Source organism: Nocardiopsis oceani, assembly GCF_054777395.1.
This window is the reverse complement of record NZ_BAAHAR010000023.1, coordinates 1-57,413: the sequence shown is the minus strand read 5'-3', so window position 1 is coordinate 57,413 and position 57,413 is coordinate 1. Positions and strand designations below refer to the sequence as shown.

Below are 57,413 nucleotides of genomic sequence, written 5' to 3'. Positions count from 1 at the left end.
CCGCGCTGGGCTCCGGTGCTGTTCCGCCGGGGCCGGCCCGTGCCCCACGGGCCGGCCCGTGCTGGTCAGCCCGCCCGGTGGGACCGCCAGGCCGTAGTGAACATCTCGTGCGGCGGAGCGACCGGCAACGGACGGGTGAAGGTCCCCCGGACCCGCCCCATGAAGTTCACGGCGAGCAGGTGCGTGGCGAGCTTGGCCGTCTCCATGGACGGGAACGGCGCCTTGAGCTCGGTCCACTCCCCGGGCAGGAAGAGCGAGCGTCCGGCCTTGGACCGCTTCTCCTTAGCGACCAGGCCCTTGTCCAGAAGCTGGTCGGAGGCCTTCCGGTGCTTGTCCGCCGACCAGCGGTTCCACCGGCGCACCCGGCGATTGGTGGGGTGGGCCATGGTGAGCAGCTGCAGGTAGAGGGCGGCCGCGTCGGCGTCCACACCGACCGCCTCGGACACCTCCGCCACCAGCTCGGGGGCGCTCAGCCGCGGGTCGGCCTCGAAACCGCCCGCGTGTACCGGGGTGTCGGCAGCGCGTTGGACCATGCGGGTCAGGCCGCCGCCGCAGACCACCCTGGCCTGGCGGACGGCCAGGGCGAGCTCGTCCATGCCGGACTCGTAGAGTGCGTGTATGCAGCGCTGGAAACGCTCTTCGTCGAACAGCCCGGCGGTCTGCAGCACGGCGTTGGCGGACCAGTGCACCCCTTGCCCGGGGAGGGTGATGATGCCGTCCCCGTGGAGGGCGTGGCCGGTTCCGGGTTCGAGTATGCCCTCGGCAGCGACCCGGTACTCGGCGGCACCGACCCGCTCCGACCATCCGTCGACCTGGCCGTCCTGGAGGTTCGTGACCACGGGTACGTACAGGCCGGGTGAACGCAGCCGCTCGGTCATCCGGTTGTGCAGCCCGGTGACCCCGGCTCGGGCGGGGTGGCCCACCGGGAGTTCGGTCAGAGCCCACGCCAGCAGCGAGGCCGTACGCAGGTAGGGGCGGATCCCCCCGTCCTCGGGGAAACCATGGGCGAGTTGCCGGCCGCCCGGCCCGCGGACGAGCGCTCCGACACGTGCGGAATAGAAAAGGGAGCGGGACCAGTCGGCGTCCTCATGGTCCGCCACGGCAGCGGCTTCTCCGGTGGTCGCTTCTTCGGTGCCGGTCGCCGGTCCGATGAGCTGGGCTGCCCACTCCGGGCCCAGGTCCAGCTCGTCCCGGAGCAGGTCGGGTACCTCCGCCAGTCGCACGGTGTGGTCGGACTTCGAGCGGCGGACCCCGAGGAGTTCCACCCACACCCGGGCCATGCGCTCGGCGGCCGCGGCCGTGCCACCGGGCTTCCACAGGTCGGCGGGGTCGTCGGGCACGGCCGCACCCAGGAGCCGGGCGGTGTCCGCCTCGGACAGGGTCGCCCCGGTCTTGCGGTACTCGGTCTGGGCGCCCTTGCTCGTCGGCGGAACCGCCTGCGGCCAGCCCGCTTCGCCGGACAGGACGAATTCGGCGACCGGCTTCATCACCTTCGTGTGCTGGCGGAAGGCCGCTGCCGCCTCGGGTCCGGCGCTGACGGGGCCGTTCCGGTCGAGCAGTTCCAGGAAGGAGCGCAACCGCGCGGCCTCGTCGTGTTCGGTCCGCAGGGGCGGGTCCTCCTCGGCGTCCGCGGGCACGGGGGCGCTCTCCCAGCGCACGTAGCCGTAACGCCGCTGCGGGAGGTAGCGGGGCGACCAGTGGGGCGCGGACGTGTTCGCGTAGCGCTGTCCGTCCAGGGGCGGGTCGGTGATCACGGCATGCCCCTGGGCCAGGAGCGGGGCCAGCGCGGCACCGCTGGCGGTTCCGAGTACCCAGCCCGTTCCCTGTTCGGCGAAGGGCTGGTCGGCCCAGGTGCGCAGTAGTGCGGTCAGGGCCTTCGCGTTTTCGCCGGTCGCCGCCCCGGTCGCCAGCCGCCACATGGCAGCGTCCGGCACGCCGAAGAATCGGGTCCAGGGTGTGGCCGGGGCCCCGGGCGGGCCCAGCCGCCGGTCCGCCTCGCCGATCCGGCCGCTCAGCCGGGCGCCGTCGGCGGCGAGGGACGTGATCATGCCCGAGTACTGGGGGAAGCCGAACGTGAACGCGTCCTTGGGCACCAGGCCGGACACCGCGCCGGCCAGGTGCCAGTCGATGGTCTCCTGGGCGGGCAGGGGCAGTGTTCCGGCGCGGACACGGGCGGTGCGGTCGGCCATTCCCGCCACCTTGAGCTGCAGTTCGACGGCCCACAGCACCGCCCACACCACGCCTTCGGCGACGGGGCCGGTGAGTCCGGGCACCAGGCCGGGTAGGGCCTCGCGGACGGCCGCCGTGCGGGCCCGGTCCACCTGCTCGGCGACCTCGGGCAGGGCCACGTCCGTGGCGGGGTCTTCGGGCAGGGGCGCCGCGAGCGCGGCCTCGATGAGCTGGCGTGCGGTGTCGGTGTCCAGTTTCCGGAGCGCACGGCTGGCCTCCGGGTCGCGCGGGGACAGGAAGTGCCAGTAGGCGGGCGGTGGCACGAGGGGCCGCCGTCCCACGAGGTCGAGGTTCTTCAGCCCGCCCTTCGGGTAGGCCCAGGTCTCCCATAGCAGGGTGTCGTCGGTGGTGTCCCGGGCCTGGAACACGGTGTGCCCCGCCTGCCAGCGGTAGGCGAGCAGTCCCTCGGCGGGGTTGTCGGGCATGCGCAGGACACCCCAGTACTTCAGGTCCCGGTGCTTGGGGATCGCGGCTCGGCGGCCGTCGGTCCCCTCCAGTGCCCGCTCGGCGTTGAGGTCGCCCTCTGCCCCGGGGCCGAGCCACACGACGCGGGCGCCCGTAAGCCCGCCTCTGGCGCCCAGCGGTGAGTCCGGCACCCCCTCGGGAAGGCGGACCAAGTGGAGGCGGGTGTCCAGCAGGTCCACGTAGTCCAGGCGCGGGTCGGGGGTGAGGAGCTCGGGGTTGGAGCGTGCGAGCGCGGCGCCGGTGGCCGGGTCCAGTTCCATGGCACCGTGCGCCCATTCGGCCCCGTCGGCCCACACCCGGGTGCCGTCGGTGGCGTGGTCGCTCCCGTAGGTGATGCCGGTCCGGTCCCCGGGGCGCAGGATGCCCCCGCTGTTGTAGCGGCCCCCGTCCGGGGCTTCCAGGACCAGTCCGAGGTCGTACTGGTGTGCCGTGCCCGCGTGGAAGAGGCCGGCGTTGCTGTCCGTCTTGAACGTGTCGTCGGGGGCCGAGCACCAGAAGGCCCGCGGCTGTCGCCAATCCCAGGGTTCCCACTCGTCAGCGGGATGCCAGGTGACGAGGAAGTCGCCGCCCACGTGGTGCACGACGTGGTCCTCCGCCTCCTCCGGCAGGGAGTACTCGCAGGAGCCGCGCCGTCCCCGGTGGTCCACGGCGACCGCGGTGTTTCGGCCGTAGACCGTGAGGACCGGCCAGGTGGAGGTCATGCCGAGGATGCCGCCCGGGCGGGCCCCGATCTCCTCGACGGCTTCCTCGAAGGCGGGCCAGGTGTACTCGGCGGGGATGCCGAAGCGCAGGGTGCGGGCCAGCGGCTCGGCCATGCGGGTCTCGGCCAGGGACTCGTGGAGTCCGTCCATGCCGCCCATCTCGAGGTGGGTGAGTTGCAGGTCGAGCCTGGACAGCTCGAGTTCGGTCTCGCCCAGCGGCGTGCCCCGCAGCCGCTCGATCCGCCGCTCGATCGCCTGGACGACGTCGGGCAGGGGGGAGTGCCGGGATATCCGGACCCGGCGGACCTCCGTCCTGATCCGCCGCGCCTTCTCCTCGGGAGCCTCCACGGGGATGCGGTGGTCGTCGCAGGCGATGAGCAGGCGGCCGTCCACCGGGTTGTGCATGTACCTGTTCTCGAACAGGCGGACGGGGGCGCCTTCCTCGCGCAGCCTCGGGACCAGGCGCGGGAACAGGGTGAACAGTTCCTCGGGGAGGTTCTGGGCCCCCACCGCGCCGCGCGTCCAATAGAAGCTGTACATGTGGTGGAACTCGGAGACCCAGGCCACGTAGCCGCCTTCGGGGACGACCCGGCCGTCGGCCATGGCGTCGGCGATGCCGGTGCTCTCCAGCAGGCGCAGCCAGGCCGCGCCGTCGGTGACGGAGGTGGGGAAGAGAACGGCCATCCCCGCCCGGTGCTCTGGTGCGGGCCCGGCCTTGGCGAAGATCGCCTCCGCCTGTTTCAGCAGCCCGTCCGGGACGGGGTTGCCCCGTGCGGCGGCAAGGTAGCGGCCGAGGACCCGGGAGACCTCCTCATCGCCAGCCTTCTTGCCCAGACCCAGGGTCTTCACCGAGGCACGGATCTGGGCGGCCAGGTTGGCCGGCGGGGCCACACCCACCGAGGCCCGCTGTTGGGGGGCTCTGATCTGGGCCGTGGCGACCGCGCCGCCGACGGCCCAGGCGTCCAGGAAGCGGACGAACTCCCGGTGCGCCTCCGCGGCGGTGTGGAGTTCGGCCAGGCGCTGCCGGTGGGCGCGGACCTCCGCTGCGGGCAGCGCACCGTGTCGGGCGAAAAGGAGGGCGTTCTCCACCGTGTGGTGGGGGTCGCGCGCGAGCCTGATCTTCGACTCCAGCTCGCGCGCCTCCAGGTAGGCGGCGGCCGCGTGCTTGGCCTCGGAGCCGAGCAGCCGGTGCGCGACGGTGTCGTGGATCCAGGGTTGGTGAGCGTCGGGCAGGTCGGCCCGCTTGCGTCCGCCCTCCATGGCGGCCGCGACGTACTTGGCTTCCAGGGGTAGCTGACGCATGCGCTCGTCGAGCTGCTGGAGCAGGTCGAGGGCTTGGGGTTCGCATTCGGGTGCGTGGGCCCGGACCCAGTCCAGGTACAGGGTGGACACGGCGGGGTCAGTGGGGAGGGGCAACTGCATACGGGAAGTCTGCCAGCGCCCACCGACAGTCATAGCAACGGATAGAGCGACGGTTCGCCTCGGGGACCCGCTCAAGTGTCGGCCGCAGGCCGTTTGGCAGGATGGCCGCATGGTGAGCGCTACCGATGCGGCTACGGCCCAGGCATGGCAGGCGGTCGGCGGGTCCGCGGACCTGGCCGCGAAGGTCTCCTACCGGGGCGCGGGGGAAGTGCTTCCGTCAGCGCTGCCGACGCGGGAGCTGGCCCGGGCCACGGTCGGGGCGTGCTCCTTGGCAGCGGCCGAGCTACTGGCCGCGCGGGCTGGTGGACCGGTGCCTGAGGTACGCGTCGACGAGGGCGCAGTGGCCACCGCCTTCATCAGCGAACGGCACCTGCTGGTAGACGGTCGCGCACCCACCCCCTTCGCGCCCCTGTCCGGGTTCTGGAAGGCCTCCGACGGGTGGGTGCGCACCCACGCCAACTATCCGCACCACCGGGCCCGGCTGCTGGCCGCGCTGGGGCTGGGCGACAGCACGGGCCCGGACCGGTTGGCCGAGGTGTTGGCCGCGCTCCCCGCACGCGAGATCCAGGAGAAGGTCTATGCCGCCGGCGGACTGGCGGTGGCCGTGGCCCCCGAACCCGGGCCCGGCGCGGACTCCGTCACGGCGGGACTCCCGCTGGCCGAGTCCGGGGAGTCCGGTGCGCACGGGGGCCGTCGGCTGCCTCCGGCCTCCCTGCCCGCCGCCGGGGTACGGGTCCTGGACCTGACCAGGGTCATCGCCGGTCCTGTCGCCACCCGGACACTCGCGTTCTTGGGCGCGGACGTGCTGCGTGTGGACTCACCCGGCCTCCCGGAGGACCCGGACAGCCACACCGACACCGGGCTGGGCAAGCGTTCCGCCCTCGTGGACCTGGGCTCGGCGGAGGGGCGGAGCATCTTCGAAGGGCTGCTCGACTCCGCCGACGTGGTGGTGACCGGGTACCGGCCCGGGGCCCTCGACCGCCACGGGCTCGCGGCAGAGGAACTGGTCGCCCGCCGTCCCGGTCTGGTCGTCGCCCAGTTGTGCGCGTGGGGGCGGTCGGGCCCCTGGGCCGGGCAGCGGGGGTTCGACAGTTTGGTGCAGGCGGCGAGCGGGATCGCGTCGATCGAGGCCGGGGCGGACGGCCGCCCCGGCGCCCTCCCTGCTCAGGCCCTGGACCACGGGACCGGCTACCTGCTGGCCGCGGGGGTCCTGCGGGCACTCACCGAGCGCCAGGCCGACGGCCACGGCCGTATCCTGCGTTTCTCGCTGGCCGGCACCGCCGACTGGCTGCTGCACGGCATCACCCCGCAACCGGTGGGGGAAGGCGCGTACGAAGCCGCCGCCTGGCTCACCGAGACTCCGTCCGCCTACGGGCGGTTGCGCCACGCGGTGTCGCCGGTCCGCTATGAGGGGGCTCCGGACGGCTGGTCCAGTCCCACCAGCCGTTGGGGATCCGACCCCGCCGCCTGGGCGTGACCGCGCCGGGGTACGGCGCAGTCCCGACCGTACGGGTACGGGCGCCCGGGGGAGCGCCCGGACGGGCTTCCGGTGCTGACGTGCGCTTCGGCTTCAGAGGCCCGGGACCGTGAACTCCTCTTCGGTGGCCAGGTCCCCGTCCAGGAACACCAACTCCTCCGGTGACTGGTGACCAAGCGGCAGGGTGGCGGCAAGGAGCCGGTCGTCGTGGGGTGAGGCACTGAGCGAGAGGTATTCGGTGCCGGTACCCGCCTCCTCCAGCCTCTCGCCCTCCCGGTCCCAGACAGTGAGGAAGCTCAGCGACCGGTCCGAGTCGGCCCCTGCCGCGTAGATCCTGTCGCCCCCGTCTCCGACGGCCACCTGGTGGAGGCGTGCGCCCGAGGCGATCGACCCCTCCCGGACGAAGAACTCCTCGGGTTCGTCGGCGGAGTACATGTCCCACAGCAGGACCGACTGGTACGTGCCGGTCACCAGGACGTCGTCGGCAACGGCCACGGGGGTGGCGAGGCCGTGGTCCGCTTCCCGGAGCTCCGGATAGGAGGGGTGAGCCTCCCCGGTGGCGGCGTCCCACACCGCCAGCCCCGTGCGCATCGTGGCGAACAGCAGTGTGCCGTCCGGTGAGGTCACCAGGCCGTTCACCCTTCCGACCTCACCCCTCTCGTTCTCAGGGAGGGGGGCACGGTACAGCTCCTCACCGGTACGGGAGTAGGCGATCACCGCATCCTCTGTGGAGTGGCTCGCGAAGAACAGAGTCTGGCCGTCGGGGGAGAGCGCCACCTCTCCGCTGCTGTAGGTCTCCTCCGGCAGTTCGAAGGAGTAGTGCTCGGACGAGTCCAGGTCCCAGAGGTGCACCTCTGCCTCGTCCTCGTAGGCCTCCGGTGCTGAGACGGCGGCCAGCACGGAGCCTTCGGGGTTCGTGACCAAGCGGGAGTCCTCGAACAGGGCGCCGTCGTCCTCCGGGGTGAGCTGCTCCAACGCCGCCGGACTGTCTGCCTCGAAGATGCCCGGACCGCTCTCGAAGAGGACCGCGAAACGGTCGCCGTCACCCAGGAAGACGGTGTCCGTGATCTCCGGTTCGGGATCGTCGGGCGAGGGACTCGGCGAGGGGGAGGTTGTGGGCGAAGGCGAGGATTCGGGCGAGGGCGTGCTCTCGGTATCGGCCAGGCTGTCGGGTTCCGGGCCGGCGCTGGAGGCCCCGTCATCCACATACGCCAGGGCCAGTGCGGACACCAAGAACAGGGCGACGGCCGCCGCGGCCCACGGCCACTTCCTCTGTGGTTCCGAGGGCTGGGAATAGCGGTCCGGAGTGCTCCAGTCGAGGGCCGGAACCGGAGGCCGCTTGGGCTACAGGGCTTCGGACCCCACCGCGTGTTGGGGTGCGGTGTCCTTCGCCTCCCGTGGTTCCGGCGCGGGACCGGGGGCCTCGGCAGCTGCGGGCCCTCCGGTGGGGACGGGCTCGTCGGCCGGAGCAGTCGCCTCTTCCGGCGCGGGTTCCTCCGTCCGGGCAGACTCCTCATCCGGGGCGTCGGCCGGGGTGATCCGGGTCGCGGCCATCGTGCGCAGGAGCTTGGTGGCCACCGCCTGCGGCAGCCACTCGGTGGTTCCCTCCCCGTCCACCGGCAGCGCCGTTCCGGTCAGTTCGGCCGACACCGCCGCAAGGTCGGGGCGCTCGTGCGGGTCCTTGGCCAGGCAGGCGGTGACCAGGGGGAGCAGGCTGTCGGGGACCCCGCTCAGGTCGGGGCTCTCGTTGACCACCCGGTAGAGCAGGGCCGAAGCGTTGCCGGTGCCGAAGGGCTGGCGCCCGGTGGCGGCGAAGAGCAGCACGCCGCCGAAGGCGAACAGGTCGCTGCGCGGGCCCACGTGGGCCCCTGTGGCCTGCTCGGGAGACATGTACCCGGGGGTGCCGAGGGTCTGCCCGGTGCGGGTGAGCGCGGTGGCGTCGGCGGCACGGGCGATACCGAAGTCGATGACCTGGGGGCCGCGCGGGGACAGCAGGACGTTGGAGGGTTTGAGGTCGCGGTGGATGAGCCCGACCCCGTGAATGGCGGACAGCGCCTCGGCGAGCCCCGCGCCCAGGGCGCGCAGGGAGTCCTCCGGGAAGACGCCGCTGTCTCGGACCGCGTCGTGCAGTTCGGGGCCGGGGACGTACTCGGTGGCCAGCCAGGGCTGTCGGCCCTCGGTGTCGGCGGCCAGGACCCGTGCTGTGTAGGGGCCCCGGACCCGGCGGGCGAGGTTCACCTCACTGGCGAAGCGCGCGCGGAACTCCCGGTCCCCGGCGTATTCGGGCCGGATGGCCTTCACTGCCGCCAGGTCGTCTGCTTGGCCGTCGGTCGCGACCGCGAGGAACACGACGCCCATGCCGCCCTCGCCGACACGGCGCAGCAGGTGGTAGCTCCCCAGCTCTCGGGGATCGTCGGGGTGCAGCGGTTCCAAAGGGGGCGTTTCCAGACAGAGGGCGGTCCACGGAGCAGCCTAGCGGTGGGGGTCCCGCCTTGCACCGTCCGGGGGCTGGTGGCGTTCTCCCTCTCCTCTGGTGGTTAGAAGGGGAGCGTGCCGGTCTGGAAGGTTGCCGCGCCTACTGTTTCCATCGCCTGGTTCCCCGAGAGCAGGGCCGTGCTCAGGGCCTGGGCTGGCCAGGCCCACCACCGGCGCGGGGCCCGGTGGCGGCCCCGGGAAGCGGAGGGGAACTCCGGAGAGGGCCCAGGCAGAGACTCGGGCGGGGGCTCGACGGCCTCCCGGGCTTCTTCGGCTTCCCGGGCCTGTTCGGCTTCCCGCTCGGCTCGTTCCCGCCGTTGGCGGGCGACCTCGACCCAGTGGGGGACGGCGCCGTGTTCGAGCATGTAGGCGACCTTCGGGTTGCCCTGCATCTGGCGCAGCAGCCGTTCCCGGCGGGCCTGGGGCGACTCGGGCAGGGCATTCGTCGGACGCGGGGCCGTCGGGCGGGGTTGGGTCCGGCGATGTTCGGCCCAGAGGGCGGAGCCGGGGCGGGAGAAGCGGTGGTCCCGGGGTGCGTTGAGCACCGGTCGCAGCCGGGTGTCGGTTGTGGTGGTCATCCTGGCCTTGCCTTCCGTTGGACAGCGCCGTCGGGGTGTGGCGGTGCTGGAGTACTCGGTCTGGGGCCGCGCGCCCGCCGGGTCCGGGAAGAGTTGCTGGGTGCCTCGGCGGGCGCGCGGGTTTCGAGGGTGTGCGGGTTCAGGCGGTGGGTGGCCTGGGGCCGCCGGGCTTGGTGGGGTTAACGCCCAGGTGGCGGAAGGCGAGTAGGCGCAGGAGCTGGGTTCGGGTGGGTGCGGTGATCTGCTCGAAGGGGTCGCCCTCGCCCGACCAGCCGAAGGGGCGCCGACCCACGTAGACCTCGTTGGGGGGTTGGCCCTCGACGGTCATGGTCCAGTGCCGGTAGAGCAGCGAGCACAGGACGTGCTCGGGGATGGGCAGCTCGCTCTCGCAGGTCGCGCTCTTGTGTACGGGAAGGCGCAGGCGCGCCCCGTCACTGCCGCTCTGGGCTGTTGTGGCTGTGCGGGGTGGCGGGACGGTGGAGGTGGGGTGGTCGGTGACGGCCTGGTCGATGAGCTGGGTGGCCAGCTCGGCGTCGCCTTCGGTGCGGGCGAGGCGCAGGGCGTCGCGGATGAGCGGGAGGCGGTTGCGCAGGGTGTGGGCGTGCCACTCGGAGAGCTGTTGCGCGGTGAGGTGTGCGGGGGCTCGGAGGGCGTCTTCGGCGGTGGTGAGCAGGTCTGCGGTGCAGGTGTCGAGCATCAGAGTGCCACCCCCGGCCGGCGCAATCCCACCAGGACCGTGTGCAGGACATCGAGGGGTGCGGTGTCCAGGGGGCGCCGGGGTCCCGGGACCTGCGGCGGTCGGGGCGAACGCGGCGGCCCTGCCTCGGTGAGGGTTCGGGGAGCAGCGGCGTAGGTGCGTACACGCCCCGCGTTACGGGGGCGACGGCGGCTCAGCAGCTCAGCCGCGCGGTGGCGCACGTAGGCCAGCTCGGACAGGTTCAGGTATCGCGGCATAGCGCGGCTCCTGGTGCTCGGATGCCGCTGGATGAGAGCGGCTTGAATGAATGCCCTTCTATGATGAACTTCGGAATCTAATATTTGCAAGAGGATCACAGGAATCCGATACCAAGATTCCGAAAGATGACCGATTGAGAAGTTCTGCCATACGATCGGCACGTCTACCCCAGGGAGAGGCTTCATGACCAGGCGAATCAGCCCGACTGTCCGCAGGCGCCGTCTGTCTGCTGTGCTCCGCCAACTCCGCCACCAACACGGCAAGACCCTGGATGTGGTCACCGCCGACCTGGAATGGTCGCGTGGTCGGCTTGCGCACATGGAGGGCAACAAGTGGCTGCGCCCTGACTTGGGCAACATTCGCCAGCTCCTCGACTACTACGAGGTCAACGAGCCGACCGCACGAGAGGCGACCCTCAATCTCGCCCGCCAGTCCAGGGAACGCGGCTGGTGGACGAAGCAATACAAAGACGCGTTTGAATCCGGATCGCTGGTCGGGTTCGAGTCCGAGGCATCTGTAGTGTCGACCTGGCAACCCGTCGTCGTCCCCGGCCTGCTCCAGACTGAGGAGTACGCTGCGGCGAGCGCCCGTGCTGCACTAGCGCGCCCAGCTGCCGAGGTGGAGCGCATCGTCGAAGCGCGAATGGCACGGCAAGAAGTACTTGACGGGGAGCAGCCGCCAACCGTATGGGCCATTATCGACGAGTCCGTGCTGCATCGGCTGCCCAGTGAGGGCGGGGTAGCCCACCGACAGATCACCCGTCTCGTTGACTTCGCCGAGGACACGGACAACCAGATCACGGTCCAGGTGTTGCCCTTCACCGCCGGGCTGCACCCCGGGATCTCAGGACCGTTCGTCCTGCTTGATTTCCAGGACGAGTTGGATGCGCCGCTCGTGTTCCTGGAGTCCCGCACCGACGGGTTGTTCCTGGAGGAGCGGCCTGAGGTCAACGAGTACCGGCTCGTGTTTGATCACCTTCAGGTGACCGCGCAGTCCCAAGCGGACTCCCTCCGCTTGATGAAGAAGATGCTCACCGAGTAGGAAGTCACGACCATGCGTTCATCCACTGACCTGAAATTCCGTAAGTCCACCTACAGCAGCACTACCAGGGACTGTGTCGAGGTCGCCGACTTCGATGGAGGGTCGGCGGTACGCGACACGCAAAACCGGGAGGCCGGACACCTGTCCTTCAACTCCCAGGAGTGGGCAGCGCTGCTCCACAGCGCGCGCATCAATAGGTAGGTCGTACAACGGATGAGGGCCCCGACCGCTGGATTTACCGCGGTCGGGACCCTCTGCATTCATCCAAGCACCACTGTACCCGGGCGCTGTCCGGTCGGGAAGTAGGCTTCTCCGCTGTACTTCTGGCTGCAGGTGTCCATGACCAAGGGGGAGCCCCCGTCTAGCCGCGGGACTCCGCGGCTGCGATGCCCGCGCGGCAGGCGCGGGCCACGGAACGGTGGTTGGAGAAGCGTTCGAGCAGCCCGTAGGGCGACAGCGGCCCGGAGGGGGCCTCGCCGACCGGTGCGCCCTCGACGTCGTTCACGATCAGGGACTCACCCGTGAGGCGGCCCGACCGGAACCAGCGCTCCCACCGTTCGAAGTCGGGGCTGTACTGGTGGGAGAAGGCGAACACCGCCTCCTCTGCGCCTTCCAGCAGTCCGCCGCCGCGGGACCACAGGCCGATGCTCTCCGCCGAACGGTCCGACCAGTCCTCGGCGGTGACCACGTCGACCACCGGGCGCCCAGAACGGTCGCGGACCAGCAGGGCGTCCGTGGCGCGCGTACGCGGGTGGAGTTCGCGTTCCTCCTCCACCGAGGTCAGGGACACGAGCACCCGGGGCACCCACCACCAGTTCTCCCTTCGGGCGATCAGGCTGTCCGCGCGCAGCCGCGTGGGCGGGTGCTTGATGGCCTCCTGCTCCACCAGGTGCTCCACGAACTCGGTCCCCTCGAGGTCCTCCACCACGTCCACGGGGCCCGACCCGGTGACCGCCGCCCGGCCGCCCGCGTCCTCGGCTGTCGCGCTGAAGGCCACCCGCAGGCCGCGGAGGGAGAGGGCGGTGTCGGCCATGGAGTAGGGGAGGGCGACGCACGGAGTGTCGCGCCACACGAGCGGAACCACGGGAATGCCCGAAGGCCCGGAAGGGGTGGTCCAGCTGAGTTCGGCGACAGTGGATCGCTGCCAAACCGTGATCAGGTCAGTCAAGGTCAGGCCTTATAAGTGAGGAATGACGCGTGTTAATTTCTGATGACTTTAACCCATCCTCCGAATCGGCTGCGACCTCCTGGGTGACGAGTACGGATGGGGTCGCCGTGTCGGCTCGGACCCGGAGCGTGAAAGGTAGGCCTCGGCCATGCCCGCAGCCCTAGTCCTACTCGCGTCGGTGGCGGTGTTTGCCCTTGGCTACCGTTACTATTCGCGATACTTGGCAGAGAAGGTGTACGCGCTTGAGCCGGGGTTCGTCACCCCCGCGCACACCTACAAGGACGGCGTCGATTTCGTTCCGACCAATCGGCACATCGTCTTCAGCCACCACTTCATCTCCGTGGCGGGGGCAGCCCCCATCGTCGGTCCCGCCGTCGCGGTGTTCTGGGGCTGGGGGCCCGCCCTCGCCTGGGTCCTCCTAGGAACGGTCTTCGCGGCTGGCGTGCACGACTTCGGTGCCCTGGTGGTGTCGGTCCGCCACAAGGCGCGGAGCATCGGCACCCTGGCAGGGGAGGTCATCAGCAAGCGTGCCCGGACGCTGTTCCTGGTGATCATCTTCTTCCTGCTGACCATGGTCAACGCGGTGTTCGCCATCGTCATCGCCAACCTCTTCGTGGACTACGCCGAGGCCGTGCTACCGATCCTGGTGGCGATCCCGTTGGCCATCGCGGTCGGCCAGGTCGTCTACCGGCGCCGGACCGCCGCCCTGGTGCCGTCGGTCATCGCGCTGGCCCTGGTCTACGTGTGCATTCCGCTCGGTGTGATGTACCCGATCGACCTCACCGGATTCGCTGAGGCACTGGGGACGACCCCGGACATCATCTGGATCGTCCTGCTGTTCGTATACGCGTTCATCGCCTCCCGCCTCCCAGTGTGGATGCTGCTGCAGCCGCGCGACTACATCAACCTGCACCAGATGATGCTGGCCTTCGTGGTCATCTTCCTCGGCGTGATCGTCGGCTGGGACACCATCGTCGCCCCGGCGATCAACACCGACATCCCGGCGGACTCCCCGCCCTGGTTCCCGCTGCTGTTCGTCACCATCGCCTGTGGTGCGATCTCCGGTTTCCACAGTCTCGTGTCCTCGGGGACCACGGCGAAGCAGCTCGACAAGGAGACCGACGCCCGGATGGTCGGTTATCTGGGTGCAGCGGGTGAGGGCACCCTCGCGGTCTGCTCCATCCTCGCCTGCACCGCCGGTGTCGTGGCCGCCTCCGCCTCTCCACTGGTCGAGTGGAACGGCATCTACAGCGACTTCGGTTCCGCCTCTGCCGGGGCGACCGGCAACTTCGTCGAGGGTGTCGGCCAGTTCGCCGCCAACATCGGTGTCCCCTTGCAGGTCGGCGTCGTCTTCGCGGTGGTGGTCGTGGTCAGCTTCGCCGCTACCACCATGGACACCGGTGTGCGCCTCCAGCGCTACATCGTCCAGGAGATCGCCACGATCGTTGGGTTCCGCCCGCTGGCCCGCAACCTCACGATGGCCACCGTGATCGCTACCGCCGTCCCACTTGCCCTGGCGCTGGTCCCGGGCGACTTCGCCTTCGGTACCCTGTGGCAGCTGTTCGGTACCACCAACCAGCTCACCGCCGGGCTGGCGCTCGCGGTGGTCGCGGTGTGGGTGACCAAGCGCGGGCGCAACCCGGTCGCTGTCCTCGTCCCGCTGGTCTTCCTGCTGGTCATGACGTCCTGGGCTCTCATCGTCAACCTCATCGAGTTCGTGCAGTCGGACTCCCTGGTCGACCAGTTCCTGCTGGCCCCGCTGGACTTCGTCATCTTCGTCCTGGCGATCTGGCTGATCGTGGAGGCCACCCTCGCGCTCCGCAAGGCCTGGGGCTCCCGAGGTGAAGCCGCAACCGCCGACACGGAGGGTGAAGGCGCCGAAGCCGATGAGGCCGCCACCGACAGCTCCGACCCGAAGGAGAAGTAGAACGTGAACCTGCTGGGTGCGCTCTCCCGCGCGCATGACGCGTGGAAGCGTCTGGAGGCCTTCCACGACGAGGTCTTCACCGCCAAGTGGCGGCAGGAGATCCGCCGGGAGGCACGCACCCAGGAGGACACACTGCGGGCCCTTCTCCTCCTGGAGACGCTGGGAGTGGAGGGGCCCGTGTCCTATGAGACCCTCGACCTGATCCCCTACATGGTTTTTGACCTGCACGAATGGCACCAGAGGATGGGGCGCGACGACTTCGGTGGGCCGGGAGTGTGCTGTTGAGGTTCGGCAGGCGGCGCGGGGAGCGCGCCAAGCACCGGGACGGGCACCGGAGCGGCGCCGAGCAGGGCCGACCCGCCAAGGACGCCCCCATCGTGTTCTTCGGCGGCAAGGGCGGGGTCGGAAAGACCACCATGGCCGCTGCGCACGCCATCCGCCTCGCTGACGAGGGACTGCGCACCCTGCTCGTGTCCACCGACCCCGCACATTCCCTCGGTGACGTGCTCGCCCTGCCCCTCGGCGACCGCCCGGTCCGCGTGACCGACCATCTGTGGGCCCGCGAGCCCGACGCGGACGCTGCTCTGCGCCGCCGTGTCCGGCAGATCGCCGATGACGCCAGTACCGCCCTGCCCCAGGAGATCCTGCCCGCCGTGACCCGGCACCTGGACCACGCCGCGGCCGGCCCCGGTATGGCGGAGTCGGCCCTGGCCGACCTGCTCATGGACGCTATGGCGGAGGTACCCGGCCAGTGGGACCGGCTGGTGGTCGACAGCGCCCCGACCGGCCACCTCCTCCGTCTGCTCGACCTGCCCGAACTGCTCACCCCGTGGGTCCAGGGACTGGTCCGCCAACGCGAACGCGCCGTCGACGCCGACCGGTTCGCCGTGGGAGTGGCCGGGGGCGAAACCGACGGTGCCCCGGACGACCCCCTCCTGGACAAACTGCACGCCCGCCGCCGCAAGCTCGAACGCGCGGCCGAGCGACTGCGCGAGGATGCCGAGGTCAGGCTCGTCCTGGTGCCGCGCCGGATGGTCCTGGCCGAGACCGACCGCGCCGCGGCCCAGCTCGCCAGGACCGGCTTCCGCTTGGGCACGGTGGTGGTCAACCAGGTCCCCCCGGAGGCCGACCCCGAGATGCTGAAGACTGTCCGGGAGCGCTTCGCCCCCTACGGCACCGTCGAACTCGACCTGGTGGACGACGAACCCATCGGACCCGACGCCCTGCGCGCCCTAGCCGCCCGCATCGGCTGATCCTGGCGCCCGCACCGGCTCGCCGGACCAGGGCTTTTACCGGGCCCGGCCGGAGGCCCTGGAGGCGCCGCCGTGCGTGCCGCATGCGGTCGCTTTCCAAGCGCGTCGGCACGTGTTCTCATGGAGTGACGCAGTTCACATCAGCCTTCGGGGGAGAGACATGCGTGCCGTACGGGTCCACGAGTACAACCAGCGGCCGTCCATCGACGAGGTGCCCGACCCGAAGGTCACCGGACCGCTGGACGTGCTGGTCGAGGTGAACGCCGGCGGAGTGTGCCGCACCGATCTCCACATCGTCGAGGGGCAGTGGGCCGAGAAGAGCGGCGTCGAGCTGCCGTACGTCATCGGCCACGAGAACGCGGGAACCGTGCTGGAGACCGGCGCCGCGGTGACCAACGTCAGCCCCGGGGACAAGGTGATCCTGCACCCGCTGGTCACCTGCGGCCTGTGCCTGGCCTGCCGGTCCGGCGACGACGTGCACTGCGAGGACTCCTCGTTCCCCGGCATCAACGCCGACGGCGGCATGGCCGAATACCTGCTCACCAACGCCCGTGCCTGCGTCAAGCTCGACCCCGGGCTCGCACCCGCCGAGGTCGCCGCGCTGGCCGACGCCGGACTCACCGCCTACCACGCCGTACGCAAGGCGGTCCCAATGCTGCCACCGGGCTCGTACGCGGTCCTCATCGGTGCCGGCGGACTCGGCCACATCGGCCTGCAGTCGCTCCTGGCCATGACGGCAGCCGAGACGGTCGTCGTGGACCGCTCGCCCGAGGCGCTGCGGCTCGCCGGAGACCTGGGCGCCCACCACACTGTGGCCGCCGACGGCACGCAGGTGCAGACCGTCCTGGACGCCACCGGCGGCCGGGGCGCCGAGGTGGTCCTCGACTTCGTCGGTGAGGGCGGCACCGAGAGCGAGGGGTTGGCGATGACCCGGAACGCCGGAAGCTACTTCTCCATCGGCTACGGCGGGGTGGTCGACATCCCCACCATCGACATCATCTCCAGGGAGATCAACGTCATCGGCAACCTCGTCGGCTCCTACACCGACCTGGTGGAGCTGATGGTCCTCGCCGCGAAGGGGAGCGTCCGTCTGCGGACGGAGACCTATCCCCTGGACGCGGCCATCGAGGCCCTCACCGACCTGGACGAGGGACGCATACCGGGCGGGCGCGCCATCCTCGAGCCCGTCAAACGCTGAGGTGTTCGGGGCGGGCCTGCGGGCCCGCACAACCGCGGGGGGAACGAGATGTACGAGAAGGACGGGGAACGCTACTTCATCGTCGACGGGCACATCCACTTCTGGGACGGCAGGCCCGAGAACCAGGCCAACCGCTACGGCGAGGGCTTCATCAACTGCTTCTACGACTACCACCGCAACCTCAGCCCCGAGAGCGAGGTGTGGGACCTGGAGCACTTCCAGCGCCAGAGCGAAGAGGACATACTGCACGACCTGTTCGAGGTCGGCTATGTGGACAAGGCCGTCTTCCAGCCCACCTACCTCACCGACTTCTTCGTCAACGGCTTCAACACGACTGAGCAAGACGGGGTGCTGGCCGAGAAGCACCCGGACAAGTTCATCGTCAACGGTTCGTTCGATCCGCGCGACGGGGAGCCGGGCCTGGCCGAGCTGGAGCGGCTGGCCGAACGGTGGCAGCTCAAGGGAGTCAAGCTCTACACCGCCGAGTGGAAGGGCGAGTCCAAGGGCTGGAAGCTGTCCGACCCCTGGTCCTACCGCTACCTGGAGAAGTGCCGGGAACTGGGCATCCGCAACATCCACGTGCACAAGGGCCCCACCATCTACCCGCTCAACCGGGACGCCTTCGACGTGGCCGACGTCGACGACGTTGCCACGGCCTTCCCCGACCTCAACTTCATCGTCGAGCACGTCGGACTGCCGAGGCTGGAGGACTTCTGCTGGATCGCCACCCAGGAGCCCAACGTGTACGGCGGGCTGGCGGTGGCGATGCCCTTCATCCACACGCGGCCGCGCTACTTCGCCCAGATCATCGGGGAACTCCTCTACTGGCTGGACGAGAACCGCGTCACCTTCGCCAGCGACTACGCGATCTGGACGCCGAAGTGGCTGGTCGAGGCGTTCGCGGACTTCCAGATCCCCGAGGACATGCAGGGCGAGTACGGGGAGCTCACGGCGGACGTCAAGCGCAAGATCCTCGGGCTCAACCTGGCCCGCCTCTACGGCATCGAGGTGCCGTCCGGGCTCGGTCTGTCCGTGCCGGAACAGCGCGACACCTCACCGGTGGTGGCCGCCACCAAGAACGAGGAGGCGGTGTCAGGATGACACGCACACGCGCGCGGCCCCCGGTGTCGGCCGCCGCGGTGCGGCGCGCTTTGGACACGGTACGCGATCCGGAACTGGACGAACCCGTCACCGACCTGGGGTTCGTGTGCGATACCGGGGTGGACGAGGACGGGACGGTCACCGTCGACCTGCGGCTGCCGACCTACTTCTGCGCACCCAACTTCGCGTTCCTCATGGTCGCCGACGCCGACGACGCCCTGCGAGCCCTGCCGGGCGTCGCGGGGGTCCGGGTGCGGTTGCTCGACCATTTCGCGTCCGAGGAGATCAACGCGGGTGTCGCCGCGGGCCACGGCTTCGACGCGTCCTTCCCGGAGCTGGCCGAGGGCGAGCTCGAGGAGCTGCGCCGGACCTTCCGGCGCAAGGCCCACGAGGCCGGCCAGGAACTGGTCGCCAGCACACTCCTGGCGGGCGGTGCCGACCACGCGGAGCTCCTGAGTCTGCGCCTGGGGGACCTGGGCGACCGGGTGCCCGCGTCCGACCTGGGGCGGCTGCGCCGCCGCCGTGCGGACCTCGGCCTGCCCTCGGGTGTCACGGCCCCGCTGCTGGTCGACGAGTCTGGCGCCGCGCTCACCGAAGAGGAGCTTCCGATCAGGCTGCGTCTGGCCCGGACCACCCGCATCAGCATCGAGGGCAACGCGGGCTGGTGCCGCGGCCTGCTGCGCACCCGCTACGGGGAGGAGGGGCGGAGTTCACCGGGCTGACCCGACGGCGTTTCCCGTGGCATCATCGTGGGCCGTCGTCAGGTGAGGGGACCCGCGTGAACGCAGCCGCCGCAGCGAACCCGCTCGAAGCCCTGTCACTCAACGAACTGCGCCAGCGCACCAGCATGAAGTGGCGCGCCTACGGCGAGGACGTGCTCCCGCTGTGGGTGGCCGAAATGGACGTGCCGTTGGCCGCCCCGATCGCCGGCGCCCTGCGCCGTGCCGTCGACATCGGCGACACCGGCTATCCGGCCGGGGACGAGTACGCGCGCGCCGTCGCCGGCTTCGCCGAACGCCGGTGGGGTTGGGCCGACTTCCCGACCGAGCACACCAGGATCGTGCCCGACGTCATGATGGGCATCGTCGAGGTGCTCCGGCTGGTCGCTGAGCCAGGGGACCCGGTGATCGTCAACGCCCCGGTCTATCCGCCGTTCTACGCGTTCGCCACCCACGCCGACCGCCAGATCGTCGAGTCGCCGCTCACGGCGGACGGACGCGTCGACCTCGAAGACCTCGACAGGGCCTTCGGCCGGGCGCGCGCCGCAAGCCCTCGGGCGGTGTACCTGCTCAGCAACCCGCACAACCCCACGGGCGCCGTGCACACCCGGGCAGAACTGCGGTCCGTCGCCGAGCTGGCGGGACGGTACGGCGTGCGGGTGGTCTCCGACGAGATCCACGCCCCGCTGGTGCTCGCCGGCGCCGCATTCACCCCCTACCTGACCGTCGCCGGATCCGAGGACGCGTTCTCGCTGACATCCGCCTCGAAGGCCTGGAACCTGGCGGGGCTCAAGGCCGCGCTGGCCGTGAGCGGCCCCGAGGCCGCCGCGGACCTGGCCCGGATGCCCGAAGAGGTCGGCCACGGCCCAGCCATCTCGGGATCATCGCCCACACAGCGGCCTTCCGCGACTCCCAGGAGTGGTTGGACGCTCTACTCCGGGGCCTGGACGCCAACCGGACACTGCTTACGCGCTTGATCGACGAGCACCTGCCCCAGGTCGGCCACCTGCGCCCCGAAGGCACCTACCTCGCCTGGCTCGACTGCCGGGCCCTGGACCCGGACTCCGCCGCGTCGGCTGACGGGCCGGGAGTGGTCACCGAACTCGCGGGGCCCGCGCGCATGTTCCTCGACCGGGCCCGGGTTGCGCTCAGCTCCGGTCACACCTTCGGCAGCGGGGGAGCAGGGCACGTCCGCGTCAACTTCGCCACCTCGCAGGCGGTGCTCACCGAAGCCGTCACCCGGATGGGCCGCGCCGCTGAGCAGGAGACAGCCCGCGCGCGCCGCTGAACAGGAGACCGCCTGCGCGCCGCTGAACGGGTGCCCCGGACGTTGAACGGGCCGCCCCGGACGCCAACACTGTTGTCTTTGGGCGTTGGTGGTTGCCCTGGGGGTCGGGGTTGTGTCGGTGTTTGTCCCTGGTTGTCCCTGGTTGTCCCTGGTTGGGGGTGCTGGTGTCCTCTTTGGGCTGGGGTTCCCTCCTTTCCCGCCGCCCGATTGTGGCCGTCTCCGCTGCGCGCCTCAAGGTCGTCGCCATCGAGCGCTTCGCGCGTCATTGGCGCTCCACCTTGACCCGCTTCGCTACGACGGCAGGTTGGCGGCTATCGCGAAAGGGGGCCGGGTGGTTGAGGTCTGCGCGGCCCCGGCCTTCGGCCGGGAACTGCCCCGGCCGTGGTCGGCCGGGTTCCTGCCCGTCCGCCTGGTTGTGTCGGCAGGCGCGTCGCAATCCAGTGGCGGGTGGGCGACGAAGGGCCCGATCAGGCTGGGCGGGTGGCCGGGCGCGTCCCACCGGGCTTGCGGCTCGGCGGGGGGCCGGGGTGGGGACCCGGTTGGGTGGGGGGTGGTGCCGGTGGACCGGTCAGTGGTGGGTTCCAGAGCATCGAACCCCCGTGCTGGAAGCATGTTGGGCGCCGAGTGTGCTTCTGAGAGGGGGTTCACTGGCTCCGCGTGCTGCTGAGCGGGGGTTTCACCGCCCCGGGTGCCTCCCAGCGGGGGTAGCGGGCGCCCCGGGCGACCCCGGTGTCCGAAACCGGCCCAGTACTGGTGTCCGCTGCGTCCGAAACCGGTTCATTCCCGATGACCTTGCCCCCAGTTCCACCCTCGGCAGTCGAGGGTGGAGACAGGGGCAAGATCAACTTCGAAAAGGGGGCCCACCCCTGACCGAAAGCCCGGTGGGACGCGCTTCGCCATGCGCCCGGCCTGTTCGGGTCCTTCGTCGCTTGCTGGTCACTGGATTGCGACGCGCTGGCCGATCAAGCCAGGCGGACGGGCAGGCATCCGGCCGGCCACGGCCGGACCGGGCGAAGCCCGGCCCTTCGGGCCGCAGGCCCGGGGCCCGAAGGGCCCCCTTGGCGGCCCCGACCACACGTCCCCGTTTCCTGACTGCCGCCGACCCGCCGTCGCAGCGAAGCGGGTCAAGGTGGAGCGCCCTTCGATAGCGCGCCAGCGCTTCGACGGCGACGACCTTGAGGCGCGCAGCGGAGACGGCCACCATCAAGAGGCAGGAAACGGGGAAACTACCTGCACCCAACAGCAAACCGCCGTCCACGGGCCGCCGTCCACGGGCCGCCGTCCACGGGCCGCCGTCCACGGGCCGCCGTCCACGGGCCGCCGTCCACGGGCCGCCGTCCACGGGCCGCCGTCCACGGGCCCCACGCTGAACCCCAAGCCCGCGCTGAACCCCAAGCCCGCGCGGACAGGAGCACACTCCAGGTACACACCCCAAGGGCAGGGGATCCCATCACCCTGTGTCAGCAGGCCCTAAGACAACGTTGTTGGCCCAGGGCGCCGGTACCGCTGGGCTGCGTTCGTTCGGGCTGCGCTCGTTCAATGAGCGGTCCGTTTTGCAGACAAGGCACCGCGGATCTTCTGGCTGGTCCGTAAGGGAAATCCCGTGGCCGTCAGGGAACATGCGTGGGATTCTCGCGATCGCGACATCACCCCCATAAGCGGGTGAACCGTCCGATTTTTTCGGTGGCATCGGGGGGATTTGCCGCGTTCGTCGAAGGCGTGTCCGGTATGCGCTGTACGCGCTCGCCCTGCCCCGGTTATACCGGGCTGGGCTGCGGGTACGTCTGAACGAATATCTCATTTTCTGCCTCTGTTGAATGATTTCCATTTCTATTGTGCGCACCCCGGGCGTGTGGTCTCTTTGGGGAGGTGGCATTCGGCGCCCATGGAATGCATTCCACGGGTGCCGTGCCGGATTTCTTGATTGCGTTCGGAAACGGTGGTGTTTTCTGTGACGGAGACGGTTGAGTCGAACCCCGCGCCGGGGGGCGATCAGCAGCTGAGTCTGGGGACGTCGGCGGCGCGGAATTTGGCGACGACGACGAAGTCGTCCCCGCAGATGCAGGGGGTGACGTCGCGGTGGCTGTTGCGGATGCTGCCGTGGGTGGAGGCGCGTGGCGGGGTGTTCCGGGTGAACCGTCGCCTGGTGTACACGGTGGGCGATGGCCGTGTGACGTGTGTGAATACCGGTGCTGAGGTGAGTGTGGTGCCGGGGGAGTTGCGGGAGTTTCCGGCTCTGCGGGGGTTCGGTGACGACGCGGTGTTGGAGGCGTTGGCCGACCGGTTCGAGCAGCGCGAGTTCCAGCCGGGCGAGGTCGTCGTGGAGGCCGGTCAGCCCGTGGACGGGGTGTACGTCCTGGCCCACGGCAAGGTGAACAGGGTCGGGCGGGGCAAGTACGGAGACGCCATCGTCCTGGACGTCCTGGCCGGCGGCAGCCATTTCGGCGATGAAGTCCTCACCGGCTCCGAGGGCGCCTGGGAGTTCACCGCCAAAGCCGTCACCCGGTGCACGGTGCTCACGCTGCCCCAGCGGGCGATGGCCGAGCTGATCGACCGATCGGAGTCCCTGCGCGCGCACATCCAGGAGGAGCTCACCGACCGCGGCGCCCGGAACGACCACGGTGAAGCGGATATCGGGATGTCGGCGGGGCACGCCGGCGAGCCGGCGCTGCCGGGGACGTTCGTGGACTACGAGCGCGAGCCTCGGGAGTACGAGCTGAGTGTGGCCCAGACGGTGCTGCGCGTGCACTCCCGGGTGGCCGATCTGTACAACGAGCCGATGAACCAGGTGGAGCAGCAGCTCCGGCTGACCATCGAGGCGCTGCGCGAGCGCCAGGAGTACGAGATGGTCAACAACCGCGACTTCGGCCTACTGCACAACACCGCCCTCGAACAGCGGATCCAGCCCCGCACCGGTCCGCCCACCCCCGACGACCTCGACGAGCTCCTCGCCACGGTGTGGAAGGAGCCGGCCTTCATGCTGGCGCACCCGCGTACCATCGCCGCGTTCGGGCGGGAGTGCAGCCGCCGCGGCCTCTACCCGCAGAGCATCGACATGTCCGGCCACAAGGTCCCGGCCTGGCGGGGCGTGCCCCTCCTGCCCTGCAACAAGATCCCGGTCACCAGCGCACGCACCAGCTCGATCCTCATCATGAGGACCGGAGAGCAGAACCGGGGCGTGGTCGGCCTGCACCAGACCGGCATCCCCGACGAGTACCAGCCGGGGCTCTCCGTGCGCTTCATGGGTATCAACGAGCAGGCCATCATCTCCTACCTCGTCAGTACCTACTACTCCGCGGCCCCCCTGGTGCCCGACGCCCTGGGTGTCCTGGAGGACGTCGAACTCGGCAGGGAGGACTAAGGCCCTGGGCCCCTAGGCCCTAGGCCTCCTCTCGCCCCACCCCCCGAGCGGCCCCAGTCCCGAGCGGCCTCAGCCCCGAGCGGGCCGAGCCCCCAAACAGCCGTCGAAGGGCCGCCACCCCCATGGCGGCCCGCACGGGGCCGCCGGTGCCGGGCGGGCAGTTCCAGACCGACAGCACCGAGCAGGATTGGTGGCTCTTGTTTTGACAGTGGCGGAAACGGACGACGGAAACCGACAGCGCACACCCGGGCAGTCGAGTCTGGGGACGTCGGCGGCGCGGAATTTGGCGACGACGACGAAGTCGTCCCCGCAGATGCAGGGGGTGACGTCGCGGTGGCTGTTGCGGATGCTGCCGTGGGTGGAGGCGCGTGGCGGGGTGTTCCGGGTGAACCGTCGCCTGGTGTACACGGTGGGCGATGGCCGTGTGACGTGTGTGAATACCGGTGCTGAGGTGAGTGTGGTGCCGGGGGAGTTGCGGGAGTTTCCGGCTCTGCGGGGGTTCGGTGACGACGCGGTGTTGGAGGCGTTGGCCGACCGGTTCGAGCAGCGCGAGTTCCAGCCGGGCGAGGTCGTCGTGGAGGCCGGTCAGCCCGTGGACGGGGTGTACGTCCTGGCCCACGGCAAGGTGAAGAAGGTCGGACAGGGCAAGTACGACGAGCCGGTGGTCCTCGATGTCCTGGCGGACGGCGCCTTCTTCGGCGCGGAAGTGCTCGGGCAGGACCCTGACACCTGGGATTTCACCGTCAAGGCCACCACCCCGTGCATCGTGATGGCACTGCGGAGGGACGAGGCCGAGCGCGCGGTCCGCGAGTCGGAGTCCCTGCGCGCGCACATCCGGGACCAGCTCACCGACCGCGGACCCCGGAACAAGTGCGGCGAGGCGGATATCGGGATGTCGGCGGGGCACGCCGGCGAGCCGGCGCTGCCGGGGACGTTCGTGGACTACGAGCGCGAGCCTCGGGAGTACGAGCTGAGTGTGGCCCAGACGGTGCTGCGGGCGCACTCCCGGGTGGCCGATCTGTACAACGAGCCGATGAACCAGGTGGAGCAGCAGCTCCGGCTGACCATCGAGGCGCTGCGCGAGCGCCAGGAGTACGAGATGGTCAACAACCGCGACTTCGGCCTGCTGCACAACGCCGCGCTGCAACAGCGCATCCACACCCGCACCGGTCCACCCACCCCCGACGACCTCGACGAACTGCTCTCACGCCGGCGGAAGACGCGGTTCTTCCTGGCGCATCCGCGCGCCATCGCCGCGTTCGGGCGGGAGTGCAGCCGCCGCGGCCTCCACCCGGAGTCCACCGAAGTCGAGGGGGCCCGGATGGCGGCTTGGCGCGGAGTACCCGTCCTGCCCTGCGACAAGATCCCCGTCACCGGTTCCCGCACCACGTCCATCCTGGCCATGCGCACCGGCCAGGAGGCGCAGGGCGTGGTCGGCCTGCACCAGACCGGCATCCCCGACGAGTACGAGCCGGGACTGAACATCCGGTTCATGGGTATCGGCGAGCAGGCGGTCATCTCCTACCTCGTCAGCACCTACTACTCCGCCGCCGTCCTGGTGCCCGACGCGCTCGGGGTCCTCGAGAACGTCGACATTTCGCGCTGAGGAGTAAGCACATGGCCATCATCGAGGAAACCGCGGAGGGGCGTCAGCCGGGTGAGGTCCTGGCACACGGCCGCGAACTGGTCGACCCGGCCCTGCGCGCCGCGGTCGGTACCCTGCCGCCCGCCATACAGCGCATCGCCGCCTACCACTTCGGCTGGTGCGACGGGAACGGCGTCCCGGACACGGCCGCCTCCGGCAAAGCGATCCGGCCCACGCTGGCCCTGCTCTCCGCGGAGGCGGTGGGCGGGACGCCCGAGTCAGGGCTGTCGGCGGCGGTGGCCGTGGAGCTGGTGCACAACTTCTCCCTCCTGCACGACGACATCATGGACGGCGACACCGAACGGCGCCACCGCGCCACTGCTTGGACCGTGTTCGGGACCAACCCCACGATCCTCGCGGGGGACGCCCTGCTCACCCTGGCCTTGGACGTGCTCGCGGCCAGCCGCCACACCGCCGCCCACGACGGCGCGCGGAGGCTCGGAACCGCCGTGCAGGACCTGATCCACGGGCAGTGGGCCGACCTCGACTTCGAGACCCGTGAGGATGTCGAACTGGCTGAGTGCGTCCGGATGGCAGAGAACAAGACCGGTGCGCTGCTCGGGTGCGCCTGCGCACTCGGGGCGGCGTTCGGCGGAGACATCGGCAGAGCGGAGCAGCTGCGCCGTTTCGGGCTGTCCTTCGGGGCCGCATTCCAGCACGTCGACGACCTCCTCGGGATCTGGGGGAGCCCCGAGGCCACCGGCAAGCCGACCCACTCGGACCTGCGCAGCCGGAAGAAGTCGCTGCCGGTGGTGGCCGCCCTGAGGTCGGACACGGCCGCGGGACGGGAGCTGGCGGCGCTCTACTCCGGCGACCGGACGCTTTCGGAGGCCGAGCTCGGCCGGGCCGCGGAGCTGGTCGACGCGGCCGGCGGCAGGGGGTGGAGCCAGCACCAGGCCGAGGACCTGCTCGAACGGGCGCTGCGCGAGCTCGCTTCCGCGGATCTGGTTCCGCGACCCGCCGCGGAACTCGGCCGCCTGGCCCGGTTCGCCGTCCAACGCGATCACTGACGCCGGGTGCGTGTGGGGCCCGGCGGCTCGCGGTCCGGGCGCACCGCACCACGACAGCGAGGAAGCGAGAGGTTGAGGAGACGATGTCCACCACCGAACCCCACGATGAGCACACCGCGCACACGACCGCCCCGCCGGAACCCGGCACCGTGCCACGTCCCCGGACCGTCCTGCTCGCCGCGCCGCGCTCGTTCTGCGCCGGGGTGGAGCGCGCCATCGAGATCGTGGAGCGGGCGCTGGAACAGCGGGGAGCCCCCGTCTACGTCCGCAAACAGATCGTGCACAACGTGCACGTGGTGGCCGAGCTCGAAGACCGGGGCGCGGTGTTCGTGGACGAGCTCGACGCCGTCCCCGGCGGAGCCACGACGGTGTTCTCCGCGCACGGTGTCTCCCCGCAGGTCCGCGCCGAGGCGGACCGCCGCGGGCTGGACGTGATCGACGCGACCTGCCCCCTGGTCACCAAAGTGCACGTCGAGGCCCGCCGGTTCGCGGGGCGCGGCGACACCGTCGTGCTGGTGGGCCACGCGGGACACGAAGAGGTCGAGGGGACGCTGGGCGAAGCACCGGACAGCACCGTGCTGGTCGAGACGCCCGAGGACGTCGCACGGCTGCAAGTCGAGGACCCCGAGCGGGTCTCCTACCTCACGCAGACCACGCTGGCGGTGGACGAGACCGCCGAAGTGGTCGAGGCCCTGCGCGCCCGCTTCCCCGCCCTGCGCGGGCCCGGCTCCGACGACATCTGCTACGCCACCAGCAACCGCCAGACCGCACTGAAGGAGATCGCGGAGGAAGCCGACCTCGTCCTCGTCGTGGGTTCGGCCAATTCCTCGAACTCACTGCGCCTGGTGGAGCTCGCCGAGCGCGGCGGAACACCGGCCCGCCTCATCGAGGACGTCAGCCGCATCCGCCCCGAGTGGCTCGACGGGGTGGCGACGATCGGGCTCACGGCGGGTGCCTCGGCCCCGCCCCACCTGGTGGAGGGCGTCATCGCGGCGCTGTCCGAGCTGGGGCCGGTGGCCGTGTCCGAGCGGGAGACCGCCCGCGAGACGGTGAGCTTCACGCTGCCGCCCCAGGTCCGGACCGCCTGACCCCAGCACCCGTTCCAACCCCGACGAGAGTAGGCGCGATGCAAGCGTTCGACCTGCCCGACTTCTACCTGCCGCACCCGGCCAGGCTCAACCCCCATCTGGAGCGCACCCGCGAGCACAGCATGGAATGGGCCCGGCGGATGGGCATGCTCGACAGCTCCAAACCCGACGGCGGCCCCGTCTGGGACGAGGCCACCCTGGCCGGCATGGACTACGCGCTGATGTGCGCCTACACCCACCCGGACTGCGACGGACCCACCCTGGACCTGATCACCGACTGGTACGTCTGGGTGTTCTTCTTCGACGACTACTTCCTCGAGCAGTTCAAGTACTCCCGCGACTTCGCCGGGGCACAGGTCTTCCTCGACGACCTCGAGTCGTTCATGACCGAGAACGGGGAGCGGCCGAGGGAACCCGGCAACCCCGCCGAGGCGGGGCTGGCCGACCTGTGGCGGCGCACGGTGCCGTCCATGTCCGCCGACTGGCGGCGGCGCTTCACCCGCAGCACGCACAACCTCATGGTGGAGTCCATGTGGGAGCTCGACAACATCGAGCGCGACCGCGTCGCCAACCCCATCGAGTACATCCAGATGCGGCGCAGGGTCGGCGGGGCTCCGTGGTCGGCCAACCTCGTCGAGGTCGCCGTGGGCGCCGAGCTCCCCGAGGGCATCGCGGAGGCGCGCCCCCTGCGGGTGCTGTCCGACACGTTCTCCGACGCGGTGCACCTGCGCAACGACCTCTTCTCCTACCAGCGCGAGGTCCGGGAGGAGGGCGAGAACTCCAACGCGGTGCTCGTCTTCGAGCGGTTCTTCGACCGTCCCACACAGGAAGCGGCCGAGCTCGTCAACGACCTGCTGACCTCCCGGCTGGTGCAGTTCGAGGACACGGCACTGGGCGAGGTCCCGGCCCTGCTCACCGAGAGCGGCGCGGCCCCGCACGAGCAGTCCGGGGTGGCCGCCTACGTCAAGGGCCTCCAGGACTGGCAGGCGGGCGGGCACGAGTGGCACGCGCGTTCCAACCGGTACATGAACGAGGGCGCCGCCACCCGCCCGGCCGGAGAGCTCGGCGGCCCCACCGGCCTCGGCACCTGCGCCGCCCGCCCGGCGTTCTCCTCGCTGACACCCGGTGTGCGGCGCCGGTACCGCCAGCACTCCCAGCCGGTGCTGCACAGGGTGGGCCAGCTGGAGCTGCCGGATCTCTACATGCCGTTCCCCATCCGCACCAACCGGTACATCGACGCGGCCCGGAGCTACGCGGTGGACTGGGCGCGCAGCGTGGGCTTCTTCGACTCCGTTCCCGGTGTGGAGGCCGGCGGGGTGTGGAACGAGCGCCAGTTCATCGGCCTGGACCTCGCCCACTGCGCCGCCATGATCCACGCCGACGCGGGCTACGAGCAGCTGTGCCTGTCCTCTGACTGGCTGGCGTGGGGCACCTACGGCGACGACTACTTCCCCGCGGTGTTCGGCAGCACCCGCAACCTCGCGGCGGCCAAGCTCTGCAACGACCGGTTCTCGGACTTCATGCCGCTGGACGCCGGTGACACCCCGGAGCCCACCAACCCGCTGGAACGCGGCCTAGCGGACCTGTGGCGGCGCACCGCGGGACCCATGGCCGAGCCCTCCCGGGCGGTGTTCCGCAAGGCGGTGGAGGACATGACCTCGAGCTGGTTGTGGGAGATGGAGAACCAGGTACACCACCGGGTGCCCGACCCGGTCGACTACATGGAGATGCGCCGCAGGACCTTCGGGTCGGACATGACGAGGAGCCTCGCCAAGCTGACGCACTCCGCGGACGTGCCGGAGGAGGTCTTCCGGACGCGGACCATGCGCGAGCTGGAGACCGCGGCGCAGGACTACGCGTGCTTCCTCAACGACCTCTTCTCGTACCAGAAGGAGGTGGAGTTCGAGGGGGAGGTGCACAACCTCGTCCTCGTTGTGGAGAACTTCCTCGGTCTGGACCGCTACCGGGCACGGGACGTCGTGGCCGACCTCATGCGGGCGCGCATGGAGCAGTTCGAGCACATCCTCGCCAACGACCTGCCGGGACTGTTCCAGGACTTCGACCTCGAAGAGGCGCACCGGCGGGCGATCACCCGTGACACCGAGGGCATCAAGGAGTGGATGTCGGGGATCCTGGAGTGGCACCGCAAGTGCGTCCGCTACACCGAGGAGGAGCAGCGCCGCCTGCGGTCCCCCCAGCAGTTGGGCGAGGGGGTGCCCCTGGACTTCGCGTGGTCCCCCACGGGCCTGGGCACCTCCGCGGCCCGCCTTAGGCCCGGCGGCGTCCCGGTGGGTGCCACGTGAACAGGCCGAGATGGGCCTGCCCCAAGTGGTCCTGCCGCTCGTTTCGCCGTGTGCCACCGGACTGTGTTCCATCCCCGTGCAAGCCGCGGGCGGTCAGCGCAGGTCCGCCCGCATCAGAACGCGGGGGTGACCGGTAAGAACCGACGTCGTGTCTGCGGCGTGGACGAACCCCGCGCGCTCGAAGTTCCTCCGGAGCCCGGGGTAGGCCATGGTCAAGTCCACCTTGGCGTCACCGTTGTCCAAGGGGTAGGCCTCGACCGCCGGTGCGCCGTGGGACCTGGCGAATTCGACCGCACCGGCGATCAGGGCGTGCGAGATCCCTTGCTTGCGGTGACCGGGCCGGACACGGATGCACCACAGAGCCCAGACCGGCAGGTCGTCGAGGTGCGGGATCTTACGGCTCCGAGCGAAGGACGTATTCGAGCGCGGTGCCACAGCGGCCCAGCCGACGGGTTCGTCGCCGTCGTAGGCGAGGACCCCCGGAGCGGTCTCTCCGCGGCACAGCCCGGCCACGTACTCGCCGCGGTCGGGACCGCGGAGCTCGTTGTTGAGTGTGGAGGGGATCCGGTAGCTCAGGCACCAGCACACGTTGGCGCCGGGTGACTTGGGACCCACCAGGGTGCGGACGTCCTCGAAGACCGAGGCCGGGCGTATGTCGATGGTCATCCCACCACGATGCCATCCCAGCGGGGGAGGCCGGCCAAGCTCTGGGGGAGTGGCGGGTGGACGGGGGATGACGCCTCGGTGAGCGCTGTCGGAATCCTCGGCGCCACCCGTGCCCGCCACGGGAACGCGGGGGCATAGTGGGGCCCGCGGTGCTCGCGCGGCACCGCGCACATCCCCCGCAGTCGAGGCCCCCAGACTTCGGGAGTTCCTGTGGTTGCCAACCGGATCCGCGGCTTTGTCAGACGACACCCGGTGCTGAGGAGAACGGTGCGGAGCGTCCGCGGCGGACTCCCGCGGCGCCTTGGCGGGATCAAGCCGTCCCGGCTGCCGACGGCACGGCGCTTCGAGCTGGCGCTACCCCTGCGCGAAGGCGATACTGGCACCGGGCCGACGGCGCTGACCCTCGCCGCACCGAGCGGGCTCTGGCTGCCGCGCAAACTCGAACGGGAGGGGCTCGCCGGGTTCGAACCCGAGACCCTGGCCTGCTTCCTCGCAGCTCTGGAGCACGCCGGCCCGGGCGCGGTCCTGGACGTGGGCGCGAACGTGGGCGTGTACAGCCTGCTCGCGGCCGCGCGCGGCACGCGTCCTGTGCGGGCCTTCGAACCCACCCCGGACATCGCGGCCACCGCGCGGGAACTGGCCGCGGCCAACGGACTCCCGGTCGAGGTGGTGGAGCGCGCGCTGGGCGACCGGGCCGGGACGGCGTCCTTCACCCTCTCCTCCACCTCGGACGCCTCGAACTCCCTGGCGCCGGGGTTCCGACCCGAGGCCGGTCGGATCGAGGTGCGTGTGGACACGCTGTCCCGCTGGTGCGAGCGCACCGGCACCGTCCCGGCCGTGGTCAAGATCGATACCGAGACCACCGAACCCGACGTCCTCGCCGGGGGCCGCGAGGCCCTGCGCGAGTACCGCCCCTGGGTCCTCTGCGAGGTTCTACCGGGCCGCGGTGTCGAGGAACGCCTCATGGAGCTGCTGCGGCCGCTCGACTACAGCTGGCACCAGCTCGGGGACGAGGTGCCCTCGCCCGCGCGCGGCGTGATCGACGGTCGGCTCTCCACGGGTGATCAGCGCATGTGGCTTTTCGCCCCCGAGCCGCCCTCCGACGCGTTGTGGGCGGACACCCGTGCGTGGCGCCGCGCCCTGGATACCTGCCGACCGACAGAGACGTCGGCCGCCCGGACCTGAGCGCGGCGCCGATTCCGGTAACCAGCCGGCGTGGCGGCGCCGGGGCATACTCCTCCGGCACTAGTCCGAAGGGCACTCCTCCCGTGCGGCGGACCCGTCCTGCCTGTTCTCCTCGTCTGCCTCTACCCCCTCGTCCCCCGCGCCCGTGGCGGGGCCGTTCTTGAGGTAGAGGAGCGTGAGAACGGCGAGTACGAGCGCGATCAGCGCGCTGACGTAGCCGACCACGGTGACGCCGGCGGCGAACGCCTCGCGGGCGGAGTCCATCAGCGCATCGGCAGTCCCGGCGGGAAGCCCCTCCACGGCAGAGGCGGCGCCGGGGAAGCTGTCGCGCGCCGTGTCGGCGGCCCCCTGGGGGACGTCGTCGGGGATTGCGCCGGAGACGGAGCTCCGGTACATCGCCGTGCCGACCGCGCCGAGGGTGGCCACGCCGAGCGCCAGTCCCATCTCCGAGCAGGTCTCGGAGAGGGAGGCGGCGGTGCCGCTCTTCACCTTGGGTGCGGCGGAGATGACCAGGGTGGTCACCAGGACCATCAGAGGTCCGCTACCGAGCATGACCAGGACGCCGGCCGACACTCCGAAGAGCAGCCCGGAGTCCGCTTGGATCTGGGCGAACAGCAGGTAACCCGCGGCGCAGAGCACGAGCCCCGCGGCCAAGGTGCGGGCCGACCCCAGCCGCGCCGCGAGCACCGGGGTGACCATCAGCGAGACCACGCCGGCGGTGGCGTGGGGAAGCATCCACAGGCCGGCCTGGAGCGGCGACTGCCCCTGGGCGATCTGCAGGTACTGGGCGATCAGCAGAATGAAGGCCCCTTGCACGAGCGCTCCGATGAGCAGCACGCTGAGCCCCACGCTGAAGGCTCGGGAACGGAACAGCTTGAGGTCCACGAGCGGGCTCTGGAGGGTGCGCTGGCGCCGGACGAACATCCAGCCGAAGGCCAGCCCGATGGCGAGCGCGGCCACGGGGAGAAGTCCCCAGCCGTCCTTGGCGGCCTCCTTGAAGGAGAAGACGAACGGCAGGATGGCCAGCAGCGATAGCAAGACGCTGACCAGGTCGAAGCGTCCGGGGGCGGGTGCCTTGTACTCGGGCAGCACGAACGGGCCGACGACGAGGAGCAGCAGCATCGCGGGGAGCGCCATGAGGAAGACCGACCCCCACCAGAACCATTCCAGCAGCGCTCCGCCGATCAGTGGGCCGATGGCGGTTCCGCCCATGAAGCAGGAGGTCCACACGGCGATCGCGATGGCGCGCTGCCGGGCATCGAGGAACAGGTTGCGGATCAGCGACAGGGTCGAGGGCATCAGGGTGGCGCCGGCCATGCCCAGGAGCGCGCGCGTCGCGATGAGCATCTCGGGCGTGGTCGAGTAGGCCGCGAGCACGGAGGCCACGGCGAAGGCGACGCCGCCGATCATCAGCAGCCGTCGGCGGCCGATACGGTCGCCGAGGCCGCCCATGGTGATGAGGAATCCGGCGATGAGGAAGCCGTAGATGTCGAGGATCCACAGCTGCTGGGTGCTGGTCGGGTTCAGGTCCGCCGCCAGGTGGGGCAGGGCCAGGTGCAGCGCTGTCATGTCCAGGGCCAGGATGAATACGGGCAGGGCGAGGACCGCCAGCCCGATCCATTCCCGAACGCCGGCCTTGGGGCCGGTATCTGCTGCGGTGTACAAGGTGCTGCTCCTGATCGTCGGTGCTTCGAGGGGCCGGAGCTTCGAGGGGCGGGGCCCAACGGTGGCCCGGTGTGCGTCAGGGGGCGCGGTCGGTTCCGCTCACGGGGTCTCCGTAAGTTGGTTGGTGGCCCGGCAGGGCCGGGTGTTCGGCTTCCCGCTTCTGCGGGCGGTCCCGAAGGACGAGGACGACGGTGACGAGAAGTGTGGCGGCACCGATCAGGACCGCGCCGACCCCGGCGAAGGTCCGCAGCCCCAGGGCGACGGCCTCGTGCACGGCGTCGATGAGGGCTGCTCCTCCGCCGCCCAGGGCGTCCGCGAGGGTGACGGCCTCGTGGATGCTGGACAGCGCGGCGTCCGCGGCGTCCGTCGGCACAGTGGACGGCATAGCGTCGGCCAGGGACGCGCGGTAGACGACCATCCCGACGGCACCCCCGGCTGCCACACCGAGTGCGGTGCCGAGTTCTCCGCCCACTTCCTGAGCCGCGGCCGCGGACCCGGTCTGCTCGGTCGGGACGCTGGTGATGATCAGGTCACTGACCAGCGCCATCGCCGCGCCCTGTCCGAGCCCGCACACCGAGACGGCGGCCAGCAGCAGCGGCAGCGCTGCGCTGGGACCGGTGACCGACATGAGCAGCAGGGCGCCGAGCACGGTGACGCCGAGCGCGAGAGCGACCACCACGGCCGGGCGCAGTCGGCCGGCGAGAGCCGGTGCGACCATGGCTCCGGCGATGTTGGCCACGATGTAGGGCACGGTCCACAGGCCGGCCTGCAGCGGGGAGAGTCCGGCCACCCATTGCAGGTACTGGGTGAACAGGTAGAACATGCCGACCATCCCGGTGCCGACCAGCAGCAGCGAGGCCAGCGAGGCGGCGATCCGCCGGTTGGTCAGCAGTGCGAGGTCGAAGAGCGGGTCGTTCAGCCGGTGCTGGCGCCGCGCGAAGATCACCAGCAGCAGGACACCGGCAGCGGCGACGGCCAGGTTGGGTCCTACGGAACCGGTACCGGTCTCCTGCCCGGCGGCGAGCTCCTGGAGCCCGTAGACCACGGCCAGCATCCCGGCCACGGAGAGGGCGACGCTGGTCAGGCCGAGCCGGGCCCGGTTGCGCTCGGCCCGTTCGGGCAGCAGCCCGGTGCCGAGGAGGGCGAGTAGCACCATGGGCGGCACGTTGACCAGGAACACCGAGCCCCACCAGAAGAACTCCAGCAGTGCTCCGCCCAGGAGCGGGCCGATCGCACCGCCGGCGGAGAAGGCGCTGAACATGATGGCGATCGCCATCCGGCGCTGCGTGTCATCACGGAACATGGTGCGCAGCAGCGAGAACAGCGAGGGCATCAGCGTGGCCCCGGCGACGCCCAGCAGGGCTCTGGCGATGACGAGCATCGTCGCGTTGGCCGAGAACGCCGCCACGGCCGACAGCGCGGCGAAGGCGACGGCGCCGATCAACAGCAGCCGCCGGGGCCCGATCCGGTCGCCGAGGCGTCCCATGGTGACCAGGAACCCGGCGATGAGGAAACCGTAGACGTGCACGATCCACAGCCCCTGCGACGCGGTGGGGTCGAGGTCCGCGCTGAGCGTGGGAAGGGCCAGGAACAGGACCGTCAGGTCGCTGGCGACCGCGAGCATCGGCAGCACCAGCAGGACGAGCCCGGCCCATTCCTTCTTGGTGGCGCGGTCCCGGGCGGGTGGGTGCGGTGCGGGTGCGCCCGAGGCGCCGTCTCGGGTCTGGTCGTCGCCCGTCATGACCTGTCCCGCGCCCGTGCCGCGCGCAGGGCGCGGGCCCACCAGACCAGCTGGTCGTAGAAGTCGTCGGCCGCCGCCATCAGGGGCTTGGGGTCGGTGGCCGCGCCGTTGCGGTCGAAGCACTCCCAGAAGTTCGGGAAGCTCAGGACGTTGCGGATGGTCATCGTGTTCAGCTCCACGAACACGGTGCGCAGCTGCTCGACTGCCTCTATCCCGCCGCTGCGGCCCCCATAGGAGACGAAGCCGACCGGCGTGGCCGCCCACTCGTCGTGGAACCAGTCGATCGCCGTCTTCAGTGAGGCCGGGTATCCGCGGTTGTACACGGGGGTGACGACCACGACCGCGTCCGCTGCACTGATCCGCCGCCCGAGCGGGGCGACCTTGTCGGGGAGCGGTGCGTGCTCGTCGTTGCCCATCAGCACCGCGGGCAGGTCCATCTCGGCCAGGTCGGCCACGTCCAGCTCGATGTCGTCGCGCATCCGAGCCCGCTCCGCCGCCCATGCCGAGGGAACCGGACCGAAACGGTCCTGGCGGGTGCTGCCGGTGAGCAACAGGACCCGCACGGAGCGGCTGTCCCGCGTGGGGAACTCAGGGATGTCGGCCGGGTCTGCTTCGGCGCTGTTGACCCGTTCCATGTGCGTCACCTTCGCTTCCTCCGGACGATTTATATTACGTTCCGGATCGTAACGTTATGAGGCCAGGGGTGGCAAGCTTCTTCGCGTCCGAGACTGGTTCTGCGGAGGGTTACGTTGCGCAACGCAACCCTCCGATAGGTTCGACCTATGGCAGACCCGCACCACTCAGAGCCGAAGGGTTCCAGCGGCCGACCGCGTAGCGAGCACATCGACCGATCCGTCATCGCGGCCACGCTGGAGATCCTTGACACCGACGGCTACGGAGGCGTCTCGCTCGAGGCGGTCGCCCGGAGGGCAGGCACGTCCCGCCCGGCGATCTACCGCCGCTGGGCCGGACGCGCACCGCTGGTGCTGGCCGCCATAGCGCACCGACTCGACGTCCCCACCCCGCCCGACACCGGATGCACCCTGTGCGACATCGGCGACGGGTTCAACGTCTTCCTGGACGCCTACCGGACCATCCGGCCCGAGTCCCTGAGCGCGCTCTACGCCGAATGCGCCCCCGACCCGGACCTACGCGCCCGCTACCTGGAAACCATCGTCGAGCCCGCCCGCACCGCCGTCGGGCGCACCCTGGACCGTGCCATCGCCCGAGGCGACCTCCGCGCCGATATCAACCGGAACCTGCTGCTCGACATCGTCGGGTCCCTGGTGCACTACCGAGCGATGTTCGGGCCGAGCCACCTCGACGAGGCCGAAGCCGAAGAAGCCATCGACGTGCTCCTGCAGGGCGCGGCTGTCGACTACACCGCACTCCTCGCGCACAGCGCAGCGCTGGAACAGGAACACGCCGAGACCTCCGGTGCGCACCACACCCACGCGCACCAGCCGTGAAACCCTGCGGTCGGCGGGAAACGGTTCCGTCTCCCGGGCCTCCAACAGGTGGTCAACGTCCTCAGGTCTGCGTGCCCAACTCCTGGGCGTGGAGCTTGCGGCAGCCTTTCGTGCAGTAGCCGTAGACCTCGCCGTCGTGCACCAGGGTGATCGCCGCCTCGCCCATTTCGACCACCATGTCGCAGACCGGATCGTGCACCGTTCCCAGGCGCGGTCCGGGAACAGGGCCCCGCCCTCGGACCTCCGCGCGTCGCCGCTGGGTGACCAACCGCGCGATCTCCGGTGTCGACAACGTCTGTCCGTCCATCCCCCAGCTACCGTCACGGACGCCCCGGACCTCGACCCATATCCGGGGCCGGTCGTCGGGAGCGGCCTCCTTCGCCGCGTCGAGGATGATCCGGGTGAAGCGCTGGACCACCTCCTCGCGCACCTGCTTCACCCACGGCGCCGGCACACTGACCCGTGCGACGTACCGCGTGTTCTGACGGCCCACAGCCCGGTCGCCGGCAATCCACGTCTCGGGCTCCAGCAGCATGACCTGGGTGAGGGCTCGCGAATCCTCGAGAACCGTCGGGGAGTGTTCGTCCTCGTCCATGAACTCGACGAGTCGGTGTGCGAGCTGCTCGCGCTGTTGGGGGCTGAGAACGCCCTTGGGCAAATAGAGCTCCACCAGCAACATCACACATCACTCCACTTCCGCGGCCGAAACGGACCCGGCCTCGGCCGGTAGGCGCATGGCCGAGATCCACCCACCTTCTCCGTACGCGACCCTGTCGGCATCCTGTCCCGGGCTACTTCTGCGCCTGCGCACGGCGAGGGATCCCGGGGCAGCAGCTACGCCCTCGGGAGTAGCCGACAGGGTCGCCCGGTGCGGGTCAATCCTCCGGGACGTAGAGTCGCAGGTCGTCGATGTGGGCGCTGCCCTCGTAGAAGTTCATGTGGGGCTGGCCGATGAGGAAGTAGTCGGGGTAGGCGGAGCCGTCCGGCCAGACGTCCTCGTCGACGTACGTGCCCTCCGGCGAGGGGTAGGTCCAGTCGGTGTTGTGCTCACCGGAGTACTCGTCGGCGGTCTGGTTGTAGTGCCAGACGGGGTGCTCGCCGTCGTCGAAGGGGCGCTCGTAGCGGAGGGTGTGCTCGCCGATGTGCCGGAATTCGCCGGAGACCTCCAAGACGTAGTGGCCGTCGCGGCGCTCGACGGCGAAGACGTAGTCCCGGTCGGGCATGGCCTCGGGGACGAGGTCGGCCTGGCTGACGATGCCGCCGCCGACTTCGGTGCCGCACTCGCTGTCCATGACGTACTCCGTGCCGGGCTGGTCGTCCCAGCGCCGCTCGTCGGTCATGAAGAGCATGTTCACGCCGTTGCCGCTGCCCCATTCGTAGGGCTGGAGCTCGCCGGAGTCGGCGTCGCAGTAGCGCAGGCCGTCGCCGGTGAACTCGTAGCGGTTGTAGCCGTCCATGACGACCTTGCGGTGGTTGTGGATGAACACGTTGTTGCGCGGGGCGGGCCGCTCGTAGTCCATGATCGACAGGAAGTAGAAGCCGTTGGAGTCGGTGGTCACGTCGTGCCACTCGCACTCCGGCGGGGTGAAGTCACCCGACGCGCCCCAGGGGAAGTTGGTCTTGCAGTCAGAGGGCTCGTAGCCGTTCACCTTGCCGTCGTAGTCCCATTCGCCGTCCCGCTGGCCGCCGAAGTCGATCGTCTTCAGCGTGACCTCGACCCGGTACTCCTCGGGGAGTTCGTCGGTGGAGCGCAGGACGACACCGCCGTCGTGGGAGGGGTTCTCGAACAGTCCGGCAGGCCCGGAGCCGGGAACCTCGTCGCTGGAGAAGGCGGGCTCGTCGCCGTCGGTGTCCCCGCGCTTGGCGAGTTCGGCCGTGAGCCAGCCGTCGTCGCCGAAGGAGAACGAGCGCCGGTACAGGTCGATGCTGTCCAGGTGCTCGTCGAACGACGGGCCGCCGATGGTGCGGAAGTAGTCGCCGTCGTTGTCGTAGCCGTCCACGTCGTAGGGGCTCGACGGGCCGTCCTTGTCAGGGAACCACCCGGTGTCGTCGTACTGCGCGACCTCTTCGAAGCCTTCCTCATGGACCAGCTGCCAACCGTTGCCCGGGCCGCTGCTCAGTTCCCCGTCCGAGCCGGTGTCCGCGGCCGAGGCCGCGGTCATCGCGGGTCCCGCGATGACGGCAGCAGCCACGGCACTGGCCCAGCGCATCACCTGACGTGCCATTCCACCCTCCTCAGGGCGCGTTCGTCTCCCGAAGCACTCAGCTTCCCCCGGCGGGGACGGGAGCACCATGGGGGCGCGCCAAAGAGTTCGGGGCGTCAGTGCCTCGAAGGATCCGTCGGGGGAATCCCCTCGGGGGTGCCGAGACCGCTGGTTCCCGGCGCCAGGTTTCCGGCACGACTCGACTAGTCGGTCGCGGCTTGCTGACTGTGCGCCACCCGGTTGAGTGCATTGAGGCCGGCCTCGACGCTGGGGTGTTGTGCGCTCCCGCGCCGTACACAGGTGATGATCCGTCGAGACGGTCTCGCAGGACCCGTGAGGGGCACGCGAACCACCCGATGGTCCGCAGGGAGGGGCACCATCCTCGGAATCAAGCAGAGGCCGAGGCCTTCGGAGACCAGTGCTGAGACCGCGTACCATTCTTTGGCTTCGTGGGTGATGCGAGGAGTGAAACCCGCCGAGGCACATGCCACGGTCAGGAGCGCATGCGTGTCGTTGTCGTGGCGCTTGGCGATCCAGGGGTCGGACGCTGCTTCGGAGAGCTGAACGCCATCCCGGGCCAACGGGTGGCCCTCCGGAACCAGAAGATCCTGTGGATCGTCGATGAGCGGTTGCTGGTCGAAGCGCGCATCGGAGCGGTGTGGTGAATCCGGGGTGGGCAGGGCCACCGCGATGTCAGTCTTCTCAGCCGCCAGAAGGCGATAGCAGTCCGCGCTTTCTTCTTCCCTGATCAGGGTCTCGATCCCGGAGTGCGATTCCCTCAGGCGGGTGGCGGCGGGTGCGATGTATGCAGCGATCGCTGAAGAGACGCCGCAGAATCGGAGCTGACCAAGCGCAGCCCTCGTAGATGCGGCAACCTGAGCTTTGGTCTCTTCCCAGAAGGCGCTCATCTCCTGGGCCCTGTGCAGCAGCAGATGAGCGGCAGGAGTCAGTTCGACCCCCCTTCCCTGCCGCTCCAGCAGATCGGTGCCGAGTTCGGTGGATAGTTGGCCGATCTGCTGAGACAGGGCCGAGGGGGTGAAGTTCAAAGCTGCGGCTGCCGCGGTGACGGTGCCGTGCTCGGCCACGGCCTGTAGGGCCTTCACTCCACGGACTTTCATCATGTAGCTAGATTACATGGTTATCTCCATTTAGTGTTGATTGACCTTAATGGATCCCTGGGATGAGGCTGGGAGCATGACTAGGTTTCCCGCCTCGGTGCTGGTGCTGGGCAGCGTGCTGAGTGTGCAGTTCGGCCAGGCCCTGGGCAAAGGCCTGTTCGAACAGATCGGCCCGGCAGGCGTCGTCGCGCTGCGTCTGGGCCTTGCAGCAGTGGTGCTGATGGCCGTGGTGCGCCCAGCACTGCCCAGAAGCCGTGGGGAACTGGGATTGGTGCTGGGCTTCGGCACCGCCATCGCGGGCATGAACCTGGTCTATCCCGCACTGGTGTACCTGCCACTGGGACTGGCGACATCCCTGCAACTGCTGGGGCCGATCACGTTGGCCCTACTGACATCTCGGCGGCTACGCGATATCGGCTTCGCCGTCGTCGCCGGTGCCGGACTGTGGCTGTTCTACCGCCCAGCCGAAGCGGACTACGCCCTGACAGGACTGCTCCTGGCTCTGGCCTCAGGGGTGTCGATGGTCGCCTACTTGCTGCTGAGCAGGCGCGCCGGTGCAGGCACCGTTACGGCCGCTCCACTCGCGTGGGCCCTCATATGGGCAGCGGTACTGACCGTGCCCGCCGGAGTGGTCGAATCCGGATCCGGGCTGCTCACACCGTGGGTGCTCTTCATCGGGCTGGTCGTAGCGGTTCTGGCCTCGGTTCTGCCCTACTCATTGGAGCTGGCCGCGCTGCGGCGCATAACGCCCCGCACGGTCGGTGTGATGCAGAGTCTCGAACCCGCGGCTGCCGGGCTCGCCGGGACACTGATCCTTGCTGAGTACCTGAGCCCCCTGCAGTGGCTGGCGCTGGTATGCGTCGGGGCGGCCAGCGCAGGAGCCGTGGCGTTCAGCAAGTCCGCACAACCTGGGGATCAGGAACCAGGTGCATCTGAACAGGCCGGTGGGACAGCAAGGAGAGCGTGATGACCCTCGGTCTTTGGCTGGCGTAGGAATCGCCCGGTACCGGAGATGTCGCAGGCTCTGTTCTTCAGCCCCGCCGAGTGGGCGGCCTTCGTCCTGGGCACCCGCGACGGCGAGTTCGATATCCCCGAGGAGTACCTGAGCGAGGAGAAGGCCGCTGTCCAGTGAGGCGAGGCCGGGGCCGACGCCACCCGGGTTCTCTCCCCGCTGAGCTGGCACGTGCCGCCCGCGGAACTCAGTAGTCGGCCAGCGACGGACCATCGGAGCATCCGTCAGAGACCGCTACCCGCAGTTCGAGTCCCTGGCCGGTCGTTGGTAAGCGCCCTCGCGGTGAACCCGGCGCAGCTCCCGGGGGGAGATCCCGAAACGCTGCCTGAAAGCAGTACTGAATGCGCTGACCGAGGTGAAGCCGCAGCGGTGTGCCATCTCGCTAATCGAGACCTGGCTGAAGGCAGCGCTGGTGAGCCGGTCGCGCGCCAGCGCGAGTCGCTCCTCACGGATGACCTCCCGGGGTGTGGTACCCGCCTCCTTGAGAGCCAACTGGACTTGCCGCAGAGACCATCCCAGCGCCCGGGCCATGGACTCCCCATTGAGGTCGCTTTCCTCGGCATGCAGCCGCACGTAGCGGTGGACGGCCGCTTCGACCTGGGCGAGTTGCCCAGACACCGTCGGGCGGGCGTCCCCGGCCAGGACCAGGCACAGGAGCTCGACCAGGCGGTCGGCCACCGCGTTGAACTCCGAAGGGGTGAGGCTGCGGTGCTGGTCGAGGAGACTGTGCAGCAAGCTGTGTACGACGCTGCCCAAGCCGGTGGTCAGATCCAGTGGGTGTGCGACGGTGGCGGGCCCGTTGATCCGGGCGTCGATCTGGTCGCGGTCGAGGGTGAGGGCGACCTGCTGAGCTTGGACCGTGTTGTGAAGTAGGAACGGTTGGGAGAAGGTCAGCAGAGAGGCCGTGCCCGTGGGCAATCGCACTTGCCGTGACGCCTGATCCAGGGTCAGCACACCGGAGAGGGGCACGAGAAGCCGATAGGAGTCACAGCCGTCTTTACGGATGTGTGCGTGTTTCCTGCGGTACACGACCGAGTCGGAGGACCAGCTGACGAACTGGTGCAGGGCCGTTCTGCCTCGGAAGGCCTGTGCCCGGAATTCGCGCCCCTCGGCGAATTCGTAACTCATCAGGCACTGGTAGTCGGCGATCAGGTCCTGCCACAACCCCATGGCGTCCTCACCGGACATCCCCAGCGTGGACGTGCTCTCGGGACGGACGGTGGCTACCTGTCGCCGCTCCTCCGAACCCGGTGAGGGCACGGCGAAGTCTCCCCAGTCTTGCGGTCGGTCAGTCACGGAGTCGTCCAACAGCGACCGGTCCATTGTGCTGCCTCACCACCGATAGGTGTCAGGTCGGTCCATTGTTCCGCAGTGTCGCCACTTCTAGCGTCGAAGTCAACGCTCGAGGTGAGAGTTGTCGCACAACCATAGCTGCTGGGTGCGCTCTCTATGTGGCTTTTGCTCATCGGAAGGATTATGGAATGGATCTTGCGACACTGATCAGGAAGGGTGTCCGGGCATTTGCGGACAACCCGGCGATGTTGTGCGACGGCACCGTGTTGAGCTACGCCGAGCTGTATCAGCGGGCGTGCAGGCTCGACAACGCGCTCCACGGCCTCGGGGTCGAATCGGGCGAGTGCGTGGCGACACTGACCGACAACAGTCCCGAGACCGTGGAGCAGATCCTCGGTGTGGCTCTGGGCGGGCGGGTACGGTGCTCGCTGTTCACCCACAACAGTCCTCAGGTCAACGCTGCCCTGCTGAACGATGTCGGTGTCTCGGTGTTGCTCGTGCAACGGCGGCACTACGAGGGAATCGCTCCGCACCTGGGCTCAGTTTCCGGTTTGCGCCACGTGATCGTCTTCGACGGCGAGGTACCTGAGGGCGTGCTCGACTACGAAGAGCTTATGGTCGGCGCCTCTACAGCGGACCGGGGGGTCGGAGTCGATGCGGAAAAGCCCCAGACCATTCGCTTCTCGGCGGGTACCACCGGCCGACCCAAGCCCATCATGCACTCGGTGCGTGCCTGGACCGCGGTGGGCACGGAGATGCAGGCGGCCCTGCCCCAGATGACACCGGGGGACCGCTACCTCATCGCGGGGCCGCTCACCCACTCCAGCATCATGATGATGCCTGCCGTTCTCACGGCGGGTGGCTGCCTCGTACTGCTGCGTGCGTTCGATCCGGACGTGTTCCTCAGGGCCATCGAGGAGCACCACTGCACCGTCACCTTCGGTGTGCCCACGATGGTCCAACTGGCCGCGCAGCACCCCTCCGTTGCGGAGTTCGACCTGAGCACGTTGCGGCTGTTCGTTTACGGGGGCTCGCCCATGACCGAGACCGCCTCGCGCCAGGCCCGGCAGGTGTTCGGCGACATCCTCCACCAGATCTACGGCCAGAGCGAGGGCGCTCCTCTCACCCACCTGCCCGACGAGGATCACAGGGCGCAGAACGGCAAGTGGCTGCGCTCGGCCGGAAAGCCCACGCCGAACACGGTCATCACCGTCGTGGACGCCGATGGCAAACCGGTGCCGACCGGCCAGGTCGGTGAGGTCGCCGCCCGCACCCCGACCGCGTTCACCTCGATCTGGGGCCACCCGGAGGCGACCAAGGAGCGCAAGCTCTCCGACGGCTCGGTCCTGACCAAGGACATGGGCTACCTCGACGAGCACGGATACTTGTTCCTCACCGACCGCAAAGAGGACATGATCATCTCCGGCGGACTCAACGTGTGGCCCGCGGAGGTGGAGAACGCCCTGGCCGCCCACCCCGCCGTGCGGGAGGTAGGGGTCGTGGGCATCCCCCACGACAAGTGGGGCGAGACTCCGATGGCCCTGGTCGTACCGGTCCAAGGGGCCGAGGTGACCGAGGACGAACTGATCCAGTGGACCAGGGACAGGCTCGGTTCTGTCAAGCGGGTCACCCTCGTCCGGTTCGGTGAGGAACTGCCCAAGACCGGGCTCGGCAAGGTGGCGCGCCGCCAGGTGCGCGAGCTCTACGCCCCCAAGAGCACGACCCAGGAAGGGTGAGTGCTCCTATGCGACGCGCCTTCGTCGTGGGCGTCGGGATGACCGAATTCACCAAGCCCGGTCGGACCGAGTCCACCTACCCCGAACTCGCGCACACGGCCGGTACGGCCGCACTCAAGGACGCGGGGATCACCTACCCCGAAGTGGAGCAGGCCTGTGTCGGCTACGTCCATGCCGATTCGACCGCCGGCCAGCGGGCGGTCTACGAACTGGGCATGACGGGCATCCCCGTGATGAACGTGAACAACAACTGTGCGAGCGGTTCCTCGGCCTTGTTCTACGCCCGCCAACTCGTCCAGGGCGGGTTGGCCGACTGTGTCTTGGCGCTGGGTTTCGAGCAGATGCAACCCGGTTCGCTCGGGGCTTCCGCGCACCCGCACGTCATCAACCCGGTCGACAGGTTCGTCGAGGTGGCTGCCTCCCTTCGTGAGTCCACGGGCGCACCGATCGTGCTGGATCTGTTCCGCGCAGCGGCGCTGGAACACATGGAACGGTTCGGCACCACGGCCGAGCACCTTGCAGCGGTGGCGGTCAAGAACCACCGCCATTCCGCGGACAACCCCTACGCCCAGTTCAGGGACGCCTACTCGCTGGAGGAGGTCCTTTCCTCCACCCTGGTCTGCGACCCCTTGACCAAGTTGCAGTGCTCGCCGACCTCGGACGGGGCCGCGGCAGCCCTGATCGTCTCGGAGGACTTCGTCGACCGTCACGGCCTGGCCGGCCAAGCGGTCGAGATCCTCGCGCAGGAGATGGCCAGCGACACGGCTACCACCTTCGAGTCGGGCAGCGTCCAGGACATCGTCGGCCGGGACGTCTCTGCCAGGGCGGCGCGCGCCGCCTACGAACAGGCACAGCTGGGCCCGGACGAGGTCGACGTCATCGAGCTGCACGACTGTTTCTCCATCAACGAGATCCTCACCTACGAGGCCCTGGGGCTGTGCCCCGAGGGAGAAGGCGGCAGGCTCATCGAGCAGGGCGCCACCGCCCACGGGGGCACGTGGGTCGTCAACCCCTCTGGCGGACTGATCTCCAAGGGCCACCCCCTCGGCGCGACCGGCCTGGCCCAGTGCGCCGAACTCAGCTGGCAACTGCGCGGTCAGGCCGCCGGGCGGCAGGTGAACGACGCCCGTGTCGCCTTGGCACACAACCTGGGCATCGGCACCGCCGGCGTGGTCACCCTCTACAGAAAGGCCGAAGTATGAGCGAGTCCACTCTCCGGTCGGACCTGGTGCTGTTCGAACGCAGGGGCCCGGTCGCGGTCTTGACGATCAACCGCCCCGAGCGCCGCAACTCCTTCGACCGGGACACCGCCTATGCGATGGAGTCTGCCATCGACCGGTTCGAGGACGAGGACGAACTCCGCGTCGCCGTGATCACTGGCGCAGGGGGTGTGTTCTGCGCGGGCCAGGATCTGATTGCAGCGGCCCGGGGCGAACTCGGCACGACGCAGCGGCGCGGAGGGGGCGGTCTGATGAAAATGCCGCCGACCAAACCCCTCATCGCCGCGGTGGAAGGATACGCGGTGGGCGGCGGGCTGGAGATCTGCCTGGCCTGTGACCTCCTGGTCGCCTCGCGCACGGCCAAGATGGGCATGCCCGAGGTCAAACACGGTGCCCTGGCCATGGGGGGCGGGCTCTTCCGCCTGCCCCGACGCCTTCCCTATGCGGCGGCGATGGAACTAGCGCTGACGGGCGCCTCTTGGCCGGCCGAGCGCTTGTGCGAACTCGGCCTGGTCAACCGGCTCGCCGAGCCAGAATCCGCGCTGGATGTGGCCCTGGAGTTGGCCGAGGAGGTGGCCGCGGCCGGCCCGGTCGCGGTCACGGCGAGCAAGGCCGTCATCCGCGAGAGCAACGCCTGGTCCGACACCGAGAGTTGGGATCGCCAGGACACCTACGTCACACGAGTTCTGCACTCACAGGACTACCGCGAAGGGGTGGCCGCGTTCGGAGAAAAGCGCGCCCCGGTCTGGAAGGGACGCTGATGACAGATCAGGAAGAGGGCGCGCTCCGCCTCGGGCCCGGGGTCGCACTCGTGACCGGCGCGGGCCGGGGCGTGGGGCGCCAGGTCGCCCTGGACCTGGCCGCCGCCGGGGCCGATGCGGTCGTTGTCAACGACGTGAGCGAGCAGCGCGCCGAGATGGTCGCCCAGGAAATACGCGAACAGGGTGTGCCCGCGCTCGGAGCGCCATGCGACGTCGTGGACTTCGCCGCGGTGGGTGAGATGTTCACCCGGGTGCGGAAAGAGTACGGTCCGATCAGTGTCCTGGTCAACAACGCCGGGAACCAAGGGGGCAGCGGCGCCGCGCCACCGGCGATGCCGTTCTGGGAACAGGGACCGGAGCAGTGGGATCCCTCGATCGGGGTCAACCTGCACGGTGTCCTGAACTGCAGCCGGCACGCGATGGCCCAGATGGTCGAAGAGGGTTCCGGCGGCCGGATCGTCACCGTGATTTCAGATGCCGGGCGGGTCGGCGAGGTCGGCGGGTTGGAAGCGTACTCGGCCGCCAAGGCCGGCGCGGCGGGCCTGACGAGGGCCCTGGCCAGGGCCGGAGGACGCCACCTGGTGACAGCGAACAGTGTCGCCCTAGGAGCTACACGAACTCCCGCCACGGACGGCTTTCTAGGCGATGAGGAAACTAACAAGCGTGTGCTGTCCAAGTACATGGTGCGACGGTTCGGTGAGCCTGCGGACGCCTCAGGGATGATCGTGTTCCTGGCCTCGACCGCAGCCGGTTGGATCACCGGCCAGACCATGGCCGTCAACGGCGGATACTCGGTGACGCTGTGAACGGCCGGGAGATCGAGATGTCACTGTTCAGTGTCGAGGGAAAGACCGCTGTGGTCACTGGTGGCACCAGCGGCATCGGCAGGATGATCGCCGAAGGACTCGTCAAGGCCGGCGCCCGGGTGATCGTTTCTTCCCGCAAGCCGCAGGCTTGCGAGGAAACGGCGGCCGAACTCAGCCATTTCGGTGAGTGCGTGCCCGTGCCCGCGGACGTGTCCGCCGAACACGGCGCCGTCGCGCTGGCCGAAGCCGTGCGGGAACGATTCGACGGCCTGCACATCCTGGTCAACAACGCGGGAACGACCTGGGGTGCGCCCCTGGAGGACTTTCCCGACGCCGCCTGGGACAAGTTGGTCAACCTCAACCTCGTCGGCCTCTTCCGGCTCACCGTCGCGCTCCTTCCGTCCCTGCGGGCCACAGGCTCGGATGAGGACCCTGCGCGGGTGATCAACATCGGCTCCCTTGCCGGAACCAAACCCACCGACCTGGAGAACTACGCCTACAGTGCGACCAAGGCCGGGGCGCACATGCTCTCGCGCCACCTCGCCCGCCGTCTGACCGGGGACCACATCACGGTCAACACCATCGCCCCCGGGTACTTCGCCAGCAGGATGAGCGCGTTCATCCTTGAGGACCAGGACGCCCGGCAGGAACTGGAGGCCTCCATCCCCCGCGGCAGAACCGGCCGCCCCGAGGACATCGTGGGCACCACCCTGTTTTTGTCCTCACGCGCAGGGGCCTACCTCACCGGTACGCTCATCCCGCTGGACGGCGGGGTCAGCGACTGCACGTGAGTTCGGGCGCGGACCCGGCTCAGGCCCGGTCCGCGCCGACCAGCGGCGCGAGTTCGACCGCCACCCGCAGGGACAGGCTCGCCGGGTCGACGGTCCGCCCCAGGAGTTCCTCGATGCGCTCCACCCTCTTGATCACGGTGTTGTGGTGCACGTGGAGTCTGCGGGCCGACCTGGTGGGACTGGCGAGTTCTTCCAGGTAGACCCGCAAGGTCTGCAGCAACCGTGGCGAGGTGGCGCTTCCGGATGCGAGCTGGCCCAGTTCCCGGCTTACGAAGGCGTGGGCCGAAGCCAGGTCCCGCGAGGCCAGGGAGATGACGGCTACGTCGTCGAAGAGGAGCGAGCCGGTGGCTTCGAGGGCGCCGCTGACGCGCTTGGTCTCCAGAGCATCGGTGTGGGTGGCGCAGAACCCGGCGAAACCCTCGTGGGGGGCGCCCCAGGCCATGTGGGTCCCGGGAGGAAGGGGTTTGTCCCGGGCCACGGCGCGCCATTGGTCGCCGGGGCAGGTGAACCAGCCGAACACGGTCCGGGTGCCGATCGGCACGCTCAGGTGCTGGCGCGGCCTGAGCTGCTCGCAGAGGGTGGTGCCGATCCCGTCGAGCCGGTCGAGTTCGGAAGGGTTCTCCACCCAGGCGACGTAGCCGACGTGGACCGCGTTGAAGTCGTACTTCAGTGCCCGCTCGGCCGTGTGCTGGTCGGTGTTGGAGGCCAGCACATCCAGCACCACCTCCGAACGGCGAGAGGCTGCGCGCCTGTCGAGCAGGGTCCGCTCACTGGTGTAGGAGTGCGAGGTCTGCTGGATCGCTACCTGGAAGTAGTCGAAGAGGTACTCGGACACCCTTTCGAGCACCTCCGCGCGACGTAGGGCGGGCAAGCTGTAGCGCCCGGTGCGCAAGGCCCCCATGATTTCTCGCCAGAGCGTGGAATGAATGCGCTCGAAGGAGCGCAACAGCACCGATTGGGACACCGTCTCGTGCCGGGCCAGGGCCCGCGTGTACCGATCCAGGACCGACGGCAGGGCTACCCGTCCCCGTTCCGCGTGATCCTGGCAAGCGCCCAGGGCTTGAAGGTGGACGTGGACCGCTTCACCGATGAGGCGGTGGGCGTCGTTTCGACCGATGGCCAGCTCCGGCAGCTGCCGGGCCAGCTCTTCGCGTGTCAATTCCAAGAGCCGGTCTGATTCGCGGGCGAGCCAGTACGCCATCCACGCCATCGGCTCCTGAGGGGGGTCGGAACTTGTCGGTGTGATTTCGCTTACTCCTGGTCGGCCCATGGCAGCTCAAGCTATTCACGGCGCCGCCGCCTGACATGCGCTCACGCGCAGAGAATTTTCGCTCGTGCGCATCGTTCCGGTGCTGGTCGTGGCGCGAATGCCGGTTGTTCGCTGACGCCACTGAACAGTGGTCCTCACGCCCATTGAGGCTCGTGCGTCTTGTGACAAAGGTAATACCCACGCTCCGGTTCGGGGCGGTGCCCGGCAGGTCGCGGCGCTGGAGAGGAGAGACATGGCGGTTACGACCATCGACATTGATACGGGAGGCACGTTCACCGACGGCTTCGTCGTACGCGACGGTGTCGCCCACACGGTCAAAACACTGACGACCCCACACGATTTGGCCGTGTGCTTCCGGAACGTGATGGAGGCAGCGGCCCAGACTCTGGGGACCACGGTCCGGGGCATGCTGCGTGAGACAGCGTCCATCCGGTACGCGACCACCGTGGGAACGAACACGGTGATCCAACGCAGCGGCCCCCGTCTGGGGCTGATCGCCGACGGCGACGTGGACGTGGAACAGGAGAAGATCAGCCTGTTCGTCGACCCGAGCATGGTCGCCGAGGTCGACCAGAGCGAGCAGAGCCGACTGCACGCAGTCCGCTCGCTGTTGGGTGAGGGGGCCCGGGGTCTGGTGGGCTCCTCCCAGGAGGGCGAGGTGGCCGGCCGACGTGATGCGGAGCGTTCCCTGGCCCAGCTCTTTGCCGAGCACTATCCACGGCACTGCCTGGACTCGGTGCCGCTGCTGTTGTCCTGTGAGGTGACCGAGGACGAGGATGCCGCGCGCGGCAGGGCGACGGCGCTGTTCAACGCCTACGTCCACCCCGACGTGGCCGATTTCCTCTACCGCGCGGAGGACTACCTACGCGATCAGGGCTATGCCCGCCCGCTGCGGATCGTGCACAACGACGGCGGCGCGGCGCGCGTAGCGCGCACCGTGGCGGCCAAGACCTACAACTCGGGTCCGACCGCGGGCCTGCTGGGGGCTCAGGCGGTGGCCGAGCATTACGGGATCGAGAACATGGTCACCCTCGACATGGGGGGAACGAGCCTGGACCTGGGCGTGCTGGAGCGGGGCGCGATCCCCATGCACGAGCACGGCCTGGTCGCGGGTGTTGAGATCTCGTTCGCCCTGCCCGCGCTGGTCCCCCTGGGGGTCGGTGGCGGTTCGATCGCCTGGCTGGATGGATCCTCGGTACGCGTGGGCCCCCAGAGCGCGGGGGCCCAGCCTGGCCCCGCCTGCTTCGGGCGCGGCGGTGAGTCCCCCACACTGACCGACGCCGACGTGGTGCTGGGCATCCTGCGTCCGGAGTCCTTCCGCGCCACGGGGATGCAGATCCAGGTGGATGCGGCCCGGCGGGCGTTCGAGCCCATGGCCCGGGCGAGCGAGTGCACCATCGAGCAGATCGCCCAGTTCGTGCTGGACACGGTGCACACCGACGCAGGCCGGCGCCTGGCCGCCGAATTGGCCGACCGGGACCTGGGTCCGGGTTCGGTAACGGCGCTGGCTTTCGGCGGCAACGGCGCCACGCACTGCGCGTCGATCGCCCAGGCGGCAGGCATCACCGACATCCTCATCCTGCCCTTCTCCCCGGTCTTTTCCGCGTTCGGCGCGTCCACGGTCGACATCCGGCATCGCCACCAGGCCAGGGCCGAGGAGGCCGACGAGCAGGCCCTACGGCGGCGGGTGCTGCGCGACATGCGCGGCGAGGGCATCAAACAAGAAGACGTGACCCTGCAGACGCAGGAGTACGAGCACGAGGGGGCTCGGTGGATTGCGGTGGAGGGCACCCACGAGCTGCCGCACCTGGAGCTGGGGCGCGGGCCCGACGTGACTCCGGGCCCGGAGCCGACGAGGACGGAGTCGGCGACCGTGCACTGGCCCGACTACGGGCCGCTGACGACCACGGTGATCCAACGGGCGGGGCTGGCCGGCCTGGGCACGGTCGAAGGCCCGGCCCTGGTTGATTCGCAGGACACCACCTGCGCGGTCCCGCCGGAGTGGACGCTGAGCCTGGACGAGCACGGTGCGATGCGGCTCACGACCGTCAACGCAAGGAGTAAGTGATGGACCGGCGTCTGCGGGTCACCGAGTACCTCTACATCGACCTCGATGCCCGAACCTGGCACTGCGAGCGCTGCGACCGCACCCTCGGTTCGGCCGACGACGATTACAAGCGCTGCCTGCGGCTCTACGACCGTGATCCCCGCGACATCTACCCTCCGGGTTTCGACGGCGAGCACACCTACGCCCCCGACCCGGCCTGGTGCCGGATCGTCGAGTACTACTGCCCGGGCTGTGCAACACAGGTGGAAACCGAGTACCTGCCGCCGGGCCACCCCCTGACCAGGGACATCGACATCGATGTGGACGCCTACGCAGCACGTGTCAGCCACGGGGACCAGAAACAGGTGCGATAATGGAAATCAACGTCGACATCGGTGGGACCTTCACCGATTGCATGGCCACCACCGACGGGGCAGGTGTGGTCACCGCCAAGGCCATGACCACCCACCACGACCTGTCCTTGGGCTTCCTCCGGGCGATCGACGACATCGCCGGCTCACTCGACCTGGACGTAGACGAGCTGTTGCGCCGCACACGGATGATTCGGTATGCCACCACGCTGGGGACCAACGCCCTGATCGAGCACACCGGACCGCGGCTGGGTCTGCTGACCACCAGGGGCCACCGGGACATCGTCCCCATCGGTCGGTGCCGGCAGTGGGCGGACGGCTTGCCCACCACCACCGCCCGAGACCTGTCCCGGGCCCAACGCCCCACCCCGCTCATCGAGCCCGAGCAGATCGTCGCGCTGACCGAACGCGTGGACTACACCGGCAAGGTCATCATCCCCCTAGAGGCGGAAGAGATCCGCGAACAGGTCCTCGACCTGGTGGACCAGGGCGTTCGAGGCTTCGTGGTCTGCCTGCTCAACGGCCACGTCAACCCCGAGCACGAACAGCTGGTGCGCCAGGTCATCGAGGAGGAATACCCCAACACCTACCTCGGCCGCTTCCCCACGATCCTCTCGCACGAGGTCTCGCGCCGCGCGGGGGAGTACGCGAGGTCGATGACGACCACGATCGACGCCTACCTGCACCGATTCACCTCCGACCGGTTGTCGGCCCTGCGCGACGAACTGCGCGATCGCGGCTACCGAGGCGAACTCCTGCTCGTGCACAACAGCGGCGGCATGGGCGACCTGGCAGGGACCACCCCCATCCAGACCGTGCACGCGGGCCCGGTCGCGGGCCTGTACGGGTCCCGGCACCACGCCCAGACGCTGGACCTGGACAAGGTCGTCACCACAGACATGGGCGGCACCTCCTTCGACATCGGGGTCGTCGTCCGCGGCTCCGTCCGATTCATGGATTTCAACCCGGTGATCGACCGCTGGCGCGTCCAACTGCCCATGATGGACATCAGCGCGATCGGCGCCGGCGGCGGTTCGATCGCGCGCCTGGACCCGATCGCCGGGATCGCCATCGGCCCGGAGTCCGCCGGATCCACCCCCGGACCTGCCTGCTACGGGCAGGGTGGGACCGAGCCGACGGTCACCGACGCCAACCTCGTCCTGGGCTACCTCGACCCGGTCAACTACCACGGCGGCCGGTTGCCCCTGGACCTGCGCCGGGCCGAACGGGCGATCTACCGCCGTATCGCCAAACCCCTGGGTATCCCCACCCGAGAGGCGGCCCGACAGATCCGCAGGCTGGTCGATGAAGCCATGGGGGCGGAGATCTTCAAGGAGATCACCATCAAGGGCTACGACCCGCGCGAGTTCGCCGTGTTCTCGTTCGGTGGCGGCGGGCCGATGCACGCCTGCGGATACGCGGGGGCCCTGGACGCGCGCGAGGTCGTCATCCCACCGCACAGCTCGGTGTTTTCCGCATCAGGCGCCGCGGGCCTGGAACGCATGCACATCTACGAGCAGTCGGTGTGGATGCCGCTGTTCAACCCGTTGACCAAGCAACTGTTCAACGACCACGAGCGCTTCAACACCATCGTCGAGGACTTCCACGACGACACGCTCACGGACTTCAGCGGCCAAGGTTACGGCCCCGAGGACATCCGAACGTCGGTGGAGTTGGACATTCGCGCCGCGGGCCAACTAACCGTGGTGACCATCACCAGCCCCGTGACACGCATCGAGGGCCGCGACGACGTCGCCGCCGTCATCAAGGCCTACTTCGCCGAGTACGGCGACCGGTTCGGTGACCTGGCCCTGACCCGGGAGACCGGCGTGTCCATCGACGCGATCCGGCTGCGCGCGTGGATACCGCGTCCGGCTCCCCGCCTGGCGGAGTTCGCACCCGCCACGGGCGGTGTCCAGGACGCTCTGAAGACCTCACGCGAGTGCTGGTGGGAGGGCGAGCCGGAGGCACTGGCGACCAATGTCTACTACTACGCCGCCCTCGAACCGGGCCACAGCGTGCAGGGGCCCGCGATCATCGAGGCCCCCGACACGACCATCGTGGTCGAACCCGGATGGCGGGGCGAAATGGACCAGAACGGCTTCTTCAGGATGCTTCAGGAGGACAGGTCATGAGCACGACCGAACCGAGCGCCGATCATGCGTCGCAAACCGGCGCCGAGGACTTCCTGACCGACCTCCTCGACAACCAACCGGTGATGTACGGTCCGGACTCCGAACTCACCGAGGAGTACCGGCTGCGGCCGCGGACCCCGCGCGAGGACCAAGCCCTGGCCTCGATCACCGATCCGACCGACCTGGCCATCGGGCTGAGCCGGACGGAGGCGATCATGGAGTCCTCGATGGAGATGCTGCAGCAGATCAGCGCCTCGTCTGCGGCCAAGTGGGGCGACCTGATCATCGGTATCTACACCAAGGAGGGCGACTTCTCGATCGCCACCTCCAGTGGTGTCAACATGTTCTCGGCGACCACCTCGTCCGTGCCCAAGTTCATCAACCGGTACTGGGCCAACGAACCGACGGTGGGTATCGCCGAGGGCGATATCTTCTACCACAACGACGCCAACTACGGCGGCACCCACAACCCCGACCACACGCTGCTGCTGCCGCTGTTCTGGGAAGGCGAGCACGTGGCCTGGATCGGGGCCATCGTGCACGAGGGCGAGAACGGGGCGGCCGAAGACCCGGGCGGATTCGCGTTCCGGGCGACCACCAAGTACGGCGAGGGCGTGCGCATTCCCCCCATGCGCATCGGCCAGGACTACGTGCTGCGACGCGACGTGGTGAACCTGTTCCAGAACCAGGTGCGCGACCCCATGCTGTGGCTGACCGACATCCGTTCCAAACTCGCCGCTGCACGCATGGTGGAGCGGCGGCTGCGCGAGATGATGGCCGACCGTTCACCCGAACTGCTCATCGCCACCATGCGCTCGGTCCTGGAATCGACCGAGGCCGAGGTCCGCCGGCGCATCTCCCAGTGGCCGGACGGCATCTACCGGGGTGTGCATTTCGGCGACAGCACGCTGTTGGAGGAGCGGTTGTTCAAGCTCAGCGTCGAATTCGAAAAGCGCGGAGACCGGCTGACCCTGCGCACCAAGGGCAGTTCACCCTCGATCGACCGGGCCCTGAATGCCCAGTCGCATTTCACGCGGGCGATCGTGGGAAATTTGTTTATGAATTTCCTTTACGGTGACCTGCCGCGCACCGCCGGTTTCATCTCGGCCCTGGATTACGAATTGGAACCGGACTCGATCCTGACCGCCAATGAGGAACAGCCCACCTCGCTGTCACTGGTGACCATGTTCGCCCTCAACGCCGCGCTGCACCAGGCGGTCACCAAGGCCATGTTCTCCGCACCCGGAGGGGCCAAACCCATGGCCCCGTGGTATGCGATGATCCCCACCCTGCAGTTCGGCGGGCTCACCCAGCACATGCAGATGACCGCCAACGCCTCGACCGAGATGAACGCCGCGGGCGGTGGTGCGCGGTGCGACCAGGACGGCGAGCACGCTGCAGGACCGGTCTTCGCACCGGTTTCCGACTGGGGTGAAATGGAGATCCGCGAGTCGGAACTGCCGATGTTCGGGCTGTGGCGTGACATCCCCGCGGACAACCACGGGTTCGGCCGATTCCGCGGCGGGGCCTCGGTCGAATGGGCCTACATGCTCTACGGCAGCCAGGCCTTCGCATTCGGCATCACCAGCACGGGTGGGCGCTTCCCGGTCTCCGGCGGCATGTTCGGCGGATACGGCGGGCCCTGCACCCCCTTGGTGAAGATTCGGCCCGAGGGTGGGGTGGAAGCGGTCCTGGAGTGGCTGGGCCAGGGCGCTAAAGGGCTGACCTACGAAGCCGCGTCCATGGTCAAGAACCGACCCCTACCGGGCGAGTACACGCGGAGCAACCCGGTGAATCCGGTCGACCCCCTGGTGGAGGGCGACATCTGGATCCAACGGGTCGGCGGCGGAGGAGGCTACGGCGACCCCCTAGAACGCGACCCCGCCGAGGCGATGAAGGATCTGCGCCGCGAACTCATCAGCCCCGAGGTCGCCCGCTCGGTCTACCACCTGGTCTGGGACGAGCAGAGCATGGAGCTGGACGCGGCCCGCACCGAGCAGGCCCGGGCAGCCGAACGACAGGAGCGGCTCGCCAGGAGCTCCTCCTACGACGACTTCGTCGCCCAGTGGCGCCGTAACGCTCCGCCCGAAGACGTCGGCTACCTCGGAAGCTGGGACTGGGAGGCCGACACCGGCGCCCGCGCCAGCCGTGCCGGTGCGCAGTAGACATGCTCTTCGCTCCGGTACTGAACGAGGTCGCCGCGAGGATGGCGACCGAACCGGTCAGCGTGTGCGAGGACCCCGAACGGGGGGCCTACCAGCTCAAAGAGGCCATCTCACTGGTGCGGCCCGATTGGGTCCTGACCCACCACGCCCCCGAGCTCGAGGCGAGTGCCGTGCGCGGCCTGGTCGCCGACGGCACCGCATCCACGGACCTGGGGGACCTGGTCGACACGCAGCTGGCCAGGACCGCGCCGGTCTCCCGGGTGGTCGCGCTGGTCGAGATCCTGGCGGGGCTGTACCCCAACGGCACGGTGGCGGTCTCGGTGACCGGTCCCGCGGGACTGTGCTCGACCCTCACCGAGAACCGCACCGAAGGGCAAGGCTTGGACGCCGACGTCCTGGCCGACTGCGGGGACGTGCTGGCCGAACTGGTCTCGGCCTACATCGCCGCGGGCGCGCACAGGGTCTTGGTGTGGGAGCCCGAGATCGGGGAGCCGGACCAACCGGACGTGGCCGATGCCCACGTGCCGCTCGTGCGCCGGCTGGAGATGCTCGGTGTACCCGGAGTCCTGTGCGGGGGTGCGGGGGCGAACGTGTCGGGGTATTCGGCGCACGCCTTGGCCCGTGACGGGCGCGGCGCGGCGTTGATCGCGCCCGAGTGTTTCCGGTCGGCGCCCGGGGCGGTCTCGTTCGCACAGCTGTGGCGTGAGTGGGCCGCGCAGACGGCCCCGCACTCGGAAGCCGAGCTGCCGTTGCTGGTCAGTGAGGGGCCGCTGCCGGCCGAGAGCGACATGAGCCTCTTGCGGGCCGCGGGCGAGCGCAAACGATAAGACCTCCACGGGGCGGTCGGCCCAGTGGAGCCGAGGAGCTGAGGAGTACGGACGTGACCACTGCAGGAGAGGCCGTGGCCAGGAGCGGGACCGTCGTGCGGCTGCGCCGCAGACCCGTGGGTACCCCGACCGAGGACGACTTCGAAGTGGCCCGGGAGGATGTGGCCCCGCCCGAGCCGGGACAGGTGGTGGTACGCAACGACTATTTGTCGGTGGACCCGTACATGCGCGGCAGGATGATCGACGCCAAATCCTACGTCGCCCCGTTCACGCTGGGCGAGGTGATGGAGGGAGGGGCGGTCGGTACTGTGGTCGCCTCCAGGTCCGCGGTCCTGCCCGTCGGAGAGTCGGTTCTGCACTACTACGGCTGGCGGGAGTACGCCACGGGCGGGGCGGACCGCTTCCGACGCGTGGACACCGAGACTGTGCCCGCTTCGGCCCACCTGGGCTTGATGGGGCTCCCCGGGCGAACGGCCTACTTCGGGCTCTTGGACATTGCGGCCATGCGGCCGGGCGATACGGTTTTCGTCTCGGGCGCGGCGGGCGCGGTCGGGGGACTGGTCGGTCAGTTCGCCCGGCTACGGGGGGCTCGCCGTGTGGTGGGTTCAGCCGGGTCGACCGAAAAGGTGGAGTACCTGCGCGACGAACTCGGGTTCGATGCCGCGTTCGACTACCGGGACGGTTCGGTGCGTGAGCAGTTGCGCGCCGCGGCACCGGAAGGGGTGGACGTCTACTTCGACAACGTCGGGGGTGACCATCTGCGTGCGGCGCTCTCGTCGATGCGTGTGTTCGGGCGTGTGGCCCTGTGCGGGGCGATCGCTGGTTACAACGACACCGAGCCGGCCTCGGGGCCGAACAACCTGGTTCTGGCCGTAGGCAAGCGGTTGAGCCTGCGCGGGTTCGTTGTCCACGACTTCGACGACCGCAGGAGCGAGTTCGAGGCCCAGGCCCGCCAGTGGCTGGCCTCGGGCCAATTGCGCCTGCGGGAGACCGCCGTGGAGGGGGTCGAGAACATGCCTCGCGCCTTCCTCGGGCTCTTCACGGGCGCCAACTTCGGCAAGATGTTGGTGCGCGTGTGAGGGGGAACTGCTCCTTCGCTCGGCACGACCCCTGATCGGGCATAAGCCACGCGACGTCTTCGTTCGTGAGGACGCGGTCATTGGTCGCCTCGGCCCGCTCCTGATCAGGGTCTCAGCACCAGCGGGTGTTCCCTTGGAGGAGGTCGATTTCCCCCGTCGTGTACCCGACCAGGTCGCCGCATGCCGAGCGGCGGGAATGAAACTCAGGTACGACCCGATCGAACAGACCCTGAGCACCGACGCCGGGAGGGGGGAGGATCGTGCTCTGGGTCTAGTACTCCAGTTGTAGATCCGGTTTGCCCTGACCTGGAACTATTCGCCGGAAATGACAGCACGACAAGCCTTTGATCTGGGGAAACACCAGACACACGGACGGCCACCGCGTGATCATCGATGGTTGTGAAGACAACGAAAACCCAGGCGGTGGCCGCTGACATCAGCGTAGCGG

The 57,413-nt window shown here is 69.4% G+C and carries 46 protein-coding genes and 1 pseudogene; 31 read left to right on the top strand and 16 right to left on the bottom strand.

Features of this window, described 5'->3' with window-relative positions; all coding sequences use genetic code 11:
• Positions 1–65: 65 nt before the first annotated feature.
• Complete coding sequence (locus tag ACYVDG_RS15200) at positions 66–4,817, bottom strand: hypothetical protein (RefSeq protein WP_460751884.1); 4,752 nt, start codon at positions 4,815–4,817, stop codon at positions 66–68.
• 109 nt (positions 4,818–4,926) lie between these two features.
• On the opposite strand from ACYVDG_RS15200, the gene ACYVDG_RS15195 reads away from it, so the two are divergent.
• A complete protein-coding gene (locus tag ACYVDG_RS15195; protein WP_460751881.1) occupies positions 4,927–6,294 on the top strand; it encodes a CoA transferase in 1,368 nt (455 codons plus the stop codon).
• A 93-nt stretch (positions 6,295–6,387) separates the two neighbouring features.
• Here the strand turns inward: ACYVDG_RS15195 and ACYVDG_RS15190 are convergent, their stop codons facing one another.
• The 5 genes from ACYVDG_RS15190 to ACYVDG_RS15170 all read right to left on the bottom strand — a co-directional run bounded on the left by ACYVDG_RS15190 (position 6,388) and on the right by ACYVDG_RS15170 (position 10,301).
• Positions 6,388–7,524 (bottom strand): WD40 repeat domain-containing protein, encoded by a 1,137-nt coding sequence (locus tag ACYVDG_RS15190; protein ID WP_460751877.1) that lies wholly within the window; start codon positions 7,522–7,524, stop codon positions 6,388–6,390.
• Positions 7,525–7,638: 114 nt separating this feature from the next.
• Positions 7,639–8,727 (bottom strand): serine/threonine-protein kinase, encoded by a 1,089-nt coding sequence (locus tag ACYVDG_RS15185; protein WP_460751874.1) that lies wholly within the window; start codon positions 8,725–8,727, stop codon positions 7,639–7,641.
• Positions 8,728–8,831: 104 nt separating this feature from the next.
• Positions 8,832–9,347 (bottom strand): hypothetical protein, encoded by a 516-nt coding sequence (locus ACYVDG_RS15180; protein WP_460751871.1) that lies wholly within the window; start codon positions 9,345–9,347, stop codon positions 8,832–8,834.
• Between the two features lie 139 nt (positions 9,348–9,486).
• Positions 9,487–10,044, bottom strand: a complete 558-nt coding sequence (locus ACYVDG_RS15175) for a hypothetical protein (protein WP_460751868.1) — start codon at positions 10,042–10,044, stop codon at positions 9,487–9,489.
• Entirely contained in the window at positions 10,044–10,301 is a 258-nt protein-coding gene (locus ACYVDG_RS15170) for a hypothetical protein (protein ID WP_460751865.1), read from the bottom strand. The genes ACYVDG_RS15175 and ACYVDG_RS15170 overlap by 1 nt, the downstream gene beginning before the upstream one ends.
• A 184-nt stretch (positions 10,302–10,485) precedes the next feature.
• Between ACYVDG_RS15170 and ACYVDG_RS15165 the strand changes: the two genes are divergently transcribed.
• On the top strand, positions 10,486–11,343 hold the full coding sequence (locus ACYVDG_RS15165) for a helix-turn-helix domain-containing protein (RefSeq protein WP_460751862.1): 858 nt from the start codon (positions 10,486–10,488) through the stop codon (positions 11,341–11,343).
• Between the two features lie 12 nt (positions 11,344–11,355).
• Positions 11,356–11,544: a DUF397 domain-containing protein gene (locus ACYVDG_RS15160; protein ID WP_460751858.1), complete on the top strand. Its 189-nt coding sequence runs from the start codon at positions 11,356–11,358 to the stop codon at positions 11,542–11,544.
• A gap of 160 nt (positions 11,545–11,704) precedes the next feature.
• Here ACYVDG_RS15160 and ACYVDG_RS15155 read toward each other — a convergent pair whose 3' ends face one another.
• On the bottom strand, positions 11,705–12,511 hold the full coding sequence (locus ACYVDG_RS15155) for a hypothetical protein (protein ID WP_460751855.1): 807 nt from the start codon (positions 12,509–12,511) through the stop codon (positions 11,705–11,707).
• A gap of 148 nt (positions 12,512–12,659) precedes the next feature.
• On the opposite strand from ACYVDG_RS15155, the gene ACYVDG_RS15150 reads away from it, so the two are divergent.
• The 13 genes from ACYVDG_RS15150 (at position 12,660) to ACYVDG_RS15090 (ending at position 29,404) form a co-directional block, all read left to right on the top strand.
• Positions 12,660–14,438: a carbon starvation CstA family protein gene (locus ACYVDG_RS15150; RefSeq protein ID WP_460751852.1), complete on the top strand. Its 1,779-nt coding sequence runs from the start codon at positions 12,660–12,662 to the stop codon at positions 14,436–14,438.
• Between the two features lie 3 nt (positions 14,439–14,441).
• Positions 14,442–14,723, top strand: coding sequence for a cory-CC-star protein (locus tag ACYVDG_RS15145; RefSeq protein ID WP_460751849.1), 282 nt, complete (start codon positions 14,442–14,444; stop codon positions 14,721–14,723).
• Positions 14,714–15,691, top strand: coding sequence for an ArsA family ATPase (locus tag ACYVDG_RS15140; protein ID WP_460751847.1), 978 nt, complete (start codon positions 14,714–14,716; stop codon positions 15,689–15,691). The genes ACYVDG_RS15145 and ACYVDG_RS15140 overlap by 10 nt, the downstream gene beginning before the upstream one ends.
• A 160-nt stretch (positions 15,692–15,851) precedes the next feature.
• Entirely contained in the window at positions 15,852–16,889 is a 1,038-nt protein-coding gene (locus tag ACYVDG_RS15135) for an NAD(P)-dependent alcohol dehydrogenase (protein ID WP_460751844.1), read from the top strand.
• 48 nt (positions 16,890–16,937) lie between these two features.
• Complete coding sequence (locus ACYVDG_RS15130; RefSeq protein WP_460751841.1) at positions 16,938–17,990, top strand: amidohydrolase family protein; 1,053 nt, start codon at positions 16,938–16,940, stop codon at positions 17,988–17,990.
• Positions 17,987–18,712: a metal-sulfur cluster assembly factor gene (locus ACYVDG_RS15125; protein ID WP_460751838.1), complete on the top strand. Its 726-nt coding sequence runs from the start codon at positions 17,987–17,989 to the stop codon at positions 18,710–18,712. Before ACYVDG_RS15130 ends, ACYVDG_RS15125 begins: the two co-directional genes overlap by 4 nt.
• A gap of 56 nt (positions 18,713–18,768) precedes the next feature.
• On the top strand, positions 18,769–19,686 hold the full coding sequence (locus tag ACYVDG_RS15120) for an aminotransferase class I/II-fold pyridoxal phosphate-dependent enzyme (protein WP_460751835.1): 918 nt from the start codon (positions 18,769–18,771) through the stop codon (positions 19,684–19,686).
• Positions 19,683–19,997, top strand: a complete 315-nt coding sequence (locus tag ACYVDG_RS15115; RefSeq protein WP_460751830.1) for a hypothetical protein — start codon at positions 19,683–19,685, stop codon at positions 19,995–19,997. Before ACYVDG_RS15120 ends, ACYVDG_RS15115 begins: the two co-directional genes overlap by 4 nt.
• Positions 19,998–21,948: 1,951 nt before the next feature.
• Positions 21,949–23,358: a family 2B encapsulin nanocompartment shell protein gene (locus ACYVDG_RS15110; RefSeq protein ID WP_460751825.1), complete on the top strand. Its 1,410-nt coding sequence runs from the start codon at positions 21,949–21,951 to the stop codon at positions 23,356–23,358.
• A gap of 202 nt (positions 23,359–23,560) precedes the next feature.
• Positions 23,561–24,964 (top strand): family 2B encapsulin nanocompartment shell protein, encoded by a 1,404-nt coding sequence (locus tag ACYVDG_RS15105; protein ID WP_460751821.1) that lies wholly within the window; start codon positions 23,561–23,563, stop codon positions 24,962–24,964.
• An 11-nt stretch (positions 24,965–24,975) separates the two neighbouring features.
• Complete coding sequence (locus ACYVDG_RS15100; RefSeq protein ID WP_460751816.1) at positions 24,976–26,013, top strand: family 2 encapsulin nanocompartment cargo protein polyprenyl transferase; 1,038 nt, start codon at positions 24,976–24,978, stop codon at positions 26,011–26,013.
• 83 nt (positions 26,014–26,096) lie between these two features.
• A complete protein-coding gene (locus ACYVDG_RS15095; RefSeq protein WP_460751813.1) occupies positions 26,097–27,101 on the top strand; it encodes a 4-hydroxy-3-methylbut-2-enyl diphosphate reductase in 1,005 nt (334 codons plus the stop codon).
• A gap of 38 nt (positions 27,102–27,139) precedes the next feature.
• Positions 27,140–29,404: a terpene synthase family protein gene (locus ACYVDG_RS15090; protein WP_460751810.1), complete on the top strand. Its 2,265-nt coding sequence runs from the start codon at positions 27,140–27,142 to the stop codon at positions 29,402–29,404.
• 93 nt (positions 29,405–29,497) lie between these two features.
• Here ACYVDG_RS15090 and ACYVDG_RS15085 read toward each other — a convergent pair whose 3' ends face one another.
• On the bottom strand, positions 29,498–30,070 hold the full coding sequence (locus ACYVDG_RS15085) for a GNAT family N-acetyltransferase (RefSeq protein WP_460751804.1): 573 nt from the start codon (positions 30,068–30,070) through the stop codon (positions 29,498–29,500).
• A gap of 267 nt (positions 30,071–30,337) precedes the next feature.
• On the opposite strand from ACYVDG_RS15085, the gene ACYVDG_RS15080 reads away from it, so the two are divergent.
• Complete coding sequence (locus ACYVDG_RS15080) at positions 30,338–31,255, top strand: FkbM family methyltransferase (RefSeq protein ID WP_460751800.1); 918 nt, start codon at positions 30,338–30,340, stop codon at positions 31,253–31,255.
• A 60-nt stretch (positions 31,256–31,315) separates the two neighbouring features.
• Here ACYVDG_RS15080 and ACYVDG_RS15075 read toward each other — a convergent pair whose 3' ends face one another.
• From ACYVDG_RS15075 to ACYVDG_RS15065, 3 genes are all read right to left on the bottom strand, one after another.
• Positions 31,316–32,920 carry an MFS transporter gene (locus ACYVDG_RS15075; RefSeq protein ID WP_460751796.1) on the bottom strand — a complete coding sequence of 535 codons (1,605 nt, stop codon included), beginning with the start codon at positions 32,918–32,920 and terminating at the stop codon, positions 31,316–31,318.
• A 76-nt stretch (positions 32,921–32,996) separates the two neighbouring features.
• Entirely contained in the window at positions 32,997–34,661 is a 1,665-nt protein-coding gene (locus ACYVDG_RS15070; RefSeq protein ID WP_460751793.1) for an MFS transporter, read from the bottom strand.
• Positions 34,658–35,296 carry an NADPH-dependent FMN reductase gene (locus ACYVDG_RS15065; RefSeq protein WP_460751790.1) on the bottom strand — a complete coding sequence of 213 codons (639 nt, stop codon included), beginning with the start codon at positions 35,294–35,296 and terminating at the stop codon, positions 34,658–34,660. The genes ACYVDG_RS15070 and ACYVDG_RS15065 overlap by 4 nt, the downstream gene beginning before the upstream one ends.
• Positions 35,297–35,443: 147 nt before the next feature.
• Here ACYVDG_RS15065 and ACYVDG_RS15060 point away from each other — a divergent pair, with 147 nt between their 5' ends.
• Positions 35,444–36,130: a TetR/AcrR family transcriptional regulator gene (locus ACYVDG_RS15060; RefSeq protein WP_460751787.1), complete on the top strand. Its 687-nt coding sequence runs from the start codon at positions 35,444–35,446 to the stop codon at positions 36,128–36,130.
• Between the two features lie 61 nt (positions 36,131–36,191).
• On the opposite strand, the gene ACYVDG_RS15055 is transcribed toward ACYVDG_RS15060, so the two are convergent.
• The 3 genes from ACYVDG_RS15055 to ACYVDG_RS15045 all read right to left on the bottom strand — a co-directional run bounded on the left by ACYVDG_RS15055 (position 36,192) and on the right by ACYVDG_RS15045 (position 39,455).
• Complete coding sequence (locus ACYVDG_RS15055) at positions 36,192–36,809, bottom strand: hypothetical protein (protein WP_460751781.1); 618 nt, start codon at positions 36,807–36,809, stop codon at positions 36,192–36,194.
• Positions 36,810–37,005: 196 nt separating this feature from the next.
• Complete coding sequence (locus ACYVDG_RS15050) at positions 37,006–38,355, bottom strand: hypothetical protein (RefSeq protein WP_460751776.1); 1,350 nt, start codon at positions 38,353–38,355, stop codon at positions 37,006–37,008.
• A 182-nt stretch (positions 38,356–38,537) separates the two neighbouring features.
• Complete coding sequence (locus tag ACYVDG_RS15045) at positions 38,538–39,455, bottom strand: LysR family transcriptional regulator (RefSeq protein ID WP_460751772.1); 918 nt, start codon at positions 39,453–39,455, stop codon at positions 38,538–38,540.
• Positions 39,456–39,528: 73 nt separating this feature from the next.
• Here ACYVDG_RS15045 and ACYVDG_RS15040 point away from each other — a divergent pair, with 73 nt between their 5' ends.
• On the top strand, positions 39,529–40,419 hold the full coding sequence (locus ACYVDG_RS15040) for an EamA family transporter (RefSeq protein ID WP_460751769.1): 891 nt from the start codon (positions 39,529–39,531) through the stop codon (positions 40,417–40,419).
• A 57-nt stretch (positions 40,420–40,476) separates the two neighbouring features.
• A pseudogene (locus ACYVDG_RS15035) lies at positions 40,477–40,581 on the top strand (DUF397 domain-containing protein); the annotation flags it as partial.
• A gap of 117 nt (positions 40,582–40,698) precedes the next feature.
• Here the strand turns inward: ACYVDG_RS15035 and ACYVDG_RS15030 are convergent.
• Positions 40,699–41,760, bottom strand: coding sequence for an AraC family transcriptional regulator (locus ACYVDG_RS15030; protein ID WP_460751766.1), 1,062 nt, complete (start codon positions 41,758–41,760; stop codon positions 40,699–40,701).
• A gap of 185 nt (positions 41,761–41,945) precedes the next feature.
• Between ACYVDG_RS15030 and ACYVDG_RS15025 the strand changes: the two genes are divergently transcribed.
• The 5 genes from ACYVDG_RS15025 to ACYVDG_RS15005 are packed head-to-tail and all read left to right on the top strand — an operon-like array spanning position 41,946 to position 47,071.
• Positions 41,946–43,493 (top strand): class I adenylate-forming enzyme family protein, encoded by a 1,548-nt coding sequence (locus ACYVDG_RS15025; RefSeq protein ID WP_460751763.1) that lies wholly within the window; start codon positions 41,946–41,948, stop codon positions 43,491–43,493.
• An 8-nt stretch (positions 43,494–43,501) separates the two neighbouring features.
• Positions 43,502–44,695, top strand: a complete 1,194-nt coding sequence (locus ACYVDG_RS15020) for a lipid-transfer protein (RefSeq protein ID WP_460751760.1) — start codon at positions 43,502–43,504, stop codon at positions 44,693–44,695.
• Positions 44,692–45,474: a crotonase/enoyl-CoA hydratase family protein gene (locus tag ACYVDG_RS15015; protein WP_460751757.1), complete on the top strand. Its 783-nt coding sequence runs from the start codon at positions 44,692–44,694 to the stop codon at positions 45,472–45,474. The genes ACYVDG_RS15020 and ACYVDG_RS15015 overlap by 4 nt, the downstream gene beginning before the upstream one ends.
• The gene (locus tag ACYVDG_RS15010) at positions 45,474–46,280 is read left to right on the top strand and encodes an SDR family NAD(P)-dependent oxidoreductase (RefSeq protein ID WP_460751753.1); all 807 of its coding nucleotides are present in this window, start codon (positions 45,474–45,476) and stop codon (positions 46,278–46,280) included. The genes ACYVDG_RS15015 and ACYVDG_RS15010 overlap by 1 nt, the downstream gene beginning before the upstream one ends.
• Before the next feature lie 17 nt (positions 46,281–46,297).
• Complete coding sequence (locus tag ACYVDG_RS15005) at positions 46,298–47,071, top strand: SDR family oxidoreductase (RefSeq protein ID WP_460751750.1); 774 nt, start codon at positions 46,298–46,300, stop codon at positions 47,069–47,071.
• A 19-nt stretch (positions 47,072–47,090) separates the two neighbouring features.
• On the opposite strand, the gene ACYVDG_RS15000 is transcribed toward ACYVDG_RS15005, so the two are convergent.
• Positions 47,091–48,281 carry a PucR family transcriptional regulator gene (locus ACYVDG_RS15000; RefSeq protein WP_460751747.1) on the bottom strand — a complete coding sequence of 397 codons (1,191 nt, stop codon included), beginning with the start codon at positions 48,279–48,281 and terminating at the stop codon, positions 47,091–47,093.
• Positions 48,282–48,573: 292 nt separating this feature from the next.
• On the opposite strand from ACYVDG_RS15000, the gene ACYVDG_RS14995 reads away from it, so the two are divergent.
• From ACYVDG_RS14995 to ACYVDG_RS14970, 6 genes are all read left to right on the top strand, one after another.
• Complete coding sequence (locus ACYVDG_RS14995; RefSeq protein WP_460751744.1) at positions 48,574–50,409, top strand: hydantoinase/oxoprolinase family protein; 1,836 nt, start codon at positions 48,574–48,576, stop codon at positions 50,407–50,409.
• On the top strand, positions 50,409–50,762 hold the full coding sequence (locus ACYVDG_RS14990) for an acetone carboxylase subunit gamma (protein ID WP_460751741.1): 354 nt from the start codon (positions 50,409–50,411) through the stop codon (positions 50,760–50,762). Before ACYVDG_RS14995 ends, ACYVDG_RS14990 begins: the two co-directional genes overlap by 1 nt.
• Positions 50,762–52,894 (top strand): hydantoinase/oxoprolinase family protein, encoded by a 2,133-nt coding sequence (locus ACYVDG_RS14985; protein WP_460751738.1) that lies wholly within the window; start codon positions 50,762–50,764, stop codon positions 52,892–52,894. Before ACYVDG_RS14990 ends, ACYVDG_RS14985 begins: the two co-directional genes overlap by 1 nt.
• On the top strand, positions 52,891–55,059 hold the full coding sequence (locus tag ACYVDG_RS14980; protein WP_460751735.1) for a hydantoinase B/oxoprolinase family protein: 2,169 nt from the start codon (positions 52,891–52,893) through the stop codon (positions 55,057–55,059). The genes ACYVDG_RS14985 and ACYVDG_RS14980 overlap by 4 nt, the downstream gene beginning before the upstream one ends.
• A gap of 2 nt (positions 55,060–55,061) precedes the next feature.
• The gene (locus ACYVDG_RS14975) at positions 55,062–55,886 is read left to right on the top strand and encodes a hypothetical protein (RefSeq protein ID WP_460751730.1); all 825 of its coding nucleotides are present in this window, start codon (positions 55,062–55,064) and stop codon (positions 55,884–55,886) included.
• 74 nt (positions 55,887–55,960) lie between these two features.
• Positions 55,961–56,965 (top strand): NADP-dependent oxidoreductase, encoded by a 1,005-nt coding sequence (locus ACYVDG_RS14970; RefSeq protein WP_460752066.1) that lies wholly within the window; start codon positions 55,961–55,963, stop codon positions 56,963–56,965.
• The last annotated feature ends 448 nt before the right edge of the window (positions 56,966–57,413 follow it).

What these genes read in the sequence shown, in the direction of transcription:
- ACYVDG_RS15200 (WP_460751884.1), bottom strand. Translation starts at nt 4,817, where the DNA reads ATGCAGTTGCCCCTCCCCACTGACCCCGCCGTGTCCACCCTGTACCTG.
- ACYVDG_RS15195 (WP_460751881.1), top strand. Translation starts at nt 4,927, where the DNA reads ATGGTGAGCGCTACCGATGCGGCTACGGCCCAGGCATGGCAGGCGGTC.
- ACYVDG_RS15180 (WP_460751871.1), bottom strand. Translation starts at nt 9,347, where the DNA reads ATGACCACCACAACCGACACCCGGCTGCGACCGGTGCTCAACGCACCC.
- ACYVDG_RS15175 (WP_460751868.1), bottom strand. Translation starts at nt 10,044, where the DNA reads ATGCTCGACACCTGCACCGCAGACCTGCTCACCACCGCCGAAGACGCC.
- ACYVDG_RS15170 (WP_460751865.1), bottom strand. Translation starts at nt 10,301, where the DNA reads ATGCCGCGATACCTGAACCTGTCCGAGCTGGCCTACGTGCGCCACCGC.
- ACYVDG_RS15165 (WP_460751862.1), top strand. Translation starts at nt 10,486, where the DNA reads ATGACCAGGCGAATCAGCCCGACTGTCCGCAGGCGCCGTCTGTCTGCT.
- ACYVDG_RS15160 (WP_460751858.1), top strand. Translation starts at nt 11,356, where the DNA reads ATGCGTTCATCCACTGACCTGAAATTCCGTAAGTCCACCTACAGCAGC.
- ACYVDG_RS15150 (WP_460751852.1), top strand. Translation starts at nt 12,660, where the DNA reads ATGCCCGCAGCCCTAGTCCTACTCGCGTCGGTGGCGGTGTTTGCCCTT.
- ACYVDG_RS15135 (WP_460751844.1), top strand. Translation starts at nt 15,852, where the DNA reads ATGCGTGCCGTACGGGTCCACGAGTACAACCAGCGGCCGTCCATCGAC.
- ACYVDG_RS15130 (WP_460751841.1), top strand. Translation starts at nt 16,938, where the DNA reads ATGTACGAGAAGGACGGGGAACGCTACTTCATCGTCGACGGGCACATC.
- ACYVDG_RS15125 (WP_460751838.1), top strand. Translation starts at nt 17,987, where the DNA reads ATGACACGCACACGCGCGCGGCCCCCGGTGTCGGCCGCCGCGGTGCGG.
- ACYVDG_RS15100 (WP_460751816.1), top strand. Translation starts at nt 24,976, where the DNA reads ATGGCCATCATCGAGGAAACCGCGGAGGGGCGTCAGCCGGGTGAGGTC.
- ACYVDG_RS15095 (WP_460751813.1), top strand. Translation starts at nt 26,097, where the DNA reads ATGTCCACCACCGAACCCCACGATGAGCACACCGCGCACACGACCGCC.
- ACYVDG_RS15090 (WP_460751810.1), top strand. Translation starts at nt 27,140, where the DNA reads ATGCAAGCGTTCGACCTGCCCGACTTCTACCTGCCGCACCCGGCCAGG.
- ACYVDG_RS15085 (WP_460751804.1), bottom strand. Translation starts at nt 30,070, where the DNA reads ATGACCATCGACATACGCCCGGCCTCGGTCTTCGAGGACGTCCGCACC.
- ACYVDG_RS15070 (WP_460751793.1), bottom strand. Translation starts at nt 34,661, where the DNA reads ATGACGGGCGACGACCAGACCCGAGACGGCGCCTCGGGCGCACCCGCA.
- ACYVDG_RS15065 (WP_460751790.1), bottom strand. Translation starts at nt 35,296, where the DNA reads ATGGAACGGGTCAACAGCGCCGAAGCAGACCCGGCCGACATCCCTGAG.
- ACYVDG_RS15060 (WP_460751787.1), top strand. Translation starts at nt 35,444, where the DNA reads ATGGCAGACCCGCACCACTCAGAGCCGAAGGGTTCCAGCGGCCGACCG.
- ACYVDG_RS15055 (WP_460751781.1), bottom strand. Translation starts at nt 36,809, where the DNA reads ATGTTGCTGGTGGAGCTCTATTTGCCCAAGGGCGTTCTCAGCCCCCAA.
- ACYVDG_RS15050 (WP_460751776.1), bottom strand. Translation starts at nt 38,355, where the DNA reads ATGGCACGTCAGGTGATGCGCTGGGCCAGTGCCGTGGCTGCTGCCGTC.
- ACYVDG_RS15045 (WP_460751772.1), bottom strand. Translation starts at nt 39,455, where the DNA reads ATGATGAAAGTCCGTGGAGTGAAGGCCCTACAGGCCGTGGCCGAGCAC.
- ACYVDG_RS15040 (WP_460751769.1), top strand. Translation starts at nt 39,529, where the DNA reads ATGACTAGGTTTCCCGCCTCGGTGCTGGTGCTGGGCAGCGTGCTGAGT.
- ACYVDG_RS15025 (WP_460751763.1), top strand. Translation starts at nt 41,946, where the DNA reads ATGGATCTTGCGACACTGATCAGGAAGGGTGTCCGGGCATTTGCGGAC.
- ACYVDG_RS15020 (WP_460751760.1), top strand. Translation starts at nt 43,502, where the DNA reads ATGCGACGCGCCTTCGTCGTGGGCGTCGGGATGACCGAATTCACCAAG.
- ACYVDG_RS15015 (WP_460751757.1), top strand. Translation starts at nt 44,692, where the DNA reads ATGAGCGAGTCCACTCTCCGGTCGGACCTGGTGCTGTTCGAACGCAGG.
- ACYVDG_RS15010 (WP_460751753.1), top strand. Translation starts at nt 45,474, where the DNA reads ATGACAGATCAGGAAGAGGGCGCGCTCCGCCTCGGGCCCGGGGTCGCA.
- ACYVDG_RS15005 (WP_460751750.1), top strand. Translation starts at nt 46,298, where the DNA reads ATGTCACTGTTCAGTGTCGAGGGAAAGACCGCTGTGGTCACTGGTGGC.
- ACYVDG_RS15000 (WP_460751747.1), bottom strand. Translation starts at nt 48,281, where the DNA reads ATGGCGTGGATGGCGTACTGGCTCGCCCGCGAATCAGACCGGCTCTTG.
- ACYVDG_RS14995 (WP_460751744.1), top strand. Translation starts at nt 48,574, where the DNA reads ATGGCGGTTACGACCATCGACATTGATACGGGAGGCACGTTCACCGAC.
- ACYVDG_RS14990 (WP_460751741.1), top strand. Translation starts at nt 50,409, where the DNA reads ATGGACCGGCGTCTGCGGGTCACCGAGTACCTCTACATCGACCTCGAT.
- ACYVDG_RS14985 (WP_460751738.1), top strand. Translation starts at nt 50,762, where the DNA reads ATGGAAATCAACGTCGACATCGGTGGGACCTTCACCGATTGCATGGCC.
- ACYVDG_RS14980 (WP_460751735.1), top strand. Translation starts at nt 52,891, where the DNA reads ATGAGCACGACCGAACCGAGCGCCGATCATGCGTCGCAAACCGGCGCC.
- ACYVDG_RS14975 (WP_460751730.1), top strand. Translation starts at nt 55,062, where the DNA reads ATGCTCTTCGCTCCGGTACTGAACGAGGTCGCCGCGAGGATGGCGACC.